A 55,978-nucleotide genomic window follows, 5' to 3' on the forward strand; every position below is an offset into this window, starting at 1 on the left:
CGATTATTAGGTATAAGGGTGGTGTCGCGCTCTTAAATCTTCGATGGTTAATCCCGCCGCTCGCCGCCCATTTTTCGCTTTTTGGGGTCTGTTGGCCGTTGGTCTGCTGGGTTGCCAGGGGGGAAGGGGGCGATCGCCCCAGGATGAATCCATTCAGGTGTATTTTAATCAGCGTCAAGGCCGACGTATTAGTTACACCGAACCCTACCGCCAACTGAAACGCCCAGGGGATAACCTCGAAGCTATTCTAATCGAGGGCATTAACAGCGCCCAAAACACCATCGATATTGCGATTCAGGAGTTGAACTTGCCCCTGGTAGCTGAAGCTCTGGCCGACCAAGCCGCTGCGGGAATCACAATTCGCGTCATCGTCGAAAATAATTACCGTCAACCCTGGGCCACACCTGATTCGGCAGAAATTTTAGAACTCGATGAACGAGATCAGGGAAAATACCAAGAATTTGTCGCCCTCGCCGACGAAAACCAAGATGGCTTTTTGGATGCGGCAGAGACGGCTAAATACGATGCGATCGCCATTTTAGAACGGGCAGAGATTCCGATTTTGGACGACACCGCCGACGGTTCCAAAGGGAGCGGCCTGATGCACCACAAATTTATGGTGGTCGATGGGGAAACGGTGATCACCGGCTCAGCAAACTGGACATTAAGCGGCATCCACGGAGATTTCGCCAACCCGGAAACCAGGGGCAATGTAAACCACCTGATGCGGATCCAAGATGCGGTGATCGCCCAGGTTTTTACAGCAGAATTTGAGGAGATGTGGACAGGGCGTAAGTTTGGCGTCCAAAAGCTCCAGGAACCGCCCCAAACCTTTAGCGTGGGTAACAGTCGCGTCACCGTTCAGTTTTCGCCTTTCTCCAGTTCCCAGCCCTGGGAAAATACGAGCAATGGTCTCATTGGCAGCACCCTCGCCCAAGCCCAAGAGTCGATTAGCCTGGCCCTATTCGTGTTCTCTGAGCAAAAAATCGCCAATATTTTAGAAAAAGAAGCCCAAGCGGGCACTGCAATCCGCGCCTTAATTGATCCGAGTTTTGCCTTTCGGGAATATAGCGATGGACTGGATCTGTTGGGGGTGAATCTCAAGGAAAAATGTGACCCCTTTAATCGGCCCTGGGCTAACCCCATCCAAACCGTCGGCACGCCGAAATTACCCAAGGGGGACAAATTTCACCACAAATTCGCTGTCATCGATGGTAAAACCGTGATTACCGGCTCCCACAATTGGTCGGCTGCTGCCAACAACCAGAACGACGAAACTCTCTTAATTATCCAGAACGAGGCGATCGCCCAACAATTTCAAGCTGAATTCGATCAGTTTTATACCACGGCTTACCTAGGAATTCCGCCCTTTATCGCCAGCAAACAAAAACCGATTCCCGCTGACTGTACTGTAGCCGCCACCGATGGCCCTGTGAACCTTAATACCGCCAGTGCCATCGAACTTGAAACCCTACCTGGCATTGGCCCCAGCCTCGCCCAAGGAATTATCGAAGGCCGTCCCTACTCTGGTTTGACGGATCTGCAACGGGTGTCGGGCATTGGGGAAAAGAAAGCGGCCGACCTGGCCGGAAAAGTCACTTGGTAGAGACGCGTTATAGTACCCTTAGCCCTTTCTCTGAATGCCGTTGAGCGATTTATCTATGCGCCCAATTTTTAGTTTTCTGTGTAGTCTGCTGCTGTGGATTAGCCTTTGTTGGCCGAGCCTAGCCCTTACCAATGCCCAAATCTCTGAAGGCGATCGCCTCACCCAAACCGCGATCCAGGCGGCGAAAAAAGGCGATTTGTTTACCGCCGAGAAAATTTGGTCCGATTTAATTGAAGCATTTCCCCAAAATCCGGCCCTCTGGAGCAACCGAGGCAATACGAGGGCGAGTTTAAATCAGTTTGATGCAGCCCTCGACGATCTCAATGAAGCGATCCGCCTGGCCCCAGACCAAGTCGAACCTTACTTTAATCGCGGTGCGATCCTCGAACAACAGCAACGGTTTAGCGAAGCGATCGCCGACTATGACAAAGCCATCGAACTCGATCCCCAAGAGGCGATCGCCTACCACAATCGCGGCAATGCTTATGGCAGTTTGGGCAATTGGGAACAGGCCCGCCAGGACTACCAGAAAGCAACGGAACTGGATCCCCGTTTTGCCTGGGCCGCCGAAAGTTATGCCCTTGCCCTGTATCAAGTTGGCGAAAACAACCAAGCGATCCAGCGAATGAAAGGCCTGGTGCGCAAATACCCGATGTTTGCTGATGCGCGGGTGGCCCTGACGGCGATGCTCTGGGGTAACCATCAATTCGGCGAGGCTGAAAGTAACTGGGTGGCCGCAGCGGGTTTAGACGATCGTTACCGGGATTTAGAATGGTTAGAGGATATTCGTCGCTTTCCACCGAAAGTCCTTGAAGATTTAGATAATTTCCTTAATCTCCAGTAAATTTCAAGATTCTAGGCTGATTTTGCAGTTTGCAGCAGTTTAGCCCGCACCAGTTTAATCGCATCATAGCTGTATTTTTCCTGGAGGTACTCCCGCAACTGCGTTAAAGATTCTGCTCCCACGGTGGCGATCGCCTTTTCAATTTCCACTTGGGCGGCTGGTTTTACGAGGCGGTCTAGGTCAGTAATCTCGCCATTCTGGAGTAATGTTGCCAGGTGCTCGTTGATCGTCCCCGCCGTCAGACTGCGCCGCTTGGCAATTTCCGTGACCGAAAGGCCCTGTTGATAAAGCTGGAGGGTGAGTAACTGGGTGCCATTGACCTGGGGTTTTGGTGGCTCTTGGCTGGCGCAAAATTCCTGAATCGCCGTGAGGAAAGGCTCCCCATAACGCTGGTATTTCGCACTCGTTACCCCAGAAATCAAACAAAAATCTGCTTGGGTGCGGGGTCGCCGAGTTGCCATTTGCCGGAGGGTCGCATCGGAAAAAATCATATAGGGGGCAACCCAATTTGCATCGGCCAATTGTTTCCGCAGTTGTCGCAGTTGCCCAAAAAGAATTTCCGCATCGAGGCGACTTTCAGAAATCCCCAGAATTTCCTGGGCCGTTTGCCGCCGTTCCACAGCAATTTTCACTGTTTTCTGTTGTCGCAGAATCTCCCAACTGCGAGCGTTGAGCTTCAAGACCCGATAGCCATCGCTTGTTTCGGTCATCAAGCCCTGATGTAGGAGCGATCGCCCCAAATTTTTCCATGCTTCCTTAGGGTGGTCGAGGCCAATGCCATAGGTAGACAGTTGGTGGTGCCCGTTTTGAATAATTTTTTCTTTCTTGGAACCCCGCAACACATCGATAATGTAAGTCATGCCATAGCGTTCTCGACAGCGGGCAACACAGGATAAAAACTTCTGGGCCTCAATCGTCCAATCTTCGACGGGGCGAGGATTCTGGCAATTATCGCAACCGCCACAGTCCCCCGGAAATTGCTCCCCAAAATAGCTCAGTTGGATCGTCCGCCGACAATCGATCCCCTCGGCATAGTCGATCATCTTTTGCAGTTGCTGGTAGGCAATTCGTTTTTCCTGTTCGTCTTCCTTGAGTTCAATGAAATATTCGGCCCTTTTAATATCCCCTGCCCGATAGAACAGAGTACAGTGGGCAGGCTCCCCGTCCCGACCCGCACGACCCGACTCTTGGTAATAGCGTTCTAAATTGGTCGGTAAATCATAATGCACCACAAAGCGCACGTCGGGTTTGTTGATGCCCATGCCAAAGGCAACGGTGGCGACCATCACAGGCACATCATCCCGGATAAATTGCTCTTGATAATCCGCCCGTAAACGATCGGCCAGTCCTGCATGGTAGGGCAAGGCTTTAACGCCATCTTGTTTGAGGCGATCGGCCAACTCGTCTACTTTTTTGCGGCTAGAACAGTAGATAATTCCCGGTTGCCCACGCCGTTGACGAACATAGCGCAGCAGTTGCGTATAACTTTTCCGGTCTTTGGGAAGAACCTCGTAATAAAGGTTGGGGCGATTAAAGCTGGTGCAGTGAAAACTGGGGTTCTGTAGGGCAAGTTGATCAATAATATCTTCCCGGACGCGTTGGGTGGCGGTGGCAGTAAATGCCTGGCAAGGAGTCCGGGGGTAGCGTCTCCGGATGCGACTCAGTTGGCGGTATTCTGGGCGAAAATCATGGCCCCATTCTGAAACACAGTGGGCTTCATCCACCACAAAACCAGCAAGGCCAATGGTCTGATCTACATCTGTGAGCAGTTGCTGAAAGCCCTCGTTAAACAGCCGTTCTGGGGCAACGTAGAGCAGTTTAATATTGCCGTTAAAAATTGCCTGGATTCGCGATCGCGCTTGATCGAGGTTGAGGGTACTGTTTAGGAAAGTTGCACCAATGCCATTGTCTGTCAGGGCATCGACTTGATCCTGCATTAGGGCAATCAAAGGAGAAATCACCACCGTCAACCCCGGTTTCAGCAGGGCGGGCAGTTGGAAACAAAGGGACTTGCCCGCTCCTGTTGGCATCAGGGCGAGGACGTCGCGGTTTTCCAGGGCAGCGGTAATGACCGCCTTTTGGCCATGGCGGAAATTGTCATATCCGAAGAAGTGTTTGAGGGCGGCTTCTAGGGATGGGAACTGGGACATGGCGGCAACAAAACGAAAACAACTAGCCCCCTAATCGTACCGTGACCCAGTCTTTGAGCAGATCCAATAGGCTGAGGCCACCGTTGAAGAACACATAAATGACGGACACCATCAGCACGGCAATGACAACAGAGAAAACAACCCCAGCGCCACTGATCAAGCCATCGTCCTCTTGGAGGCCAAAAGCGGTGAGGAAAATCGCCATGGCCGGGAGGGTATTGGTGCCGGGAATGGGGATCATCATCGAGGTGGCCATCAGGGCAATGGTACAACCCATAACTGTGCGACCCAGGCGACTCTGGCAAACGATGGGAAATCGGGGGTGGGCGATCGCCTCAATTTTTTTGAGCCAAGGGAGACCTTTTTTCAGGATGCCCTGGGCCATGGTCGTTTTGACGGTTTTTCGTTGCCAAGCAACCGGAAGCCAGAGTTTTTTCCGCCCAAAAATCAACTGGAGGGCGATCGCAAAAATTAAAATCCCAAAGGGCGTCGAATAGCCTGGGGCCGGAATTGGCAGGGCCGACGGAAAAGCCAACAGTAGCAAAATGACCCCAAAGACTTTTTCCTCTGCGAGGGCGATCGCCTGGGCTAAACTAACGGTTTCACCACGGTCTTCTTCAAAAAAATAACGGTGCAATTCTTGGGAGAGGCGAGCCATAGCCAAATGTTACGCAGAGGGACAGCTACTGAGCATAGCGCAATGCCCGTCCGTTAATTGTGTTTACAAAAAAATCTCCCCACCGGGGGGAGATCGTCGAGCAAATTAAATGAAGACTTACTTCTGGGTTAAACGGGTCAACACTTGGTTAGAACGTTCCACAAACGCTTTCATCCCCTCCGCATCAAAGGCCTTCTGGGCCATTAATGCCAAATCATAAACGTGCTGACACATCATATCGATGGTTTCCTGGTTGGAGGCTTTGCCATCTGCTTGGATAATTGAACCCTGGCTGAGTTGGTAAATATTTTCGATCAAGGGGTGCGACAAATTAATCATCAACACATGATCTTCTGGGAATTGCATTGCCGTCTGTTGCATCATCGCCGTCATCTCTTGCAGACGTCGCATGGCCTCTGGTAAAAGCACCATTGCCGGGGGCGTTGCCGCTGTTTCTGCGGATTTAATCGATTGGGTTTTGATGTTGACCTTTGGTTTCCCAATCGCCTTTTCAAACAACTCTTTAATGACGTCGCCACGGGTTTTGTTGGTATTCGGGTCAACAATTTCACTGGCCTTATCGTCTTCTACGAGGCTTTGATCTAGCTCCGAGTCCACCCGTGAAAACTTCACATCGCTGTATTCCTGTTCTAGGAAAGGAATGAAGTAATTGGTATCAATAAAGGAGTCCATGTAAAGGACTTCTAAACCTTGGTTTTTGTACAGTTCAATGTAAGTGCCCTGGGTGCTGGGATCGGTGCAATAAAAAACGCGATTTTCGTGCTTTTCTTTATTGCGCTCTAAATAATCCTTGAGGGTTGTGTAGGGGGCCGTAGACGTTGCCTGGGTGTCTTCGGATTTCACGTCTTCCCATACATCACCGTCATTGCCCTGTACTTCTACTTTCGGCGTTGTCGCTGCTGTTTCTGGTTGGTGGGTTGTGCGGTAAATGAGGATGTCTTCGACTTGTTTTTTAAACTTCTCATCGCGGATGCTACCGTACTTCACAAAGGTGCCGACATCTTCCCAACTTTTAACGTAGTCACTATAGCTTTCGTTGTAGAGGGACTTCAGGCGATCGCCAACTTTTTTGGCGATGTAATCGGAGATGCGGCGCACTGTCCGGTGGTTTGTTAAGGCACTGCGGGAAACATTGAGGGGAATATCGGTGCTGTCCACAACGCCCCGCAACGGCATCAGAAATTCAGGAATGACTTCTTCGCAATGGTCACTGACAAAAACCTGATTACAGAACAGCTTAATTTGTCCTTTAGTAACATCAATGTCCGGGCGCAATTTCGGAAAATAGAGAATGCCATTGAGCAAGAAAGGATAGTCCGTATTCAAGTGAACCCACAGTAATGGGTCTTCTTGGAAAGGATAAAGATAGCGATAAAATTCGAGGTAATCTTCGTCGGTTAAATTCTGGGGAGATTCTTTCCAAATGGCCCGCTGTTTGTTGATTTGTTCCCCTTCAAAGCGAATGGCAACGGGCATAAAATCAGAATAGGTTTTGACCAATTGGCGAATCCGTTGGGATTCTAAATATTCTGTTTCCTCATCCATCATGGTGAGGGTAATGGTCGTGCCGATGCTGGTTTTGTCACTGGCACTCAGTTGAAATTCGGGGGAACCATCACAGCTCCAATGAACCGCTTCCGCACCATCTTTGCAGGAAAGGGTATTAATTTCTACTTGGGTGGCCACCATAAAGGCGGAATAAAACCCTAAACCAAAATGCCCGATTAAATCGTTCGCATCCTTGCCATATTTTTGAATAAATTCTTCGGCACTCGAAAAGGCGACTTGGTTAATATATTTCTTAATTTCTTCGGCGGTCATCCCAATGCCGTTATCGGTGATGGAGAGTTGTTTTTTCTCCTTATTAACGTCAATAATGATTTCCCCATCGGGCACATCAACGCTACTTTCACCGGCCATTTTTGCCATTTTTCGCTTGGTGATCGCATCGGCGGCATTGGAGATGAGTTCCCGTAAAAAGATCTCGTGGTCGGTATACAGAGATTTTTTGATTATCGGGAAAATATTCTCGGTATGGATTGTAATATTGCCTTTTTCGAGGACTGCCATAGGTCGTATGCTTCCAACTTGGTCTAAGGATTCGTCCTCTATTTTGCCGGAACTTGGGAAAACCTCAAGGCGGCGATCGCCCCCATCCCCAGATGCGGATTTCCGTATTTTCCTGATTCCTATGGCTTCTTTTGGAGCTGTTGTAATACCCAATTCACCCCATCTTGGAGATCCTTGGCGACATAATCGGGCTTGGTGTGGTGTTGGTACTTGCCGCTGAGGACTTTTTTACCGTAGCCTGTTTGGACCAAAATTCCCCGGAGGCCAGCGTTGTGGGCGAGGTCAATATCCGTCGCCTTGTCCCCCACCATAAAACTACGGCGTAAATCTAAATCATGTTCCCAGGCCGCTGTCACCAACATTCCCGTATTCGGCTTGCGCCAGGTGCCCCACTGGGTAAAGTCTGGGTGGGTGCCCCCGGCTGACTGGCTTAAATAAGGGCAATAATACAGCGCATCGAGGTGGGCCGCTGCTTCTTGGTTTAGGAGGGTACACAGTCTGGTGTGGAGGGCTTCTACATGGTCAATGCCGTAGTAGTCCCGGGCTGGCCCCGATTGGTTGGAAACCAAGCAGCAAAAAATTCCTTGATCGTTGAGCGATCGCACAGCCGCCGCCACCCCTGGAATTAGATTCAGGTCTTCGAGGGTGTGAATATATCCTGCTTCGATGTTAAGGACACCATCACGATCAAGGAAAACTGCTGGTTTAGCCACGCCAAATTTGAGCCAATACGTCTTTGGGTTGAATATCTGCCATTTTTCCAGTGGGAGACTGGATGCCAATCAATTTATCATTCTTTGGCGGTAAGAGCTTTTCGGCGTGGGTCGCACCAAAGAGAGCAATGGTGTAAGTCCCCACGGCGGCGGCCAGGTGCATCGGCGCACTATCTGTACAAACCATCAAGTTGGCCCCGGCAATCATGGCTGCTGCTTTACCAATATCCTCAGGCCGTGTCACCTTTAGCGCTGGATAAAGGGCGATGAGTTCCGTGACCCAAGGGGCATCGTCCGGGCCTTGGAGCAAGACAATCGGGAGATTTGGTTGCTTGCTCTGGATATCTTCAATGATCGGTTGCCAATTTGCCACAGGGTAGAGTTTGTTGATGCCCTTGGCTTGGGAGAGTTGACTGGCACCACCGTGGATCAGGATATACCCCTCGGTTAAGCCCAGGCGTTTTTGCTCCCCTTCCGCCCACTGAATGTCCCCATTGGGCACTGTGATACTGGGGGATGGACAATCGGTGTCAATGCCTAAGCCTTTGAGGAGATCGTGGTAGAGGGCCGCTGCGTATTGGTTTTCGTTGAGGGGGGCTGGGTTGGAGATAAACCAAGATGTTGCGGTTTTGTAGCCCACGCGGGTGGGAATTCCATTCAGCCAGAGCAGGAAGCCCACAGCCCAATTTTTGCCGAGGGAGAGGGCAATTTCGTATTCGCGATCGCGGATGGTGCCGAGAATATTGAGATAGTCAGCCGGGCCATTGCGATCTTTAAAGTCGAAGGTCAGCACTTCATGAACCTGGGGACAGACGCGATAGGCTGCCTTGGCACGGGGTTCGACCAGAACGTCAATCATGGCTTCGGGATAACGTTCCTTGAGATCAGCGAGGGTCGGGAAGAAGAGGATTTGGTCGCCAACTCCTCCGGGAACTAGGGCTAGTATGCGCATCTTGGGGGTATAAACTTACGTATCCAGCATCATTTTAGAAGAGAATAGGCGGAAACGTTTAGTAACTTAGGGAAAAGCCATGGTGCACTTGTTATTGCCTGCGGCGGGCGTCGGCAAACGGATGGGCGGCGATCGCAACAAACTGCTGATGACACTACAGGATAAACCGCTCTTTAGTTGGACGCTCCAGGCAGCGGCGGCGGCGGATGCGGTGGCCTGGATTGGCATCATGGGACAGCCTTTAGATTTTCCGGACTTTGAGGCAATTTTGGCCGATTTAAAGCTTTCTAAGCCTGTCCAACTGATTCGAGGTGGCAAAACTCGCCAAGAGTCAGTTTATAACGGCCTACAAGCCCTTCCTCCAGAGGCAACCCAGGTGTTGATCCACGATGGGGCGAGGTGTTTGGCCACCCCAGCACTATTTAATCGCTGTGCAGCGGCCCTAGAAACCTGTGAGGGCTTAATTGCGGCGATCCCCGTCAAGGACACCATTAAGGTGGTAGATGAACAAGGTTGGGTCAAAGAGACGCCGGAGCGGGCACATCTCTGGGCTGCCCAGACGCCCCAGGGGTTTACGGTGCAGCGCCTCAAGGATTGCCACGAAAAAGGCAAAACCCTGGGTTGGGAAGTGACGGACGATGCGGCTTTGTTCGAGCGTTGTGGTCTGCCTGTGAAAATTGTCTCTGGGGAAGAAACAAACCTCAAAATTACGACGCCGGGGGACTTGGCGATCGCCGAATTTATTTTGCAGAGCCGTGATGAAATGCCAAAAACCTAGGAGCTGGAAACCTCGGTGCTTTTTAACGGTAGCGGTTTGGGGTGGCGGTGCCGTTGGGTACGGTAAACCTGGATGGGGCGGTCAATGCCTTTAAATCGCCCGGCACCCATGGGAATAAATAAATCCTGGTGGCGATCGCCAATCGCTTGATATGTCGCATCGGTGATCACACATTCCCCCGGCGGACAAATGGTCTCAAGGCGGGCGGCAAGATTCACCGTTCCCCCCAGAACCGTGTAGTCCACCCGCTGGGAGCTGCCCACATCGCCCACAAAAGCCTTGCCGCTATTTATCGCAACCCGCAGTTGAATCGGTTGGGGCCAAATATTTTGTAAATTTAGTTGATCAAGGCGGTTGAGCATCCCCATGGCGGTGGCGATCGCCCGTTCAGCATGGTCGATCTGGGGTTCTGGTGCCCCAAAAAACGCCATAATGCAGTCGCCAATAAACTTGTCGAGGGTTCCCCCCTGGGCAAATACCGAGTGGAGCATCTCCTCAAAAAAAACGTTCAGCAAATCCGCAATGGCACTGGGGGAAGACTGCTCCGCAATGGGCGTAAAATTAACGATATCTGCAAATAAAATACTGATTTCCGCTTCCCTAGGGGGGAGTCGCCCATTTTTTAACGCCCCCACCGAAATTAATTGATGTACCACCGCAGGCGAATGGTAACGCTCTAGTTTTTGACGAATTTGAGCCTGTTCCTGGAGACGACGGCTCAGCAACCACCGTTGCACACTGGCCGCCAACAGATGACCAATGGTCGAAAAAAACTTAAATCATCATCGGTTAACGGTTCTGATTCATCTAACTTCAAGTGGGCATCACCATACAGAACTCCCACCACTTTTGTTTGATCCCATAGGGGCACCGCCAACACTCCCCGAATCCCCTTTGCCAAAATGCTATCTTCCCCCGCAAAGCGCTGGTCGCTCTGGGCATCTACGGATTTGAGGGCAACTCTTTCTTTAAAAACCTTTTGGCAGACCGATTGACTAATCCAAGCACTGGTGCGGATGGCCGGGTGATTATCCGGGAGACTCTGGGCCGCAGCACTGAGGAGTTCTAATTTGCCATTGCCCCGAATATCAATGAGCAGCGCCAGCCGTTCTAAGCCTGGCAATTCCTGAAAAATAACATTCCGGGTCAGGCGAAAAATAGCTTCAATGGATTCGGCAGAACTAAGTTGTTTCACAATGTCCACCAACTCCTTGAGGCGGGCGATCGCCGTTTCCGTGTGGGGCTGATGACCATAGCCTTCTTCCCCCTGTAGCCATTGCTCCTTGAGATCTTCGGCGTTACGGAGAATGGTGCGCCCCGATCCCCATGGGTCGGCCTGTAGATCTGTCGTTTCATCGAGGGTCACATTCTGGAACGTGACTAAAATTGAGGCATGGCCCAGACGGATTAAATCTCCTTGGCGGATCGTTTGGGGCTCAGTAATCCGGACGTGATTAAGATATGTGCCATTGGTGCTGCCCAAGTCCTCTAAAACCCAAGCTTGTTGTCGCCGTTTGATCCGGGCGTGGTACCGGGAAATTTGGGTCATCTGTAGCGAGAGACTACATTCAGGCAAGCGACCGATCACAAACTCCCCTTGATCGACCACCACAATACGTTCTGGGTAGCCCTCAGCTTGGATGCGGAGTTGCAGATCAGTCATAGGAGTTTCACGGGAAATAACACGTGCCAGTGGCCTGCGAAAAAAATTGCTGAATTTAAATAGTCAAAGCGATGACAGGGGAATTCTGCCCACGGAAGTTCAGAAAACAAGGGGAAATTTTGCTCGGCTTGTCATAAAAAGTCAGCGCCCGAAGCGGAGATTCATCCCTGAGTGTAGCCCAAGGAGGATATTTTTCTGTCTAAAGATAGTGGCGATCGCCACAAACCGTTAAGGAAGTTCTGGCAATGGGGGCAATTGGATCGGTATCGCCTGGGTGGGGGGTAATAGGGCCGGGGGAAATGTGAAAGGCAAGTTTTCGGTCAGATCTGCACTGGCGATCGCCCCTTGAAATTCAAAGCGCCACACTACAGAGCCATCGGCTTGGGGCAAGCGTTGGAAGGTGGGCGACCAAGTGGGAGGAATTTCCCCAGTCCAAGTTAAAACAATGCGGGTGGTGCGGTCATTAAATTGGCCAATGCGCAGTTGGCGAATAGTGCCGTCGTAGGCCTGGGTCAAGGTGGCAGCGGGCCAGCGGGTATCGGTCAGGTCAATGATCAGACGAGTCGGATTACTGAGGCGAGAATATTGGGGAATCGTCGTTGGGGCGGTTTGGAGGCGGAGTTGCTGTGTTTGGGGGTCAAAGGCCCAGTCTTGGAGGGGGGGTAACTCTGGCGATAGATCGGCGATCGCCTTGGGGCTGTGGCTCAGTCCGGCTACCAACACCAGCACTACACAGACACTCTGATTAAAATATTTTTGGATTAACCCAACAGCCATTCTGAGGCCCGTTCTCCCAATTCCAAACGAATACTAATTGCTTTGCCGACCCTGGGGCGTTCTGTGGTTTCTTCGAGGTAAGTATGGACTTGTTGACTCACACCCCATTCCCCTAAATAAGTGGCGATCGCCTGGAGATGTTCCTCATATTGAGCCTCCGAGAGGGGAAAAGAAACCTGTTCCAAATATTTCCACATCACCTGGAGATACCATTCCCCCTTAATTTGTCGCAGTTGGATGTCATAGGATCGTCCCCATTTACGCCACAAAAGTTCCCGTAGTTCTACACCATTCATCGCCCAGTCCTCCTGTAGCCATTGACATTTCTGTGGCCAAAAGCTTAATCTCAGCCGATCTGTAATAATTTATCTACAAAACTTTGTTAACCTTTTTAAAGGCTATTCGGCAACCAACTAAGGCTCAAGCTCAGGTAAAACGCCATCTTTGCTCGCCATTTGGATGATATTCTTCATAGGAAGTATTGTAGAAACGCTTACATAACTATACAAAAAGGCTCTGATTATGACTCAATTATCAGGTTCCTCCGATGTTCCAGATCTAGGTCGTCGCCAATTTTTGAACCTCCTCTGGGTGGGGACGGCGGCGGGAACGGCTCTCGGTGGTTTATATCCCGTTATTAAATATTTTATTCCTCCTTCTAGTGGTGGCGCTGGTGGTGGCGTGATTGCTAAAGATGCCCTCGGTAATGACATTATCGTTAGCGACTATCTCCAAACTCACACCGCAGGCGATCGCTCCTTGGCCCAAGGCCTCAAAGGGGATCCCACCTATGTAGTTGTCGAAGGAGATAACACCATCTCCAGCTATGGGATCAACGCCATCTGTACCCACCTTGGCTGTGTCGTCCCTTGGAATACCGCTGAAAATAAATTCATGTGTCCTTGCCACGGTTCTCAGTATGACGAAACCGGGAAAGTTGTCCGCGGCCCGGCCCCCTTATCCTTGGCCCTTGTCCATGCGGAAGTGACTGAAGATGACAAGATCTCCTTCACCGACTGGACAGAAACCGATTTCCGTACTGACGAAGCTCCTTGGTGGGCCTAAAAACCCCCATATGGGTTCATCCATTAGAGAAAACGCTTGTAAAAATTTACGATGAAAACACCTGAACTGATGGCAATCTGGCAACGGCTAAAAACTGCCTGCCTCGTGGCGATCGCCACCTTTGGTTTATTTTTCGCCAGTGACGCCCTTTTCCCGCAAGCCGCTGCCGCCTATCCCTTTTGGGCCCAGCAAACCGCGCCAGAAACGCCCCGCGAACCAACGGGTCGGATCGTGTGTGCTAACTGTCACCTCGCTGCCAAAGAAGCAGAGGTGGAAATTCCCCAGTCTGTCTTACCCGATCAAGTTTTTGAAGCCGTTGTCAAAATTCCCTATGACCACAGCCAACAGCAAGTTCTAGGGGACGGCTCCAAGGGTGGCCTCAATGTTGGTGCTGTTTTGATGCTTCCTGACGGTTTCAAAATTGCGCCCGCTGATCGTCTCTCCGACGAACTGAAGGAAAAAACCGAAGGTCTCTACTTCCAGTCCTACGCTCCGGATCAAGAAAACGTTGTGATCATTGGGCCGATTTCCGGTGATCAATACGAAGAGATCGTTTTCCCGGTACTCTCCCCCGATCCGAAAACCGATAAGAACATCAACTACGGTAAATATGCAGTCCACCTCGGTGCGAACCGTGGCCGTGGTCAGGTTTATCCCACTGGTGAACTAAGCAATAACAATCAATTTAAAGCGTCTGCTACCGGCACCATCACCAATATTGCGGTGAATGAGGCTGCGGGCACTGATATCACCATTTCCACTGAAGCGGGCGAAGTGATCGATACGATCCCGGCTGGCCCCGAAGTGATTGTTTCTGAAGGTCAGGCGATCGCCGCTGGTGAAGCCCTCACGAACAACCCCAACGTCGGTGGATTTGGCCAAAAAGATACAGAAGTTGTCCTCCAGAATCCCGCTCGCATCTATGGCTACATGGCCTTTGTTGCTGGGATTATGTTGACTCAAATCTTCCTCGTTCTGAAGAAGAAACAGGTAGAACGGGTTCAAGCCGCTGGCCAACTCGACTTCTAAATTACAAGAAATTTAAAATTGTGCGAAGGCAGACTCCGGTCTGTCTTTTTTATTGCTGATGTGCTTGATTTGCCGCGATCAATGTTTTCAAAGTTTCCATCGTGCGGTGCAATTCCTGGGCGAGGGGATGGGATAAATCGAAGATTTTCAAAAGTGAGTTGTAATACCAAAGGGTGCCCTCTTTTTCGCCTTTAAAACGGGGCCAGAGAGCTTCACCGATCCGTTGGTAATCCCGCAAAATAGATTGGGCATTGTAAAGTTTATCGGCCATGGCAACGAGGTGCACTGAGGCTGAAGCTGTTCGTAGATGCTGGAGGTAAGCTTCTTTGCGTTCCCGCCAAGGCTTCTTTTTTTCACCATCAAAACTATCGGAACAGCCTTCGACAATGGTTGCCACCCGCTCGCCAAATTTTTCACAGATTAAAGCTCTGGTTTCCCATCCCCCTTGGTCTTCGATGGCATCATGGAGCAGGGCGGCGATCGCCTCGTCTTCATCACCCCCAGCTTCGAGCACTAAACTGGCAACCCCCAGGAGATGGGCCACATAGGGAACGCCAGAACCTTTACGCACTTGCTGACGGTGCAATTTTTCCGCAAAAACCAGCGCTTCAGAAAATCGGTCAGAGAGTTTCATCAACTTAATGCCTAGGTTGCATTTGCACCAATCCTAACCAATGAACTAGGCAGGATTGTGCCTCATTAATGGGGAAGAGAATTAAGACAGTTCATCGGATTTGTCACCAAACCAGAGACCCAGTTTTTTCACCACCCAACTGAGGATTGCCCCCAACATCAAAATACCAATGGCTGGCGTAAACACAGGCTCCCAGAGGGAATACCACAAATCCCAGCCCAGATTAACCCCCGATGAGCGGCCAACTAAGGCGATCGCAAACCAAAAAAAGGCGAATAACACCATAAACACATCCGCGACCAATAGACGATCTAACCACAGGGTAAATTGCTCTTTCATGTCCTAATCTAAATCTGTCCATTTAGAATATACGGCAGCCTGCCCCCGGTAATTCCCCGCCGGGTCGAGTAAGTCCCAAAGCTTAACATCCTCGATCCGTACCCGCTTTCCGCTCTTGGTAATGCGCACCCCCGAAAAACCCGTTTTAAACCCATAACTACGGCTGCTCGCTAACAATTGATTGCGCTCTGCCTGTACCTGTGCCGAAGGTTCCGCCGATTGTCGAGAGGGCATCTGTAACAACTCCTCCCAAGACCGTTCCCAAAGTTCTAAACCGAGACGAGAACCATAGTTATAAATTGGGTCGGCCTCCGTGCCATGGGAAAATACCACCAGCGGCGCGTCAAATAAAATCGCCGCCTGCTTTTGGGGGGATTCACTGCGATCAATCAAATCCGCCCCAAACCAATGGTGATAACTATCCAAAATAAGCTGCACTTGGGCGATCGCCGCTGGGGTGAGCCAAGGTTGAGTGGTCATAGTATCTAGGCAGTTACGAGGGCTTCAACGGCTTCTCCGGTTAGGCTAAAGGCCCGTGCTTCGGTGATTTTGACCGCAACAATTTTTCCTTTGAGTTCGTTAATCTCTCCCTCAAAAAAGGTGAGGCGGTTGCCCCGGGTCCGTCCCATAACCTGACTCGGATTTTTCGGATTTTGATCTTCAACAAGCACTTCTTCGATCCGTCCGGCATAGCGTTGGGAGCGTTCCGCTGCTTTTTGGGCGACCAAATGATTCAAACGTTGAAGGCGATCGCCTTTTACTTCCTCTGACAATTGATTATCCCAAGTGGCGGCGGGGGTGCCGGGTCGGGGAGAATAGGCCGCCGTATTTAATTGATCAAAACCAATCTCATCCACCAATTTGAGGGTGTTTTCAAACTGCTCTTCCGTTTCTCCGGGGAACGCCACAATCGCATCCGCACTAATGGAAGCATCGGGCATATAACTCCGAATGGTATTGATAATGCGGCGATATTTTTCGTGGGTATAACCGCGTCGCATCGCCTTAAGCACCTCATTGTCCCCAGACTGGAAAGGAATATGAAAATGCTCACAAACCTTGGGTAACTCCTGGCAAGCCTTAATCAAGCGTTCCGTAAAGTAGCGGGGGTGACTGGTGGCAAAGCGAATCCGCTCAATGCCCGGCACATCGTGGACGTAATATAAAAGGTCAGTGAGGGTATATTTATTCCGGCCCTCCGCTGTGGTACCCGGTAGATCCCGGCCATAGGCATCGATGTTTTGACCGAGGAGCGTGACTTCCTTAAACCCTTGTCGCCCTAGTTCTTCCATTTCTGCCCGGATCGCTTCTGGATAGCGCGATTGTTCCGTGCCCCGTACCCCAGGGACAACACAATAGGTGCAGTGCTCATTACAGCCGTAGATCACATTGACCCAGGCCGTAACCGTGCTGTCTCGCCGGGGTTTCGTAATGTCTTCAACGATATGGATTGGCTCCGTCGCCACCACCTGACTTCCCCCTTCAACTTGCTCTAACAAATCCTGGAGACGGTTGGCATGTTGAGGCCCCATGATCAGATCCAGTTCCGGGACACGGCGCAGGAGACTTTCTCCTTCCTGTTGGGCGACGCAACCAGCGACGATCAGGGTGAGGTCGGGTTTTTCTTGTTTCCGCTTAGCCTGACGACCGAGGTAAGAGTAAACTTTTTGTTCCGCATTATCCCGAATCGTGCAGGTGTTGTAGAGGACGAGATCTGCAGCATAGGGATCTTCGGTGAAGTGATAGCCCATCTCTTCGAGGATGCCTGCCATACGTTCAGAGTCGGCCTTGTTCATCTGACAACCGAAAGTGGTAATGTGATATTGACGAGGCTTAGTCATGGTCGTTTCAAAAATAATGGGCTAGGCAAATTAGCAGCTTTTTATTCTACCAATTTAGGTTTCGCTTGTGGGAGATGGGGATGTGAATCCGCCAAAACCTCGATGTGAGTTGTGAAAACTCTGGATCACGCTATCCCAGGGGGAGCCTTGCCTATATACTATGTCTAATATTTTTGATGTGTATTTTTGATTACAGCAAAGCTAGCCTCTGATTTTTTGTGGTCGAAAACCGAAAAAGAAAGGGTGCTTTGTGGCTATTGGTGAACTCGCTAAAATTTGGATGAATACGGAATCTTATTTTAATCACCCGACATTTGGGATGCTCTTTCGGATTTGTGAACTGGAAGACAAGCAAGAGTTATTTACAACGCTCTATGCCCAGCGGTTATTTTTCATTGTGCACCAAGATACCAATGGCATGAGTTTTGAGTCGGTCACCCGGATGGATGCCCGGTTAAAAATGGAAAATCGCCTGCGTCAGGTACGCCGATCCGGTGCCATGGCTGAGTTTCAGGTATTACAGGCGCTCTATAAACGGACGTTCCAATAAGCGAGTTAGTTGAGTCTAAAATTTACGGGTCATTTTTTTAGTAATGTCAGATGAGATCGCCGAAAATATTGCCCGACTACGGGAAGAAATCCCCCCGGAGGTGCGCCTGATCGCCGTTAGCAAAACCCACTCTGCGGCAAAAATTCGCCTGGCCTACGCGGCGGGAATTCGAGATTTTGGCGAAAATCGGTTCCAGGAAGCCCAGCAAAAACAAGCGGAATTAGAGGACTTGCCGGATATCCGGTGGCATTTTATTGGCCATCTGCAAAAAAATAAGGCAAAAAAGGCGATCGCCCTTTTCGATTGGATTCATACCGTCGATAGTCTCGCCCTCGCCCAAAAACTGGATCAGTACGCCGCCGATTTAGAAAATCCAGCCCGCTGCTGTTTACAAATCAAACCCCTGCCTGACCCTAATAAATTTGGCTGGGAAATTCCCCAACTCCTGAGCGATCTACCGCACCTCGCCACCTGTCAACACCTCAAGCTTCAGGGTTTAATGACAATTCTTCCCCTGGGGCTTTCTCGCGCTGAGACCCAGATGGCCTTTGAACAAGTATTTTCCCTCAGGGAACAACTGAATCAAATGGCAAGCTTACCGGAGCAATTAACAGAATTATCCATGGGAATGTCCGGTGATTATCCCCTGGCGATCGGGGCTGGAGCAACAATGATTCGCGTTGGCCAGGGGATCTTTGGGGCACGGGAATAAGCCAATCTAACCGCTGAAAAATTTGTTGATCACCCCAGTGAATGGCCGCAGTTCTATAAAAAATTTTGAAATTGATCCTCTTGCAACAAATCTATTGATGAAAAATATCTAGAATTTGCAATGTTCGATTCACAAAATCTTATCAATGTCGATTCTCCAAAACTTCACTTTTAGGGCAAAATAAGCCATATGTCCCAAGGCGATCGCTAAGCTTAAGAATTTTAAATTGGCGAAACCCTAGATAATTCATCCCTTAGAATATGCTCAAAATTACCTAAGTCTTGGTCAAGTCTCTTCACCCTTCGAGCCTTATATCCTGGACAAACAATTTTTGGAGATGTTGCCCACCATCTACCAAGCCGACGAAGCATATCATCAATCAATATTGAAAACCCTATAACCAAGGATATTTAGCCCCATGTTCAACAGCATACGTAACTTCCTAGGCTTCAGCGAACCAGAAGAATACGAAGAATACTATGAAGGGGAAATTGATAACAACGATTATCATGCCCTCTATCCTGCTGAAATGCCCACCCCTTTGCCCGAAGAGAGTGCGCCTGCCCCCCGTCGTCTACCTGAAAACCCTACCGTTGCTTCTAACTTTGCCATGAACTCTAACACCACCCCCACTCGTAACAATGTCATCGGCCTCCCTGGCGTCAGTAACTCCCCGGCTGAAGTGGTTGTTTGTGAGCCCCATTCCTTTGAAGAAATGCCTCAAATTATCCAAGCCCTTAGGGATCGACGTTCCATTGTCCTCAATCTCAACATGATGGATCCCGACGAAGCACAGCGGGCAGTAGATTTTGTTGCGGGTGGAACCTTTGCTATTGATGGCCACCAAGAACGGATTGGCGATAGCATTTTCCTCTTCACACCGAATTGTGTACAAGTCACAAATAGCTTAAGCCGCGAAGAAACTCCTGCCACCCCGGCTCGCCCAGCGGCCCCTGCTCCCGCTTGGAGTGATGAGATGACACCGATGGCCCAGGCTCAATAAGAATTGGCCCAACAAAAACGCTGTAAGGTCTAAGGCGATCGCCAAATTTTGGGGATAGATTTTCTGTCCCCTTTTTGGTGCGCTGCATTTGCCTTCTGGGAAAAAATCAGTCAAGATGAATGCGTCATTTCAGGGATGAATGTGAAGAATTAAAATGGCGGCAAAATTCGGCATGATTGGCGGTGGTGTCATGGGAGAGGCCCTCCTGGCACGGCTCCTCAAGGAACAAATTTACTTGCCAGCAGATGTGATTGTGAGTGAACCTGTGGCGGAACGGCGGGCTTATTTACAGCAGGAATATCAGGTGGGTGTCACGGCCAGTAACCAGGAAGCGGCGATCGCCTCTGAGGTTCTGATGTTGGCAATCAAGCCGCAAATTTTCAACCAAGTCAGTACCGAAATCCAAGGTCAACAGCTATCAACGCGCCCCCTTGTGTTGTCAATCCTCGCTGGGGTGACCCTGGCTCAGTTACAAGACGGTTTTAGAGACTATCCAGTGGTACGGGTAATGCCGAATACACCGGCGATTATTGGCCAAGGGATGACGGCGATCGTCCCTGGGGATCGCGTTTCAGAGGCCCAGGTCGCCCTCGCAAAACAAATTTTTGGGGCCGTAGGTGAAGTGGTGGCAGTACCAGAGTCTCTGATGGATGCGGTAACTGGACTTTCTGGCTCTGGCCCGGCTTTTGTGGCCTTGATGGTAGAAGCCCTCGCCGATGGCGGCGTTGCGGCAGGCTTGCCCCGGGCCACAGCCCAACAACTCGCCCTCCAAACGGTCAAGGGAACGGCGGAATTACTCCAAACCTCCGGATTACATCCCGCTCAACTCAAAGATCGGGTAACCAGTCCGGGGGGCACTACCATCGCTGGTGTTGCGGCCCTTGAAGCCCACGGGTTTCGCTCAGGGGTCATTGCTGCTGTTACCGCGGCGAAGGCCCGTTCTGTCGAGTTAGGCCAAGGATGAAGTTACTGCAGGTACTAGATGCGGCGATCGCCGGTGTTGATCTCACGGTTGAGGCCGGAGTATTCCTCCTTTCCCAAACGGAGCCGGAGGCCATCGAAAGTATCCGCATGGCAGCTGATACCCTCAGACAGACGCTTTGTGGGGAAACCGTTACCTACGTGGTGAACCGCAATCTAAACTTCACTAATATTTGTGAGCAGCACTGTCACTTTTGTGCCTTTCGACGGGATGCGGGAGATCCAGATTCCTTTTGGCTCGATCAAGCACAACTCCAGGAAAAAGCAGCGGCGGCCTGGGCGGAGGGGGCAACGGAACTGTGCATCCAGGGGGGGTTAAATCCCCAGGCGAAACGCAATGGGCGATCGCTCGACTACTACCTCGATTTGGTTGCTGCTTTGAAGGATGCTTTTCCGGGTTTGCATCTCCACGCCTTTTCTCCCCAGGAAATTGAATTTATTGCCCGCGAGGATCAGCTGTCCTTCCAGGATGTAATCATTGCCCTCAAGGACGCTGGCGTTGGTTCCCTACCGGGTACGGCGGCAGAAGTCCTCGACGATCAGATTCGTCGTCAAATTTGCCCCGAAAAATTAAAGGCGGCAACGTGGCTAGAAATTGTCAGTACAGCCCATCACCTGGGACTACCGACCACCAGCACAATGCTCTGTGGCCACATCGAAACACCATTGCACCAGGTACAACATTTAGACCAGATCCGGCAACTGCAACAACAGGCGATCGCCGAGGGTAAACCCGCTAAAATTACCGAATTTATTCTGTTGCCCTTCGTTGGTCAAGCCGCGCCCCAGGTACTCCGCAAAAAAGTGGGCCGGGATCAACCAGATCTACAGAAAACCCTGTTATTAACGGCAGTGGCGCGTCTCTTCCTTGGCAAATGGATCATCAATCACCAGCCGAGTTGGGTCAAACTGGGCTTAGGGGGGGCCACCACTGCCCTCCGTTGGGGCTGCAATGATTTGGGCGGCACCCTCATGGAAGAGCACATTACAACCATGGCGGGGGCCCAAGGGGGAACCTGTTTAACGGTCTCTCAGCTACGAACGGCGATCGCCTCAGTGGATCGCCTTCCCGCAGAACGTACCACCCTCTATCAGGATCGACATAGCCGTCGGGGGAGCTCAGCCGATATGATCTAATGGGAAAGTAAGTAACGATAAAAATTTTTTAATTACAGTCCGCTAAAAGTCCAAGCTTTTTTGATCGATATTTTTTTAGGAGAATCGCACAATGGATTTGGTCGCACTCCAAAGCCTTTTAGATAACACTTCTTTTCTGGTTCTTTTCTTGACGATGCTCCTCTACTGGGGCGGGGCTGCGTTTCCGAACATTCCGGGCTTAACCGGTTTAGGCACCCTCGGCGTGGCGATCGCCAATCTCTGCATGGCCACCCTCCTGGGAGCCCGTTGGTTAGAAGCCGGCTATTTCCCCCTCAGCAATCTTTACGAATCGCTCTTTTTCCTCGCCTGGGGGGTAACTACCATGCACCTCGTCGCCGAATGGATGAGTCGCAGTCGTTGGGTCGGTGTGATTACTGCTCCGGTTGCCATGGGGATCACGGCTTTCGCGGCCCTTTCTCTTCCGGCGGAAATGCAAAATTCAGCCCCTCTTGTTCCGGCTCTCAAATCCAACTGGCTGATGATGCATGTCAGTGTGATGATGATTAGCTATGCCGCATTGTTGGTGGGATCTTTACTGGCGATCGCCTTTTTAATTGTCACCAAAGGCCAGAAAATTGAATTGCGGGGCAGTTCCGTTGGTAATGGTAGCTATCGACTCCGCCAGCCCCAAAACACCACCGACGAAACCCCAGTGACCGTAGTCGCTTTTCAGAAAACCGAACCCCAAAGTAACGGTAATACTGCCGTCCTAGCATCCCCTGACCTCCAGCAGCTCACTACGACCCCAGCTCTCAGTCCCCAGATGTTGAGCCTTGCCGATACCCTCGATAACATCAGCTACCGCATCATTGGCCTAGGATTTCCGCTTTTGACCATTGGGATTATTGCCGGTGCCGTTTGGGCCAACGAAGCCTGGGGTTCCTATTGGAGTTGGGATCCCAAAGAAACCTGGGCCCTCATCACTTGGTTAGTTTTTGCCGCTTATTTACACGCCCGTATCACCCGGGGTTGGCAAGGTCGACAACCCGCCTTTCTCGCAGCGGCAGGTTTTTTCGTCGTTTGGGTATGTTATCTAGGGGTCAATATTCTTGGTAAAGGATTGCATTCCTACGGTTGGTTTTTCTAAAAATCCGTAAATTTTAAAGAGAAAAAGACATTTCCGTAGGAAAAGCCCGATTAAAATAAGACACAAAGGCGGGAATTGTGATCAATCCGCCCGAACCCTCTTTTAGCTTGATGACCTAACTATTTTGACACTGTGGGGAAATAACCGTGAGCAAAAACTTTCAACCACTGAGCAGCGGTGAAGTGCTGTCGATTAATAGCGAATCCCGTTTTGTAATCGGCCATAGCACTTTTCGCGTTGACGAGTTCGCCGTCGCCTTAAAGCAACTCTTGCTAGAACAAGGGTTGGGGGGACTCACCGAAGAAACCGTTGATTGGTTAACGGATAACGGCATTGAATGTGATGTGCTGCGGTTTGGTGCCTCTGGTTGGGTCAAAGGAAAAGTCAGGCTACACCTTGAATTTGCCGAAGAAGACGGTGGGGAGGCAAGCGCAGACCCAAAGCCTAAGGCAGCTGCTGATCTCCTTCCTTCGGTAGCTGCCAGTGATTTCCCTAGTGCGACTGCCTCTACGACTTCTGAATCAGAATCAGACTTTGATGATTTGGAACTAGAGTTTAACGAAGCAGAATTTGCTGACCTTGGTTTGGATTTTGATGATTCTGCATCTGATACCCCAGAGACAGATCTACCAGACCTTGACCTGCCGGACATGGAGGTAGAACCCCAAGATGTTAGTGCAGATTTAGAAGATTTAAATCTAGCAACTGCCGATGGTGCTGATTTCTCTGATCAGGATGACCTGGATGATTTTGAGGCCCTTTTTGAAGAATCTAGCGACACGGCCGAAGCAGACTTGGCAGAACCAATCGACGACCTTGATGATCTGTTCGGGGAAGAAGACTTTGATTTTGATGCTGCTGTTGCCGAAGCAGAACCTGAGATTCATGGGCCTGACACGGCATCAGAGGAAACTGCGGGAGTCACTGATACCTTCTCAGAAGACCTAGACCCAGGGGAATTAGAAGAGACGCCAGACTTTGCCGAGGCAATGACTCCCGAGGCAGATTTTACCGGGATCGCCCCAGAAGCTGATCACGGTGAGGAGAATATCTCGACTAGCACCTCAGAACCCGTTGAAAAGTCCACCGTTAATGGTAAAGAAACCATTGTTTTTCAAGAGACCCTGGTGCAGCCGGATGAAGAGTTTTTAGAAAATATTTTTGATCAAGAAACTTCTGAATCCCCAGAGCAACAAACTTCCGAGGTAGAAGCTGAGCTTCAAGAAACCGATGATTTAGAGACATTGTTTGCGGAAGACACACCAGCTAATGCGCTAAATGAAGCAATTTCTGACGAAGATCTCAATGATTTGTTTGGTGATACAGAGGAGGGCGATTTTGATCTTGATTTAGATTTAGATGAATTTGCCGACGACGATGAGCCAACTGCAATCACCGTCGATAGCATTGAAGAACAGGAAATGGCCCTTACAGACCTGTTTGATGAACCGGAGCAGATTCCAGAGGAAGACGATTTATTCCAATCCCTATTGGAAGAGAGCCCAACCCCTGAGACTGGTGATTTAGAAACTTTAGATCTACCAGAAGATCTACCGGAGATGGATACAGAAAGTACTCCTGAAGCCCTAGAAACAGATTCTCTTGAGGCCCCTAATCCCTTTGGAGAGGTGGCAGAAGATCAAGCACCAACCCAGGAGGATGTTTCAGAGGCGGATGATCCGTTTGCGGTGTTTACAGGTCAGGACGCCGAAAGTCTAGATGATCTGTCAGGGGATTTGGAGTTGTCTTTAGATGAGGCAGAAGAGCCATTATCCGAGGATAGTGATCTCGATTTAGACGATCTTTTTGATGACTCAGAAGTTTCAAGCACCAAAAATACCCAAGCATCGGAGGATGATCTGGGCCAGTTTATTAATGTTGCGATGTTTCGTAAAAAGCCATAAGCCTGGATACGAAGGTAATGATCCTATGGGCGTATTAGTAGATCGATGATTCCATGAACTGGAGTCCTTTACACGCGCGGCTACACCAACATTTGAAGGAGTCAAATTTATTGCCTGCAGGGGCCAAGCTCATCATGGCTGTCTCCGGCGGGCAGGATTCTGTGTGTTTAAGTCGGTTGATGCTGGACTTACAACGCCATTGGCAATGGTCCTTGGCGATCGCCCATTGTCACCATGGCTGGCCCGGTGATGAAGAGATTGCCGCCCACGTACAAACTCTGGGGGCACAATGGCAGTTACCTTTTTACCTCTGCCGCGCGGCGTCTTCTCTCCCAGAAACAGAAAATGCGGCACGCCGCTGGCGCTATGAAACCCTAACTCACTTAGCAGAACAACTCGATCAGGCCTATGTGGTGACGGGTCATACTCAAAGTGACCGTGCAGAAACCTTAATATATAACCTGGTGCGGGGGGCGGGGACGGCTGGTCTAGGCAGTCTCACCGAACGGCGATCGCTCTCCGACAAGGTCAAACTGGTGCGTCCTTTGTTGACAATTACGCGGCAGGAAACGGGGGAATTTTGCCGACAATTTAATCTGCTTGTGTGTTTTGATCCTTTCAATCAACAAATGCGCTTTAAACGCAACCAAATACGCCAGCAAATCTTGCCCCATTTACGGACATTAAACACCCAAGCCGATAAACACCTTGCCCAAACAGCGCTCATTTTGCAGGATGAAAATGACTACCTTGAGGCGATCGCCCAACAATATCTCCAGCAAGCCCTAACTCCCCAGCAACATCTCCATCGCCTTGTCCTACAGCCCTTACACATTGCCCTCCAACGCCGGATTATCCGGCAATACCTCCAGCGGATTTTGCCCAAAATGCCCACCTTCGCCCAAATTAGCGCTACAGTCGAGTTGATCCATGGCTGCAATGGCGATCGCCTCAGCACTTTACCCGGTAAAATTCAACTGCAAGTCATGGGAGAATGGCTTGTGCCGGAAGCACTAAAATCAAATTTACCCAAATCAACTAATAATCAAGATCATTATCCGCCGCAGACCAAAGACTATTAATTCCGTAGATTTAGGGAGTCTTTGGAAAGAATTTAAAAGGTCATCTTCCGCAGTTTTTCAGTAGTTTCACGGAGTTTTGTTGAAGATTCTGTAAAAAGTAGTGAATTTTGATAAAAATCAATACTATTTCGAATCTACCTATGCCAATATTATGATCACGAACAGTACAACTGATGGATGTTAGGGGTATCTAAATTTATCTTTCCCAAAACCCTCCCTTAGTCTCGCATTAATTTTGAAGTTTTTCATCAGAAAAATAGCGTATCTTTTTTAGTTTGCTCCAATCCATTTCTCAGTAATCGCTTGACCATTAATCTGGCCGAAAAATAATGGAACCTACGACGACAAAAGTTAGTGACAATATTAAGTCAAAAACCCTGGAACTGTTACAGGAATATCGGCAGTCCCAAGATGTCAAAATTCGTAATCAGATTGTAAGTTTAAATATTGGCTTGGTTCGCAAAGAAGCCCACCATTGGTCGAGACAATGTAGCGAAAATTTTGATGATCTCATGCAGGTGGGGAGCTTGGGTTTACTCCGGGCCATTGAGCGATTCACCCTAGAGCGGGGCAATGCTTTCAGTTCCTTTGCGAATCCCTATATCCGTGGTGAAATTCAACATTACCTGCGAGATAAAAGCTCTACTGTCCGTATTCCCCGCCGAATGTTGCAATTACGGCAACAGTCTAACCGCTTTATCCACACTTTTCGCCAAGAACATAATCGACAACCCTCTGCCATCGAAATTGCTGAACACCTCAACATTTCTGTAACTGAATGGCAATCCATTAATCTGGCTTATCAAAACCGTGATCCCGTCAGTCTTGATGTTTCTGTAAAAGCTGACCAAGGGGAAAATACTTCTTTAGGAGATCTGGTTCCGGATCCGGGTTACAAAAGCTTTCAACTGGCCATTGAAGATCAAATTCGCATTCAACAGGGCCTTGCTCAACTCGAAGAACATACCCGCAAGGTATTGGAATTTGTTTTTCTCCATGACCTTACCCAAAAAGAGGCCGCTGACCTACTAGGAGTGAGTGTTATTACCGTGTCACGGCGGATTAAAAAAGGGATTAATTCCCTTAAGAAAATCCTCGGTGGTGATTAGTTAGAGGCTTACATTTTGGAGGCGATCGCGGGGTTTAAAAGAATTAAGCGCCCGGAGCTTCTCATAACACTCTTTTTCCGCTTCGGTGGGTGCAGCAGGGACAGCAATTTCTATTTTGACGAGTTGATCCGTGCGGGTTCCCTTCGGTTTGGGCCAGCCCTTACCTCGGAGTCGCAGTGATTGTCCTGATTTAATCCCTGGGGGAATTTTCATCGTCACCATACCATCCGGCGTTGGGACGGCGACAGATGCCCCTAGCACAGCCTCATCGGGGGTAATGGGTAAAGTACAGATTAAGTTATCCCCTTCAAAGTGGAAAAAGTGATGGGCCTGGAGCTGAACAATTAAATACAGATCACCCCTCTGGCCGCCCATGGCACTGGGAGAACCTTTGCCCTTGACACGGATTTTATTGCCGTTGGTTACTCCTGCTGGGATTTTGACTGTAATTGTCTCTGTGCCTAGGCTCAACCGTTTTTCAACACCGCGAAAGGCTTCGGACAATGTCAGTTGAATATTTGCTTCTCGATCGGCGCCTTGGGTTGTACCACTCGCTGCTGTATTGAAACCAAAATCACTGTAGGGATTCCCGGTACTTCTTGGCCCAGCACCCGCTGCGGCTCGTCCGAGTAAATCATTAATAAACTCGTCAAAGCTGCCAAAATTACCAAAGTCGAAGTTACTAAAGTTCTCAAAATCGACGTTTACGCCAGCACCACCATAGGGACTACTGCCCCCGCGAGCAGCCTGTTGCCAGTATTGGCCAAACTGATCATATTTTTGTCGTTTTTCTGGATCAGAAAGAACTTCGTATGCTTCACTAATTTCCTTAAACTTCGCTTCAGCGGCATCATTGCCTGGATTGCGATCAGGATGGTATTGGAGAGCGAGCTTGCGAAACTTTTTCTTAATTTCATCGGCAGAGGCACTTTTACTGACCCCAAGGATGGAATAGTAATCTTTAAAATCCGTTGCTGCCATCGAAATTAAGCCTCCTTGCGGGGGTCATGATTCACTACACCATAGAATAGCAAATTGCTCTGCCAAGAATGGTTTGGTTTTCCCGATGGTGCGTTGTTAGATTTCCGTATTGGAAGCGGTTTTAAAAGGCTTCACGCATATAAGCGCCCCACAGTTTAGCCGCGTATGAGCTCCCGCCCCGGGTTGGACTATTATCGTCGTTTCCCAACCAAATGGCCGTTACTAAATCTTGGGAGGGGACATAGCCAACAAACCACAGGTCAACATTACTGTTCGTTGTCCCTGTTTTGCCGGCTTCATCAAGGCCCAGACGGGCGGCGGTGCCTGTGCCCCCTTGAATCACCCCCTGGAGCATACTGGTCATGGTGCGGGCGGTATCGCGGGAAATGACCTGTTCTCGGTGGAGATCGGCGCGGTTACTGAAATCGTAGAGTAAATGACAGCTATCAATGGTTTCACCGGTGCAGTCGCTGCTGTCAAAAATCCGACGGATGGCGTGGGGTTTATTCCAGGTACCGTCGTTGGCAAAGGTCGCATAGGCCCCTGCCATTTCTAAAACAGAGACTTCACTTTCTCCCAAAATCAAACCAGGGGAGGGTCTCAGTTGTGAGTCTACGCCTAATTGTTGGGCAAAGTTAATGACGCCATCTAACCCCACTGTCTGGGCAATGCGCAGGGCGATCGCATTTTCCGATTGGGCCATGCCGCGAAACATATCGGTACTGGCGGTGCTGGTGCGCTCACAACCACGGTATTGTTGTCCTTGCCAATTGAGAGGCGCACAGGAAAAGGCAGTGTAGGGGGAAATGCCCTGTTCAAGGGCAGCACCATAGCCAAACACCTTAAAAGTTGAACCCGGTTGTCGTTTCGCCTGGACGGCGCGATTAAATTGGCTTTCGGCATAATCTTTGCCGCCAACCATGGCGAGAATTTCACCCGTGTCGCTATCGAGGGTGGCGATCGCCCCTTGGGAAAATCCGACCTGGGTGCCATCCTGCTCAATGGAGGCCTTGAGAGCCGAGGCCGCTTTCTGTTGCATCGTGATATCCAGCCCCGTTTCGATGTAGAGATTCCCCATTTTCAGGGCATCTTCCCCCAGTAATTCCGTCAACTCCTGCTGTACATAGCCATAAAAGTAAGGAGCAGCATTGTTCGATAGCGAACGGCGGGCTTCTTCACTTAAACGCTCTTCGATGGGGGTTAACTTTGCCTGACGTTGTTCTTGATCGGTGATCATCCCCAACTTGTGCATCCGGTCAATCACAAGATTGCGCTGTTCGCGGGATTTATCCGGATCAACAATGGGATTAAAGGCATTTGGGGCGGGCAACATGGCGATCAAAGTCGCAGATTCCAGCAAATCGAGGTCTCGGGCTGACTTGTCAAAATAAAACTGAGCCGCATCCTCAAAACCCGATTGGCCCACCCCCAGGTAAACCTTGTTTAAATACAGCAGCAAAATTTCATCTTTACTGAAGAAAGTTTCCATCTTCAAGGCGACAATTATTTCCCGCAATTTACGGCTGGCACTTTTTTCTCGCCCCACCTCTGGAAATAGACTCCGGGCCACCTGTTGCGTAATTGTACTTGCCCCTTGGGTCGCGCTTCCCCGTAAAAGGGCCACCCTGATCGCCCGCGCAATCCCAATGGGATCAATGCCTGGGTGCCAATAAAAACGGGCATCCTCAGAAGCCATTACCCCGTTTTTTAGGTAAGGTGAAAAATCCTTGAGCCGCTGCAGTTCCCGATGGCTATCGGTGGTGACAGGATTAATTGCGGTCTCTCCGTCCCGGGAAAAAATCACGACGGGGCCTGTAACGCCGGAGGGGAGAGGATTTAAAGGATATTTTGTCCATTGCCATAGCAAGAATAGGGTCAAGAAACCGACGAAACCACCACCGCTTAACAGACTATACCGAATAATTTTGACCCAGACTGGCATTTCATAACGGTAGGTCAAACAAGCGGCCTGGGCTAATTCGGGGGGCGCAAGATGAATCACGTCGCCATGGCGGAGGGGAAAATGTTTAACTTTACGCCGATTGACATAAATACCATTAGAAGAGCGTTCGTCATGGATAAGGTAATGGCGCGGATTTTCGGGATCTTTACTAAGTGAAAAATGTTGGGCACTCACCGTTTCGTTGCGGATGGTGATGTCTTGGCTCGAACTCCGGCCTCCTGTGTGGCGATCGCCAATCAACGGAAAAGGTTGTGTCTGGCCTTCAATGTGTAGCTCAGGTACGCGAGCACCAGGCTTGAGGGTATGCTGCCCAAAGTGAACCATCGTGTTGAAGGCTTGGGTGACCATCTGTCCCAATTGTGTTTTTGGAGGTTGGGGATTTTGTTGGGTCATCGCGAGTACCACCACAAAGAGACACTGAAAATACAAGATCTAGGGTAGTCAATTTTGGCGTGAAATTTAGACTTCGTTACCCATTCGTGAACCAAATTTTTGCCAATGACCCCAGATTTTGCCAAAAAAATAAGAGGCCGTTAATCGACCTCCCCAAGTCAAACCCAAAAACAGATAGACACTTGACGATTTGTATTTAGGTCAAACCAGTATTGGTGCCGGGCTTACCAGTTGCCAGTTGCACCTTAACAATCTTGCCGCCCATCTTCATGATGCGTTGTTGCTCACGGAACCAATTGTCGTAGGGAACTAGCTTGGTGAAGTATGTATTTTGTAATTCACGCTGTGTCCGAATTCGGCTTTGGCTTGGTACACAGGCCGTAATTTTAAACATCCGCATAGCTTAATGATCTCCTTAAAAGTTTTTGAACCCAGTCGTTTATCTGAAAGAGTTTTATTATCAAGGCTGATATAGCAAAGTTCGGAAGTCGCAACCCAGATTCTAGATCCCCAAAACTTGTACCCAGATAAACCTAGTAAAAGCTTATAAAGAGCTAGACAGTGAGCGCATACCTCCGAACTCAATTGGGTTACTACACCATTTGCATCCGACAGATGCGAAGCATTAGCTTAAGCCAGAGCAGATGTAGTCGAAGTAAACACCCATTTCACGACCAGCGTCAGCACCGACAAGACCAGCAGTGACTTCTTTCATTGCTTGGATTGCTTGGACAGTAGAACCAACGGGTACACCGAGGGAGTTGTAGGTTTCTTTCAAACCGTTGAGCACACGCTCATCGAGGATGGAAGGATCGCCAGCAAGCATTGCATAGGTTGCATAGCGGAGGTAGTAGTCGAGGTCACGAATACAAGCAGCGTAACGACGAGTGGTGTACATGTTGCCACCAGGACGAGTTACATCGGAGTAAAGGAGAGACTTAGCAACAGCTTCCTTTACAATTGCTGCAGCGTTAGCACTGATGGTGCTAGCAGCACGGACACGGAGAGCACCAGTTGTGAAATAAGCCTTGAGCTTATCCATTGCACTGCCATCAAGGTACTTACCTTGGACGTCAGCAGAGTTGATTACAGAAGTAATTGCGTCTTGCATTGTTATAATTCCTTATCTTAGTAGGTCTTAACGAAGTTCCAGAGGGTAAAAACCACTATGGAGAAAGTAATCAAATTTTATGATTACTCCATTGCTCCGATGACATAGTCAAAGTAAGCACCAGCTTCAGCTGCATCGTCGCCAGACATCATGCCAGTCGCAACAGCTTTCATTTCACGAACGGCCTGAGCAACCGCATCAACGGGAGTGCCCAAGGACTTGTACATTTCGCGAACGCCAACAAGACCGATTTCTTCGATGGGAGTTACATCACCAGCAACGACACCGTAGGTGATTAGACGGAGATAGTAGTCCATGTCACGGAGGCAAGTTGCAGTCATTTCTTCGCCGTAAGCGTTACCGCCGGGAGAAACAACGTCGGGGCGCTTCTGGAAGAGGGCATCACCAGCAGATTTGATGATGCGCTCACGGGAGCCAGTCAGGGTTTCAGCGATCCGAAGACGGCTTTCACCAGAAGTAACAAAAGCTTTGATGCGATCGAGTTCACCGGGGCTGAGGTAACGAGCTTCAGCGTCGGCATTCACGATGGATTTCGTGACAATACTCATCTATGGATTCCTCCTCTAGATATGAGACTAAATAAAGTAAATAATTACCAGATTTTAGGTTTAAACTGGTTTTTTATCAAATGAATGGTGGCTTTCTTTAATTTGCTTTATATTGCTCAAATTAAAACCAACATTGTGGGTGTGTGAAGCCCCTAAGCGTCCGGATTACTACCTAAATGTTTCATCAGAGAAATAAGCCGACACTGTCCTAGGTTTTCCTACAGCCATCCGCAAATATTTTGCGTTACTGTGTCACCTCTCCTTGTTGTTTCGTAACAGTTTTTAACATCTACAGGGGCTAAGGGGGATCTTGGGTTGAGTGCTGTCCTGAGGGACTAGAGCTGGTATTTTTCTCAGGTGCTGGCAGGTTTACTGAAAAATAGACCTCGAATTTTGTCATGGAATAGACTTTGACACGCATGGAAATGCCAGGATTGGGGGTTAGATGCCGAAAGCCAATGGTTTTTAGAAAAGACTGAGTTGTTCTGGTTCGGGGGTGAGCTCTTGCCAGGGGAGGGACGGCACTGGAATCTGGGCCTGTTGTAGTCGTTCTTGGAAATAACGGGCATGGCCGGGGGAGTGATCTTCGATGGGACAGTGCATGAAGAAATAGATGGAGTGGCCAGCGGCATACCATTGCTGAATCTGCTGGCACCATTGCTCGAAGTAGGGCTGATTTAAGGAACGTTTGGGATGGCTGATAAAACGGACAATGGCTTTCTGGTTCGTTACTGTTGGGATCAGCGGCACTTCTGGTTTGGGGCGTTGGGAATGGGCCTGGGGGTTATCGGGGCAATTGTAAATGGGGCGGGTATCTAATAGAACTTTACTCACACTGTGGTGAGCGAGCAGGATGTCAAGGCGATCGCGGTGGGGCGCTTGAAACCAGTCGAGGTGGCGTACTTCTACGCCTAGGGTGACGGGAGAATCTGCTAGAGCGAGTAGAAATGCCTGTAGATCGTCGTAGTAATTCGGGGAATAGTAAGGGGGAAGCTGGGCAAAGATACAGCCTAGGCGATCGCCTAAAGGTGCAACCCGGTCGATAAACGCCTTTGCCTGGTCTAATTGAGCCATTAACGGGCCTTGGTGGGTCACGGTCTGGGGAAATTTCAAGCAAAAGCGGAATTCAGGGGGTGTTTGTTCCCGCCAGCGTGTCACAGTTTCGGCGGATGGCACCGCATAAAACGTCGTATTTCCTTCTACGGCATGGAGGCGATCGCCATAGAGCCTCAAAAAATCCTTCGCAGCACTGCCCCTTGGGTAAAAATCCCCTAACCAACCCCGGTAGGCCCAGACTGCACACCCCAAACGAAATTCCTGTACCACGAAGACATTTCTCCCTACTGCTAGTTTGGCTGTCCCTGATTTTTACTGATTTTATCTAGAAATCCAGACAAACAAGTATTTTTACTCATTGCTTTGTTCACTTTGAGCAACTTCTTGGGGGAAGAATCGCTAAAAACGAATTGACGCAATCACACAGTTGTCAATAATTGTTTACAATATGTAATAGTTGGCCGGGTATTTCTGCATCAGTAGAAATTCAGCCCAGTATTAATTGTCAAAACTGTTCAGGAGATAACTATGTTTCCAACAAATAACGAACTCTCATTAGAACAACAATTCAGTCTCCGTTCCTTCGAAAGCCAAGTGCAACAGATGAACCGTGAGCAAGCCCTAGAGCACCTCGTGAAACTTTATGAGCAAATGCTCTCACGGGAGAATATGTACAAAGAAGTGATCAAACACCAATGGGGACTCTAGGGAATAGTCCAAATGCTGGAAATAGCACTAATAGTCAAGTTTATTCCGACTAAGAGCATCCACTGGTGAACGTGAATATTTTTCACTGGCCTCCTTCTCAAGCCTGATCACAACAGCATCACGCTAGGGATGTGGGGGTAGGGAAAAAATTCCAAACGATTTATTGACTTGCAGTTCAACTTCTTCAGGGAGAAGTGCTACCGTAAAGAAAATTTTGATTCTTAGCCCACAATTTTTAGCGATATTGCCATGTTTCATAGCGCCTTAGTCTGTACAGATTTTTCCGATGGCTTAGATCGACTCACTGGCTGCATCGCAAATCTGGTACAGGGAGGACTATCCCGGATTGTTTTTTTCCATAGTGTGCCCCTCTGGACAGAAGGCAATATCCCCCGCATTGACAAAGAAAAAGTTGCCGCTGCCCAAGCCCATCTTTCCAAGGCCCTCACCCAGGTGCCGGCTGGTGCAGATGTCAAAGTAGAAATTGTTTCTGGGAATGCCCTCGATAATATTCCCCAAGTCCTTGAGCAATATCAATGTGATGTCATTTTGGTGGGCACCCCCATCAAAAACTTAATCCAAGAAAAAATGTTTGGCAGTACGAGCCTGGGTCTGATCAAGTCTCTGAAAAAGCCGATCATGATCCTCCGGCCCCAGATTGTCTCTACCTATACTTGTGAGGAGTTGGCGCTGCGTTGCCGCCATCTGTGGCGATATCTGCTGCTTCCTTACAATGGCAGTGATGAGGCGAAATATTTAATTGAACAGGTGAAGACTTTTGCGAAAAATGCGCCCCAAGGGGCGATCGCCAATTGTTTTTTGTTGTCCGTCCTTGATAATTCTGGTATTCAGCGCATTCAGATTGAATATCTCCAAAAAGAGGCCGAGGAAAAACTCGCGAAGGTTAAAGGGGAGCTAGAAGCCTTGGGACTGACGGTCAAAACCGCCGTTAAAATTGGCAATCCCCTCAGTGAAACCCTCGACATTGCCGTCAAAGAAGATATTAGTGCGATCGCCATCGCCAGCAAACCCCGCAATCAACTCCTTGAACTCACGGTACACAGCTATGCGAGCGATTTGTTACACCGCAGTTGGTTCCCGACCCTATTTTTCCCGATGTAGGTAATCCGGCATCAAATAAAGGCGATCGCCCTTGCCGCAATTTAGACCGTGGATTTTGTGGAAAATCAAGGGATTTCTGGAGAAAAACTCAAATGTAACGAATTGCAAAGTATAATGAACAACATCTAATTTTTAGTTGTCGTTCGTTAGAGTAGGAAGCCCTTCACCATGCGAGTTGCGATCGCCGGAGCCGGATTAGCAGGATTATCCTGTGCGAAATACCTTGTTGATGCAGGACATACTCCTATTGTCCTCGAAAGAAGAGACGTTCTCGGTGGCAAAGTCGCCGCATGGCAAGACGAAGATGGTGACTGGTATGAAACTGGTCTACACATCTTTTTCGGAGCCTATCCCAATATGCTCCAGCTCTTTAAAGAACTCAACATCGAAGATCGTCTGCAGTGGAAAGAACATACGATGATCTTCAATCAACCCGACGCTCCTGGTACCTATTCCCGGTTTGACTTCCCCGATCTGCCCGCTCCCATCAACGGTGTGTTTGCCATCCTCCGCAATAACGACATGCTCACCTGGGAAGAAAAGATCAAATTTGGCATCGGCTTAATCCCGGCGATGGTACAGGGCCAAAAATATGTCGAAGACATGGACAAATATTCCTGGTCTGAATGGATGAAGAAACAGGGAATCCCTGAGCGGGTCGAAAAAGAAGTCTTCATCGCCATGTCCAAGGCCTTGAACTTCATCAACCCCGATGAAATTTCTGCCACCATTCTGCTCACCGCCCTGAACCGCTTCCTCCAAGAAAAGAACGGCTCAAAAATGGCCTTCCTCGATGGCTCTCCCACCGAACGCCTCTGTCAACCCATCGTGGACTACATCACTGAACGAGGCGGCGAAGTCCATCTCAACCGTCCCCTCAAAGAAATTCAACTCAACGAAGATGGCTCTGTAAAAGGCTTCCTGCTGCGTGGTCTAAACGGGGCCGAAGACGAATTTTTCACCGCCGATGCCTATGTGTCAGCGATGCCCGTCGATCCCCTCAAGGTAATGTTGCCCAAGCCTTGGAAAGAAATGTCCTTTTTCCAGAAACTGGATGGCCTCGAAGGCGTCCCGGTAATCAACCTGCATATGTGGTTTGATCGCAAATTAACCGATGTGGATCATCTCCTCTTCTCGCGATCGCCTTTATTAAGCGTGTATGCGGACATGAGCAACACTTGCCGTGGCTACTACAGCGACAAATCCATGTTAGAGCTGGTCTTAGCCCCCGCAAAGGACTGGATTAGCAAGTCCGATGAGGAGATCATCGCCGCCACCATGGAAGAATTGCAACAACTCTTCCCCGATGACTTTACGGGTGATAATCAAGCCAAACTTTTGAAGTACCATGTGGTGAAAACTCCCCGCTCCGTTTACAAGTCAACCCCCGGTCGCCAAGATCACCGTCCCTCCCAGGAGACACCCATCTCCAACTTCTTCCTCACTGGGGACTACACAATGCAGCGCTATCTCGCCAGTATGGAAGGGGCCGTCCTCTCCGGGAAACTCACCGCCCAAGCTGTTGCGAAAGCGGCTGAAACCACCCTTGCTGACCAGGCCACCACTGTTTCCGTTGCCGCATAAAATCAGTCTGTGGGAGACTTCTTGACAAAATTAAGATTAATTTCCCATTTGACTCGTACAATGCGACAATCATTATGGCTTTTTTTGCCCACGGGGAGGCCCGGAAACGACTCCCCAGACACTTCGCCCGCAACGCATGCTGCAATTGTCTAGACTTCAACCTTCCCCACCCACTGCCTCGTCCTTCATCTCCCGTGAAGAGGCCTACGAATATTGTCGTACTGTTACGGCGATGTATTCTAAGACGTTTTACCTAGGCACCCTCCTCATGCCCAAGGAAAAACGCGAGGCAATTTGGGCCATTTATGTCTGGTGTCGTCGCACCGATGAACTGGTTGATGGGCCAGAAGCGGTTAATACTACCCCAGAAACCCTCGATCAATGGGAGCGGGATCTCGAATCTGTATTTGCGGGGCAACCGGTTGCCGATCCAGATGTGGCCTTGGTGGATAGCTTGAATCGCTTTCCCCTTGATATCCAACCCTTTCGGGACATGATTGCTGGGCAGCGCATGGATTTGTACCGCAGTCGCTATGAAACATTTGAGGACTTGGAGCTCTATTGCTATCGAGTCGCTGGGACTGTGGGCCTGATGTCCGGGGCGGTCATGGGTTTAGAAAATCGCACGAATACGGCCCCCTGGAATCGTCAAAGCCAGTCTCAGATGCCGACGGAAGAGGCGATCGCCCTGGGGATTGCGAATCAACTAACAAACATTCTCCGGGATGTGGGGGAAGACCGGGGCCGTGGTCGCATTTACCTGCCCCTAGAAGATTTAGCGTTATTTAACTATTCCGAAAAGGACTTGTTTGCAGGGGTCATCGATGAGCGGTGGCGATCGCTAATGAAATTTCAAATTAAGCGGGCCCGCCATTACTACCAAATTGCCGAGCGGGGAATTCGGTCGCTCCATCCCGATGCCCGCTGGCCGGTGTGGTCTGCCTTGATGTTGTACCAAGGGATCCTCGATATCATCGAGAAAAATGACTACGATGTCTTTAACCGCCGCGCCTATGTGCCGACGGCCAAGAAAATGGTTTATCTACCCGTCGCCCTACTGCGATCGCAAGTGTTGTAAACCATTAACGCCAACGGATTTTCCCTGAAGCAAGAAAAAGGCGATCGCCAAGTTTTATTGGTTACTCTCCGATTAGGCGATGAATCTGCTGCAGAAAATCATCATAATCAACCACTGGCTTAGAAATATACCCTTCAGCCCCACTCTTGCTCAGGAAGGTTTCGCGATCGCCTTGCATCGCGTGGGCTGTCACTAAAATCACTGGAATTTCCTTCGTCTGGGGATCTGCTTTGAGCATTTGGGTAATCCGAATTCCATCCACTGACTCCCCTTCATAGAGACTGGCCGTTAGGGAAACATCCATCATCACCAGATCAACCTTTCCCGCTGACGTTAAGGCCATAATTTCCCCGACATTCTCAGAGCAGAGCACATCGAACTGGCCCCGTTTCTGCAAAATTGTGCTGAAAACACGCACATTAATCGGATCATCTTCAACTATCAATATCGTGGCCATAACTACTTTCTTGAGATTAGGGACAACTGCAAACAATCAATTCTGGGATTCACTATGGCGTAATCACTGGGGTCTTGCGGGCCATTGAGCAGAAGCACAATATATCATCTCTGTCACCTCGATTATTACCCCCTTGAATTAAAGACATCGCGTAACTTATTTCTACCCAAAGCAAAGCGAATCCATAACAATGTTTTTTGCGACAGAGAGCCCTATGCCTTTATGGTGAAAAAGATGCAAACGCTTGTAAAGATTTAAGAATCAACAGTATATTCCTTGAAAACAGCGTTCCCCATTATTGTCCAATCAGCATAAATTCATGGCACAACAACTCGATCTGCTCCAGTCCGGTCACATTATCCCGACAGCGCTCCATGTGGAAATGGAACAGTCCTATATGGAATATGCGATGAGTGTGATCGTCGGACGGGCATTGCCAGATGTGCGGGATGGTCTGAAACCAGTGCATCGGCGGATTTTGTATGCGATGTATGAGTTGGGTTTAAGTCCGGATCGTCCTTACCGCAAATGTGCGCGGGTGGTGGGGGATGTGTTGGGGAAGTATCATCCCCACGGCGATCAGTCCGTTTATGATGCCTTGGTGCGGTTGGTGCAGGATTTCTCGACGCGCTATCCGTTGTTGGCGGGACATGGAAATTTTGGTTCGATTGATAATGATCCGCCGGCGGCGATGCGGTATACGGAAACGCGGTTATCGCCCGTGAGTTTTGAGGCGATGTTGGCACAGATTAGTGAGGATATTGTTGATTTTACAGATAATTTTGATGGGTCGCAGCAGGAGCCAGTGGTGCTGCCGGTACAGTTGCCGATCTTGCTGTTGAATGGTTCTTCGGGGATTGCGGTGGGGATGGCAACGAATATGCCGCCGCACAATTTGGGGGAAGTGGTGGATGGGTTGATCGCTTTGATTGATGATCCAGAAATTGAGGATGAGAAGTTATGGGCAGTTATTCCTGCGCCGGATTTTCCGACAGGGGGAGAAATCGTTGATCTCGCTGGGGTGCGCGACGCCTACCGGACGGGACGGGGCATTATTCCGATGCGGGGCATTGTCCATTTGGAAGTGCTGCAGGTGGGGCGGAAACGGAAGCGGGATGTAAATGCGCTGGTGGTGACGGAACTGCCCTATCAGGTGAATAAGGCGGCGTGGATTGAAAAGATCGCGGATCTGGTGAATGATGGCAAGATTTCGGGGATTTCGGATATTCGGGATGAGAGCGATCGCCAAGGGATGCGGGTGGTGATTGAACTGAAGCGGGATGCGGAGCCGGAGAAGGTTTTGAAGCTGCTTTATAAGAAAACGGCGTTGCAGTCCAATTTTGGGGCGATTTTGCTGTCTTTGGTGAATAATCAGCCGCGCCAGTTGTCGTTAAAGGCGATTTTGCAGGAATTTCTTGAATTTCGGGAAGAAACGGTCACTCGGCAATATCGGTATGAGTTAGAGCAGAAGGAAACGCGGCAACATTCGGTGGAGGGGTTATTACTCGCGCTGAATAATTTGGATGCGGTGATCGAGATTTTGCGGAATGCGGCGGATGGCACGACGGCAAAACAGCAGTTTCAGGCGGCATTGGGGTTTAGTGAGAGTCAGTCGGATGCGATCTTGGCGATGCCGATGCGGCGGTTAACGGGCTTGGAACGGCAAAAACTGGAACAGGAGTCAACGGAACTGGCAACGGAGATTGCCAAGTTAAATAAGTTGTTGAGCGATCGCCACGAATTACTCAAGGCACTAAAGCGGGAGTTACGCAGTTTAAAACGGAAATTTGCCGACCCGCGTCGCACCCGTTTACCGGATGTGCCATCCCCTGAACCGGAACCTGTCACAGTCGAGGCGGAGCCAGACACCCCCGCAGCGACCCCGAAGAAAAAACGCCAATCCCGTAAAAAGGAGGAACCCGTGCTTGCCCTCCTGCCGCAACTAACGGAGACTTCCCATGTAGCGATCGCCGCGTCGGGGGGGGTGTATTGGGGCAATGATGATGCGGGGCTATTGGATGAGGAACCGACCATTTTTAAGGTGCAGATTGGCACGCAGGAAAATTTAATCGTCTGCACCGACCAAGGGAAAGCTTTTCCGGTGGCGATCGCCGATTTACCCTACCAAGAACAGCGGGATAAGCCCCAATTAATCGATTTATTACCGGATCATGCCCTACGGGATAATCATCAGCCGATTACCCAGTTTTTATTGCCCGATAATTTAGCAGAGTACGATTTACTTTTACTTACAGCCCAAGGACGGATTAAACGTCTCCCGGCGATCGAACTCGAAAGTTTCACCAGTCGCGGTTTAAGTTTGATCAAGCTCAAGGACAAGGACACCCTCAAATTCGCCTGTTTCGTGAAGGGGGGTGAACAGGTGGCGATCGCCGTCAGCAGTGGGCGGGTCTTGCATTTGCCCGTGAACGATCACGAAATCCCTGTCATGGGCAGAACTTCCCAAGGGAACCAAGCCCTGCGCCTCCGCTTTAATGAGCAAATTGTCGCCTGCGTTCCCTGCCAACGGCACAACGAACTTTACTTAATCTCCGAGGAAGGCTACGGCAAAAAATTAGCCGCCAGCAGCTTACGGCTCGGTAAACGGGGTGACATGGGCAACCATGTGATGCGCTTTGAATCAAAAACTGATCTGCTCCTTACACTTTTCGTTCCCGATCAACAGGAATCCCTGTTGGTAAAAGATTCCCAAGAAAACCTTGATCTGTTGCCCTTCGGTAAATTCAACCTCGCTGAAAAGGATAGCCCCGGACAAAAATTGGTGAAATTAACTGGGGGCGATCGCCTCGTTAATTGTTATCTGAGTGGGTCGTAGAAGCCATAAAAAAGAGGGGATTAATTTCCCCTCCGTGGTCATTGCCTTTGAGCTTGTTTTTGAGCATTTTATTGCGTTTTTTTAGTTGCCGTTGACGGGCCGCGCCGCCTTTGCCTTTGTCGTTACGACCCCGACGCCGGGGACTTTCCCAACTTTTGATGCGCATCGGATTAATAGTAATTTTCTGAACTTCTTTTTTGACCATAACACAAATGGCCTAGATTTTTCTGCGCGGCCTAAAACTCAGCCATGGGTTAGACTTTCAGCCTATGATAAAAACGACTTTTTTCTAGGAGATTATGGTGCGATCGCCGTTTCGAAAAGCACAGGTTTTATTCACTACCTACTACGCCTACATGGTGGAATATCGGGCCGAGCTATTTTTTTGGGTGCTCAACTCGTCCCTACCGATTATCCTGTTGGGGGTCTGGACAGAAGCCTCGAACCAAGTGGAGTTGCCCCTGTCTGCAATTGAATTTGCCCGCTACTTTATCGCCGTCTTTTTTATTCGCCAACTGACCCTCGTCTGGGTGATCTGGGAATTTGAAAAGGAAGTCTCCCAGGGAAAATTGTCCTTTGCCCTACTCCAACCCATTGATCCCGTTTGGCGACATTTTGCGAGCCATGTGTCGGAACGGTTTGCCCGCCTGCCCTTTAGCATTGCCCTGGTGCTCTTGTTTTTTGCCCTTTATCCCCGGGCCTTTTGGGTACCGAGCCTGACCCAGGTGCTACTTTGTATTCTGACGGCGGCGATCGCCTTTGGTCTGCGTTTCCTCCTGCAATACACCTTTGCGATGGCGGCCTTTTGGGTGGAACGGGCCAGCGCCATCGAACAAATTTGGTTTTTGTTTTATATTTTCCTCTCTGGCTATATCGCTCCCCTGGAAACCTTTCCGCCCCTCATGAAAGAAATTGCCCTGCTGACCCCCTTCCCCTATGTGGTGTACTTCCCCTCGGCGATCTTGATGGGGTTACCGGTGCGTCTCACCGAAGGCTTCATTGTCATGGGCGTCTGGAGTTTGATTTTCTATGGTCTAAATCGCTACTTTTGGCGTAAAGGTTTGAAACATTATTCCGGCATGGGTGCGTAGGAAGCTTAACTTTTGTTGAGTTTTATTGATAGCTATAAAGTCCGGTTCCTATGATGATCGAACCCCCAGAGGGTTTAAAGATTGACAAATTTGAAGGAGCCACCATGCGCTACATGGAAGATGAAGACGGTAAGCTGAATAATTTTGCCCAAGAGCCCAAAATGTACCAAGCAGAGGCAAAAACAGCGAAAGAACAAAAAAATTTGCTGGTTATTGGTGTTCTAGGAGGCGTACTTGTGGCGACCCTCATCGGTGTCACGGTGCTGATCTCCGGTTAGGGGTCTGGTCTGGCGGCTAAGGAAGTCAGGCTACACTAAAGATGTGATGGATCAATCACATTTAAGAGGCGATCGCCATGAATGAAGGACTTCTTGCTGTTGAAATTATTGGGATTTTTACGGTTGCGTTTATAATTTTGACCCCAATTCTTTATTGGGTTTTACCGCACCATTTTTCTCTTTCCTGAAAGCAGTTTTGGTCAAGTTTTCCCGGGCTGTACCTGGCCCACCACAAGAATATTGATGGAATCAAGTTAACCAAGGGCGGCCCTGTCGCTCTTTTTTTTGTGGTCGGCATGATTTTTAAACGGGTGATGACGCAACGAACCATAAAACCCGTAAGCTATGGACAAGTACACCCAATCGATTAAATGTGAACGATGGCGCGTAAAAAAGTTGTCTATCAAGAATTTGGTAACACTGTCCCAGACGAGACCCCGGAAATCGTTGATCTGCCGCCCCAACAACAAAGTCCCCGCATCCAAGCGAGCCGCTCTGGTCGTAAGGGCAAGACGGTAACTGTAATTACGGGACTACAACATTCCCCAGAGACGTTACAAAAACTCTTAAAGCAATTGAAAAATAAATGTGGCTCCGGGGGCACCCTCAAGGACAATACCCTAGAAATCCAGGGGGATCAGCGCCAGCCGATTCTCGCATTCCTCCTTGACCAAGGTTACAAGGCGAAAATTAGTGGTGGCTAGGGAATGGTCGGCGCTTCCGTCCACCAGAAAAGATCGGCAACCTCTGGCGTCGGGGTGAGATCTGGACTTGGATTGAGCAATACGGTCTGCTGTTTTAGGTGTTGTCCGAGGCGACGTTGTACCCGCTCAGGAATGCCATAGCCATAAATGACATGGCCTTGACCGGCGAGGGTAATAATTTGGGTATTGGGGTTACGTTGAGCAAAATTGGCGATCGCCTCAGCCATGGTTTCATCCCAGACCACCTGGGCGGCGAAAAAATTGTCAAAATCAAAGTTGCCATGCTGACCATGGCCCGTAAAAGCATCCTGGAGAAGCGCCTGGTAACTTTCGTTGCTCAGATCCAGTTCGTTACGGGGCGGTAAATATTCGTAATCGGCAGCTTCTAAGCTATCCAAACCGGCTGAGGAAACCTGACGCACCACTTCATTGGGGGCATTGAGGGCGACCACTGGAATCTGTTTTTCCTGGGCAAAGCGGAGAATTGGCGCGTACAATTCCCAGTCAAAACCCCAACGGGTTTCATATTCCGTTTGGGCGACAAGGTCAGCTTCGCTAATTTCCCCGGCAATGTATTGATCTAAAACCCCTTGGAAGGGCCGTTGAAACATTTCCATGGCGATCGCCACCTGGGGATGATGGTCGTGGAGGGCTTTGATGATTTCTAACTGGGCGATGTGGTCAGCCTCGCTGGTGTGGTGTTCACCGAGGTAAATGACTTGCGCTGTTTTCAGGGTGGCGAGGGCAGCCCTCGCGTCGGTTGTGGGCGCGGTTTTGACAGTGATCGTCTCTAAAGTATTGCCGAAACTGTCATCGGCATAGGCGAAAGAGCCATAGAAAAAGATGCTTCCCCACAACAGCCAACCCCAAGCACTGCGCCATGCTCCCATAAACTTTTCCCCACAAATCTTTTTTTAGAAAACAAAGAGAACTCAAGAAACTATGGCTATGGTAACGCAGGGGATTTTTGGCGACAGATTTAGCCCTGGGGGAAAATTGATCTGTTCCTCTATCTAAACCAGTCAGCCATGCACCACGCTTCAATTCGCACCGCCGATATCCACCGGGCGATCGCCTTTTACGGACAGCTCGGTTTTGCCATGGAAACCCAGTTCACCACGGGGTACACCCTCGCCTGTTGGCTTAAAGGCCCCCTTGGACGTTTGGAACTCATCCAAATCCCCCAACCAAAGCCCGCCCCCGATGCCTTTGGTGATGAACATTATGTCGGCTACTATCATTTATCCTTTGACCTGACCGAAATCACGTCAGATTTAGCCATTTGGCTCGCCGATTTGCAACAAAATGCCCCGGAACCGATCACGGTTCTTCTAAAACCCCAACAACAGATGATTGGCGATCGCATTTATGAGGTGATGTTCCTTGCCGATGCCGATGGTCTGCCCCTCGAATTTATCCGGTATCAGGGAGCACGAGCTTAAAATTGCCCTTTGCTACACTGGAGAGCCTGTGAATTTTTTCTCGCCCATGACCGACGAACAGCTCAAGCTTTTTTCTGTGGCCGATGCCCCCAATCCTTACCGCGTCGAACGCGCCCCCAGGCTTACCATGGGCCAAGAAAGCCTCCTGCAATGGAAGCAACGACTGCAAAACTTTCAGGACAAGGTTCGTCAAAATCCAGCCGCAAGCCAAACCAGTTTACTTTTTGAGACCCAGTCGAAGCCAGACCACTGGGACGCCGAAAAAATTGACCCCTTTACCCTGCCGCCGAAGCCCTGGGATTTCTATCGAGAGCGTTATGATCCCCTCCAAGAAGGTCAAGCGAATATTTACTTTGTCCTCGACCATGCGGTGCCATTACTGCTCTATGTGGGGGAAACAAAATTATCGATTAAGCAACGCTGGAAAGGGGTTCACGATTGTAAAGATTACATTGATGCTTACATCAGCTTGCACCGTCAGTACGACTTGAATGTGGCGGTCAATTTAGCGTTTCATGTGTCAGTCCCCACAGACCGCTCCCAACGGCTCGCCCTAGAACGGGATTTAATCTTGAAGTGGCGATCGCCGTTTAATAAAGAATGTTGGCGCTACTGGGGACAACCCTTCCAGCGGCGGGGCTAAGATGGGGCTATGCTCCCCGTAAATTTTTCTACCCATTGCCTATCAGAAAAACTCCGCAGTACTCCGCCTATAGCCACAGGCTTAGGGGGTGGTGTAGCGGAGCAAGCCGTAAGGCTTAAATTCTTAATACACAGTCTACAAAATATTTGTCAAAATGCAGATATGCTAAACATGACGTGGGAATTTAAGCTAAAACCAACTGCTGAGCAGGTTTCAGAAATTGAGCGCACATTAACTGTGTGCCGCAAAGTCTGGAACTACGCTTTGCGTGAGCGTAAAGACTGGCTGAATTCTCGCAAGTCACCGATTAACGCTTGCTCAATCGAACGTGAGTACATCATTTCGGTTGATGAACCGTTTCCTAATTACCACGTTCAAGCAAAACGCTTGACTACAGCCAAGAAGGAAATTGAAGCACTGCGGTCGGTCAACGCTCAGATGTTGCAGCAAGTTTTACGCAAACTTGAAACAGCGTTTGAGCAATGGCGAATGAAAAAACATGGCTTCCCTCGGTTCAAGAATCAAGCTCGGATGCGCAGTTTTGTGTTCCCGCAAATGCTGAAAAACTGCGTCAGCCAAGCTGGCATTAAACTGCCGCAGCTGGGATGGGTGAAGGTTCGGTGGTCACGTCAGATCCCAGACTTGTTTGTTGTCAAGCAAGCGCGGATTGTACGCAAGGCTTCTGGTTACTTTGTCATGTTGAGTTTGCAAGCCGATGTGGATGTACCTCAAACATCGTTTTATGGGCATTCCATTGGCATTGATGTCGGGCTGGAATATGGAATATTTTCTCAGTACTTCGGATGGCACACAAGTTAAACGCCCACGCTTCTTTGCTAAGTTACACCGTAAGCTGAAATTGCTGCAACGTCGCTTAAAGCATAAGCAGAAAGGAAGTGTTAACTGTGCAAAGTTGTTAAAGAAAATCGCCCGTGTGCATCAACGGATTGCAGATACTCGCAAAGATTGGCATTTCAAGCTAGCGCATCGAATCTGTGATCAGGCTGATAGCATTTTTATTGAGGATTTGGATTTCCGAATCATAGCAAAAGGGATGCTCGGCAAGCACACACTTGATGCCGGATTTGGGCAATTTACCAATCAGATACTGCCTTGGGTTTGCTTCAAGCGTGATAAATATTACGCCAAAGTCAACCCGAACGGTAGTAGCCAGGAATGTCCAGATTGCGGCGGTGCAGTTCGCAAAACACTGAGTGACAGATTGCATCATTGTCATGCGTGTGGGTCAACTAAGCCCCGTGACGTTGCAGCGGCTCAAGTGATCAATTCCCGTGGGCAACGGGATAGAGAAAATGCCTGTGGAGTCGAGGTGGCGGGGGATTCGGTAACAGGTTCTAGTCAACTGGCTGTGAAGCAGGAAATCTTTAGAGCGATCTAAAGAATCCCCATCCAAACAGAGTTATGGATGGGGAGTATGTCAAAATTGGCGATGTTTCGCTTCCTCTCTTTTCCTTGGCATGGCTATTTCTCCTAGAAAAGTGGCGCGACCGCGATCGCCCCGACAGCAGCAAACAACGTTTTTCCGACGGCGCTGGTTTGTTTTTGGTCTAATTGGCCTAACCTGTGGGGCGATCGCCTACCAACGTATCCAAGGCGCTTTACGTCCAGCCAAAGCCATTTTTGTCCTTGGGGGCCACGAAGAACGGGAGCGGTTTGCGGCCCAATTTGCCCAGGAACATCCGGATCTCAAAGTTTGGGTTTCCTCCGGTAGTCCACCGGAATATGCCCGCCAGATTTTTGCGAACTATCAAATCGAAGGCGATCGCCTCCAGCTCGATTACCAGGCCGAAGACACCGTCACCAACTTCACCAGCCTCGTAGACGAATTTAAACAAGAAAATATCGACAGCGTCTACCTCATCACTTCCGAAAACCACATGAACCGCGCCAAGCTCGTGGCCAGCATTATTTTCGGCACCCGTGATATTGCCATTAAACCAGTGCCTGTCCCATCGGATAATCCCCCGGAAACGACGATGAAATGTATCCGTGATGGGCTCCGCTCAATCCTCTGGGTGGTCACCGGCGAAACAGGCCGCGAATGGCAAACCCTAACGCAGATCCCTACCCAGGCGATCGCCCCCAGCGCCAGACGACCAGAGGAGAATTTATAATAGCTGAGGTTTTGCTTGCGCACAGGAGTCATGATGGAGTCAACCGCCGAACCGATTTATTTCTATAAGGCCCATGACCCCTATGGCTGTTTCTCGAATTTTTCCCTGCACCCGATCCACTGCGAAGCCCTAGATTGGCCTACCGTTGAGCATTTTTACCAAGCCCATAAATTTCTCCCTATCCACCAACAAGATCTCATCGACAAAATTCGCGCTGCCCCGACCCCAGAAATTGCCGCCGCCCTAGGCCGCGATCCCCAGCACCCCAAACGCCCCGATTGGGAAGACATTAAACGAACCGTGATGTGGCAAGGGGTTTGGACAAAATTTAAAACCCACCCTGACATTGCCCAAATTTTGCTGGCAACGGGGGACGCAGCAATTATTGAAAATTCCCCGGTGGACTATTACTGGGGCTGTGGTGCCGATGGCAGTGGGAGTAATTATCTTGGCAAAGTCTTAATGCGGGTACGCCGCCAACTGCGCCACGGGGAATAACCCCATAGCCTTCTTTCGAGCGAAAATGTTACCTTTTGTTTAGGACAAGCCACGTCCTAGCAGTTCCTCATTTCTCGCGCTCAGTAATGGAAAAATCTCACCTTGGGTTTGATGTGATCATTGTCGGTGGCGGTATTGTCGGGGTCACCCTCGCGGCCTGCCTCAAGCAGACAGATCTGCGGATCGCTATCGTGGAAGCACAACCCCTTGATGTGGTGACCCAACGGCAGCGGGCCTATGCGATGTCCCTGCTTTCCCAGCGGCTTTTCCAGGAGTTGGGGGTTTGGGAGGCGATCGCCGCCCGTAGTGGCAAATACCGCAATATTCAATTATCGGACGAAAATTTTTCTGGGGTCGTTAGATTCTCCCGCCAGGATCTCAAGACTGATTTTCTTGGGTTTTCGGGGCAGCACCAAGTTGTTCTTGAAACTCTCCAGGCTTCTCTGCGGGGCTATGGCAATATCCGCTGGTTCTGTCCAGCCCAAGTCACCGCCATTCACTACGAGTCTGAGCAGGTGATCGTGGAATTATCCAGCGAAACCCAGGGGCAGATCAAGATTCAAGGAGCTTTAGTGGTGGGAGCCGACGGGCCACGCTCTCTTGTGCGCCAAGGGGCAGGCATTAAAACGAGGGGGTGGAAATATTGGCAATCCTGTGTTACCTGCGTTGTCGAACATGACGCCCCCCGCAATGATGTCGCCTTTGAACGATTCTGGGGTACGGGGCCGATGGGAGTTCTACCCCTAACCGAAAATCGCTGTCAAATCGTCTGGACAAATCCCCATGCCGAAGCCCAACGCCTGAAAGAATTACCTCCGGAAGTTTTCCTAGAATATTTAGAACAACACACCGGCCCCCAGCTCGGTCGCTTAAAATTGCTTGGCGATCGCCAGGTCTTTCCGGTGCAACTGATGCAAGGCGATCGCTATGTGGATCATCGTCTCGCGTTGGTGGGAGATGCGGCCCATTGTTGTCACCCGGTAGGGGGCCAGGGTCTCAATTTAGGCATCCGTGATGCGGCGGCCCTCGCCCAAACCTTGATCGAAGCCCAGCAACGGGGCCAGGATCTAGGAAGTTTGGCTGTGTTGAAACGCTATGAACGGTGGCGCAAGCGGGAAAATCTGGTAATTCTTGGCTTTACGGATTTCCTCAACCGCCTTTTTTCCAACCGCGTTTGGCCCGTGGTCTGGGTGCGCCGTCTGGGGCTGATTGTGATGGCGAAATTTAATCCCCTGCGCCTGTTTGCGCTCAAACTCATGACCGGACAAAAGGGCCGTCAACCCCGCATTTTGGCGTAACTTTCTTGCTAGATTATTAATTTTTCGGGAGATTCTAGGGATTTGCGTTCAAAATTGAAACCAAGTGAGCGTAAATTTTCCAATCATCCCATGCGTTTTCAATTTATCTATCGGGCGATCGCCCCTGTGCTTCTGGCGAGTCTACTGTTTCTGACGGCCTGTGGTGGCAATCCCCCGGTTCCCCCCCTGACTCGAACCCTGGGACTAATACTGAAGTCACCACCCCGGCAACGGAGACGGCCCAAACACCCCAAAAGGGCAGTGCTTTTAATCAATTTTTCCCAGCGGACAAAACCGAGGGCTATGACCGGGTCTTTACCCAAGAAAAAGAGGGTTTCGCGGAAATTAAATTAACCCTCAACGGTACGGAAATGGCAAAAATTTCCATCTCAGATACCGCCACCAATCTCGCTGCCCGCAGTAAATTTGCTGAAGCCGAAGAAACGGTTGATGGGTTCCCCCTCGTGGCCCAGGGAGCAAATGCCCATGCGGTTTTAGTGGGCGATCGCTATCAAGTGAAAGTGATGTCCCGAGATCCTAGTTTTGGCCCCGATGAGCGCAAGGCTTGGCTCGCCAAAGTGAACCTACAGGGTTTAGCGAGTTTATAAGGCCAATTTTTCGTAAACCACAGCCGTAATTTTCTATTGACTAAATTAGGAGGTTTTTCATGAGTGCTTCGATTGTGGAGTTGATGGACCAGTTACCCGAAAAAAATCTCACGACCATGCTTTTAAATGGTCTGGATTTTGTGGTGCCTGGGGAATGGACGAACATTGTTGGCTTCGACAATATGGTTAAAGCGGTGACGCGGGAGACCGACCCGGCAATTATCCAAGCGGTGCGCGATCGCGCCATTGTCCTCTACAGCGACAAATCCCAGGGTTATCAGCGGGCGATGTGGATCTACCAAACCGTTGACCAGGCGGATAAAGCATTGGCGGCGGCGGCCCTGGCGAATAAAGTGGGCGACAAAATTCCCTTGGTAGGTGGCTTGATGCAGAAAGTGACCCCCAATGCTGATAAGGCCCAGGCGATTGATTTGTGTCTAAAGCTGGTCGCCGAAATTACCTGTTTTTGTCAGATTAATGGCATTCCGGGGGATAGTCTGGGGGATTTCATGAAGGCGATCGCCGACTATAGTGGCGAAGAATTGATGCGGATCGCCACCCTGATTTGTGTGGATGGTTTAATTCCCCTGGGGCCAGATTTCCTCCAAAAAATTGACCGCACCTTAAATAATCTTTCGGCGGGAGAACTCAGCAATAATCCGGCCTTTGGTCGTGTCGGAGAATTCTTGCCGGGTGGGAATCCTGCGGGGAAATTGGCCTTTATTAACCGCAGTTTTAGCTCCATGCAGGGCTGGATGAGCGGCTTTGTGAGCGCCCGTGGTTTGACCCCCGAAAAAATCATGGATCATATCCAAGGGTTTGTGGAAGTTTCCGATAACAAGCTCGATTATGTGGCGGCCTTCTTGGATCTCAGTACCAACTATTACGAACACACAGGCACCCAAACCGTTGCCCGGCGGCTCATTGACCGCGCCTACGGAGAAATCTAAAACCAGCCATTACCAGGCAAATTTTGATAATCTGCTAGTTTAAGGGAGGAAAATCACCTCTCTTTTTTATTGTGTTGTGGGAAAGCCAAAAGCCATGATGAAGCCGAAAAATTCCTGGTGGCGATCGCCAAAAATTTTATGGATTAAACTTTGTCTGATTGGCAGCTTACTGATCGGTTGTGCCCCCGTTGTGCCCCCGGCAGAAAGCAATCCCCGCACCTTTGCCCCCCTGAGCGTAGAATTCCTAGACGAATATTGGTTACCCAAAACAGAGTTTCAAGGGACAACGGTCGGCGGCCTATCGGCTCTCTATTACGATGCCCAGACCGGTGATTATTATGCCCTGAGTGATGACCGCTCCCAGTTTGCTCCGGCCCGCTTTTATACCTTCGATCTGACAATCGATGAAACCGGAGCCATTCCCCAAATCCAGCAGCTCAACCTCAAGGAAATGACGTCTTTAACCACCCCTGACGGTGAAACTTTTGCCCCAGGGAGCCTTGACCCAGAAGGATTGGTGCTCTCGCCCCGCAATACATTATTTATTTCCAGCGAGGGGGATACCGACGCCGCCATTGATCCGTTTGTGAAAGAGTTTGACCGCGAAGGGCGCGAATTAACCTCCCTCAGAATTCCCCAACGTTTTCTAACAGGCGATCGCCAGCGGGGTGTGCGCAATAATTTAGGATTTGAATCCTTGGCCATTTCTGCCCCTTCCCAAGCCGCCGTTGACCCTTTTCGGATCTTTGTCGCTCCAGAATCATCCCTTCATCAAGACACGCGTTCTGATAATGTGGGTGCGCCCATCCGTCTACTGCATTACGTCATCAATCCCATCGGCGAACCTGTGTTAATTGCCGAGCATCTCTATCCTTTAGAACCTGCGCCCCAAGGAACCTTTTCCAATGGCCTTGTGGAAATGATTGCCCTCCCCCAGGAAGGTTATTTTCTCAGCCTGGAGCGCAGCTATGGCCTTGGAGGGGTTGGTGCGAAACTGTTCCAGGTGGCCATTGGCAATGCCACCGACACTGCCCGCATCGAATCCCTTGCCGGAAATCCAGAGACCGTTGTCCCCATGCAGAAAACCCTATTGCTGGATCTGCGACAGTTGGGGATTGGTCTCGATAACCTAGAAGGTATGACCCTAGGGCCACAGCTTGTCGATGGCAGCCAAAGTTTACTATTGATCAGCGATGATAATTTCAGTACCGATCAGGTAAATCAGCTCTTGCTCTTTCGCTTGAGTAATTCGGCGGCTAAAGTCACATCAAAATAAGGCCAAGTCCCCACCTCTCCGGCTAGCACCGTAAAGGGTTGATCCGGTTCCCCTAGATCACTGAGTACCAGGTCAGCTCCTGTAAAATCTTGGTTAGCGGTGTAGTTATTCACTGTGACAACGGTGGTGAGGCCCGCATCCCGTGACGAAAGCCAGCCATTACCAGAATCTTCAAAGGCGACACATTGCTCGGCCCGGAGATTCATTTTTTCGAGGGCATAGAAAAAGATATCGGGGGCCGGTTTTTTCTGGGGGACCATGTCGCCAGCGGCAATAACCTCAAACCAATCCATGGCATCGGGGGCGAGGGAATGGGTCAATAGGGCAGTGACATTGGCTGGGGTAGTGGTGGTGGCGATCGCCAAACGAATGCCTTGATCCCGTGCTTCTTTGATCAGTCGTCTAACGCCGGGGCGTAGTGGTAAAACTTCATTGGCTAACAAATCGCAGTAATGCTGGGTTTTGCGGGCATGGAGATCCTTGATAAAAGCAGTCAGATCACCGACCGATGGCATTTGTGGCTGCCAAGATTCAATGTAAAAACGAATTCTTTCTTTACCCCCCGTCACCTTCAGGAGCTGACCGTAAAGATCCACCGACCAATCCCAGGGCAAACCGACATCCGCAAAGGCGCGGTTAAAAGCAACGCGGTGGGCATCCTTTTCTGTATTGGCCAGGGTGCCATCCACATCAAAAATCAGGGCTTCTAGTTGTCCCATGTAAAACCTCAACTATTTTTATCGTCCCCACTGTACTGGGAAATTGTCTGCAATACTGAAAAGTTGCTTAATGCAAAAACAGCATTCTAAATCTCAAAAATTAAATAATCAAATCAATTGCCTTGGGGAAGCTCGGCAGAGGTAACTTGATTGGGGTTGGCGGCAACTTTAAGCCACAACATAAAAGTGCTACCGGGGAGAGCTTCGGTATGGGGTAAGCCAATGGTTGGGCTATATACTTCAATGTCCCCGGCCATTTTTCCCACAAGATCAGCGGCGATCGCCAACCCCAGCCCAGTACCTTCAATGGTGCTTTCCGCCTGCACTCCCCGATAATGCCGTTCAAAGACATGGGGCAAATCCGCTGGGGGGATACCGTAGCCCGTATCGTGGACGGCAATGGTGAGTTCCTGGGCCTGGGCTTCCACCTGCAAGAACACTTGTCCCCCGGATGGGGTATATTTCAGGGCATTTTCTAAGAGATTATTCAAAACTTCCATCAGGGCTGTGTGATTCCCTAAGACCCAAGGAGACGGTTCTGGCAACCCATAATTTAAAGTGATCCCCCGCTCGATGGCGATCGCCCCCAGGGAAGCGACGAGGGGAAGTACCACTTCTGCTACGGGTAACGGCTCTACGGAGAGGGAACGGTCTGGGGCAAAACTCGGTTCACCATTGGGCGGTAAAGCCAAACTTGGCCCTCCCTCCAACTGGGGAATTTGGGCCGTTAAGAGATCCACCTCTTCACTAAATTGGGTGAGCAATCCTTTCAGGCGATCGCTTTCCCGGACAATGCCTTCGGCGACCGGATAATTTTTCTCCGTCGGCAGTAGCCGCTTCAACAACAACTTACCGAAGGTACTGATCGCCATCGTTGGATTGCGGAGCTGATGTAAAAGATCATGGAAATGCTCTTGCTCTAGGGCCTGGAGATGTTGCTGCTGGGTGAGCCGTTCCGTTGCCCAACTCTTTTGCTGATCCAACACACAGGCCAGCACTAAACTTTCGGCGATCAATTCAATCTGGGCCACCTCCGGCGATCGCCAACCCCGATCCCGGCGTCCCGTCGCTAAAATTCCCAAAATCAAATCACCGTGCCACAGGGGAAATGCCCGAGCCGGTTCCCCCAACAAACCCACAAGATCATCCGGCAAAGCAGTCGCTTCCTCGCCCATCGAGACATCAAGCCATTCCTCTTGATCCGAAACCATCGTTGCCATCTCCGTTGACCCCTGCCTCCCCGCCGCCAGCAAACGATCGGGAAAGGCACTAATGGGTTGGAGCGTAATTTCTTGATTCTCTTGATCTGGCTGGGCCAAATAAACAATCCCCCACTCTGCCCCAACGCCTTGGGCTAACAATTGCAACTGCCCTTGGCACAGGGACAAATACTCTGGGCTAACTGGCAACAGTTGCGGTAATGTCGTCATGAATTTCATCCTCCCAAGCCGCAATCCCTAGGGGATATTTCCCAGGAAACCTTGATAAATCAGGGGTTTTGACAAAAAACTTAATTCTTTTTTACTTTTGGATTGATCGCCTACCTTCATTGGATTGTAGTAGATTTCTTAATACAAAAAATCCAACCCATCGCGAAAACCAGTCAATTTTCACTTGATTTTTTTCAATGGAGCCGATATACTTTGCTCGACATTCTGTAACTCCTGTTACAGCTGTTCTAAAAAAGTAAAGAAGAGGAGGTACTGGGTTGGCAAGAAAGCGTAAACGCAAGAGTCGGCGTCGGCAAGAAGGAAGAAAAATTTTAGAGATTGTCCCACAATATAATATCGAAAGCGGTGATGACAAACCCGTGACTGCAGCCCGCAAGCATATCGCTGCGAATGGGATTATGCCCCCAGCAGTCGTTGTAGTTAAGCGTAATGAGCATACCACTGATCGGTACTTTTGGGCAGAAAAAGGATTATTTGGTGCCCAATATGTAGAGGAGAATCACTTTTTATTCCCCAGTCTACGGGTGCTTTGTAGCAACGCCGATGAGGAAGTATCTGAAAAAGCGACTGTTTCTAGCAAAGCTTAAAGTTCCTTCAAAAATATATCACTTAACCTAACGTTTAGGTGATCTCTAATCCCCTTCTATCAATTTCAATACTCCCTAGTCCCACCCATTTTCGGGTCGGGGCTATTTTTGTCGCGTTTTTGCCATGGTGTTAATGGATAGCTTAATTGGTTTTGTTGGGAACATTTCCTAAGCTTCATGGAGCTGGTAAGGCATCACCTGACGCAGTTGGATCAACTCATCGCGGTGGGCGGTCACCGTAATTAATTGGGTAGGAGTCTCGGTAATCGGTGTTTGTGTGGTGATCTGTAAAATAACTTTTTCTACCTTCCCTGCCTTACGCCAGTAAAAGAGACCTGCCAAGGGAGCTAGGAGACAAATACCAAGGAAAGCAAAGCCAATATTGGGATAGAGCAGTGCTAAGACCAGGGCAATACAAACTAAACCGAGGGCTGCTAATAGGCTTAAAAAAACAGCAATAAAGCCACTGGGAGGAACAAAGCCTTCATAGGTGACAATATTATTCACACCATCAACGGTGGTAATCCGATAGGCTCGCTGTTCGAAGTAGGTTTGGAGACGCTCAAAGATGGATTCTTCAGGCTCTTTTGCCAATAGCTCTACTTGTTCGGTGCGATCTTTGATGGAAGCGCGAATGAAGAAAAACAGACCGACCATCAAGAGCAATGTAAGGAGGAGGGTCGAGGTGATTACGGATTGTTCTAACACGGTTTTTACAAGGAGGGCTTGAAGATTCACTGCATATAAATGTATATCGATCATGCTATATTTTGGAAAGTCTCCGGGAAAACCATGAAAAAAATTCGGGTTGTTCTAATTGAAGATCATGATTTAACGCGCATCGGGCTAAGAACTTCTCTACAACAATGTGCGGACATTGAACTTTTAGCAGAGGCGGCCAATGGAGCGGATGGATTGCGTTTGTTAGAAGAGATTCATCCTGATTTAGCGATTGTGGATATTGGTTTGCCTGAGCTTGATGGGATTGAGTTGACCCGGATTTTGAAACAGGAAAAGCTCAAGGATCAGTCCCACGAGGCGCAAACAAAGGTTTTGATTTTGACGTTGCAGGATGATGATGCAGCTGTTTTAGCAGCCTTTGCGGCAGGGGCTGATTCCTATTGTATGAAGGATATTACGTTTGATCACTTGGTAGAGGCGGTCAAAACGACAGACTCAGGCAACAGTTGGATTGATCCGGCGATCGCCCGCATTGTCCTCAATCAAGTGCAAGGGGGAGAATCCCTTTCTGGCTCTACAGTTACGATTCAAGCGACTTCCCCAGAAGATCAACAACTCCTAGAAAGCTGTCCCCTAACGGATCGAGAATTGGAAGTACTCCAATTGATTGTTGATGGTTGCAGCAACTCCGAAATTGCCGAGCATTTATTTATCACCGTGGGTACCGTTAAAACCCATGTCCGCAATATTCTCAATAAGCTTTGTGCCGATGACCGTACCCAGGCTGCTGTGCGTGCCCTTCGTTCTGGTCTGGTCGGTTAAAAAGCGCCTTGGCTAAAATTCATCAAATTATTCAAAATGTCGCAGTTGCAAACAGATAGGACTATCCGAGTCAAAAATTATGCTCTAAGTTTAGGATTTCATTTGGTGGGCATTGCCGATGCTACCGTGGACAATGCTCACAATCAACGGCAGTTACAAGCTTGGTTGGCGGCCGGGTATCAGGCGGAAATGGCCTGGATGGCTAACCCGA

The 55,978-nt window shown here is 49.7% G+C and carries 61 protein-coding genes (2 of these 61 cut by a window edge); 36 read left to right on the forward strand and 25 right to left on the reverse strand.

The window, feature by feature from the left end:
• The 3 genes in view from AACR41_RS12495 to AACR41_RS12505 are tightly spaced (at most 55 nt apart) and all read left to right on the forward strand, a layout consistent with a single transcriptional unit that may run on beyond the window.
• Positions 1–10: the final stretch of a TIGR03943 family putative permease subunit gene (locus AACR41_RS12495; protein WP_012307507.1), read on the forward strand. 785 nt of this gene lie to the left of the window's left edge; only the last 10 of its 795 coding nucleotides appear in the window; its start codon lies off the left edge, out of view; it ends in the stop codon at positions 8–10.
• A gap of 33 nt (positions 11–43) precedes the next feature.
• On the forward strand, positions 44–1,606 hold the full coding sequence (locus tag AACR41_RS12500) for a phospholipase D-like domain-containing protein (RefSeq protein WP_030006413.1): 1,563 nt from the start codon (positions 44–46) through the stop codon (positions 1,604–1,606).
• A 55-nt stretch (positions 1,607–1,661) separates the two neighbouring features.
• Positions 1,662–2,450: a tetratricopeptide repeat protein gene (locus AACR41_RS12505; RefSeq protein ID WP_030006414.1), complete on the forward strand. Its 789-nt coding sequence runs from the start codon at positions 1,662–1,664 to the stop codon at positions 2,448–2,450.
• An 11-nt stretch (positions 2,451–2,461) separates the two neighbouring features.
• Here AACR41_RS12505 and recQ read toward each other — a convergent pair whose 3' ends face one another.
• The 5 genes from recQ to AACR41_RS12530 all read right to left on the reverse strand — a co-directional run bounded on the left by recQ (position 2,462) and on the right by AACR41_RS12530 (position 9,014).
• Positions 2,462–4,600, reverse strand: coding sequence for a DNA helicase RecQ (gene recQ, locus AACR41_RS12510; protein WP_030006415.1), 2,139 nt, complete (start codon positions 4,598–4,600; stop codon positions 2,462–2,464).
• Positions 4,601–4,622: 22 nt separating this feature from the next.
• On the reverse strand, positions 4,623–5,258 hold the full coding sequence (locus tag AACR41_RS12515) for an exopolysaccharide biosynthesis protein (RefSeq protein ID WP_030006416.1): 636 nt from the start codon (positions 5,256–5,258) through the stop codon (positions 4,623–4,625).
• 117 nt (positions 5,259–5,375) lie between these two features.
• Positions 5,376–7,349 carry a molecular chaperone HtpG gene (htpG, locus tag AACR41_RS12520; protein WP_030006417.1) on the reverse strand — a complete coding sequence of 658 codons (1,974 nt, stop codon included), beginning with the start codon at positions 7,347–7,349 and terminating at the stop codon, positions 5,376–5,378.
• Positions 7,350–7,468: 119 nt separating this feature from the next.
• A complete protein-coding gene (locus AACR41_RS12525) occupies positions 7,469–8,062 on the reverse strand; it encodes a D-glycero-alpha-D-manno-heptose-1,7-bisphosphate 7-phosphatase (RefSeq protein WP_030006418.1) in 594 nt (197 codons plus the stop codon).
• A complete protein-coding gene (locus AACR41_RS12530; RefSeq protein ID WP_030006419.1) occupies positions 8,055–9,014 on the reverse strand; it encodes a glycosyltransferase family 9 protein in 960 nt (319 codons plus the stop codon). Before AACR41_RS12530 ends, AACR41_RS12525 begins: the two co-directional genes overlap by 8 nt.
• 82 nt (positions 9,015–9,096) lie before the next feature.
• Here AACR41_RS12530 and ispD point away from each other — a divergent pair, with 82 nt between their 5' ends.
• Positions 9,097–9,792 (forward strand): 2-C-methyl-D-erythritol 4-phosphate cytidylyltransferase, encoded by a 696-nt coding sequence (gene ispD, locus AACR41_RS12535; protein WP_030006420.1) that lies wholly within the window; start codon positions 9,097–9,099, stop codon positions 9,790–9,792.
• Here ispD and AACR41_RS12540 read toward each other — a convergent pair.
• From AACR41_RS12540 to AACR41_RS12555, 4 genes are all read right to left on the reverse strand, one after another.
• On the reverse strand, positions 9,789–10,541 hold the full coding sequence (locus tag AACR41_RS12540; RefSeq protein WP_339367642.1) for an adenylate/guanylate cyclase domain-containing protein: 753 nt from the start codon (positions 10,539–10,541) through the stop codon (positions 9,789–9,791). The two genes, ispD and AACR41_RS12540, sit on opposite strands and share 4 nt — an antisense overlap.
• A complete protein-coding gene (locus tag AACR41_RS12545) occupies positions 10,511–11,455 on the reverse strand; it encodes an FHA domain-containing protein (RefSeq protein ID WP_223209874.1) in 945 nt (314 codons plus the stop codon). Before AACR41_RS12545 ends, AACR41_RS12540 begins: the two co-directional genes overlap by 31 nt.
• Before the next feature lie 228 nt (positions 11,456–11,683).
• Positions 11,684–12,232, reverse strand: a complete 549-nt coding sequence (locus tag AACR41_RS12550) for an AMIN domain-containing protein (protein WP_030006421.1) — start codon at positions 12,230–12,232, stop codon at positions 11,684–11,686.
• Entirely contained in the window at positions 12,217–12,528 is a 312-nt protein-coding gene (locus tag AACR41_RS12555) for a DUF3067 family protein (protein ID WP_030006422.1), read from the reverse strand. The genes AACR41_RS12550 and AACR41_RS12555 overlap by 16 nt, the downstream gene beginning before the upstream one ends.
• Positions 12,529–12,754: 226 nt before the next feature.
• On the opposite strand from AACR41_RS12555, the gene petC reads away from it, so the two are divergent.
• Together petC and petA are read left to right on the forward strand one after the other, a co-directional pair.
• Complete coding sequence (gene petC, locus AACR41_RS12560; protein WP_012307519.1) at positions 12,755–13,297, forward strand: cytochrome b6-f complex iron-sulfur subunit; 543 nt, start codon at positions 12,755–12,757, stop codon at positions 13,295–13,297.
• Positions 13,298–13,348: 51 nt separating this feature from the next.
• A complete protein-coding gene (gene petA / locus AACR41_RS12565; RefSeq protein WP_030006423.1) occupies positions 13,349–14,326 on the forward strand; it encodes a cytochrome f in 978 nt (325 codons plus the stop codon).
• Between the two features lie 49 nt (positions 14,327–14,375).
• On the opposite strand, the gene AACR41_RS12570 is transcribed toward petA, so the two are convergent.
• From AACR41_RS12570 to miaB, 4 genes are all read right to left on the reverse strand, one after another.
• Positions 14,376–14,960, reverse strand: coding sequence for an HD domain-containing protein (locus AACR41_RS12570; protein WP_030006424.1), 585 nt, complete (start codon positions 14,958–14,960; stop codon positions 14,376–14,378).
• Positions 14,961–15,041: 81 nt separating this feature from the next.
• Positions 15,042–15,299, reverse strand: a complete 258-nt coding sequence (locus AACR41_RS12575; RefSeq protein WP_030006425.1) for a hypothetical protein — start codon at positions 15,297–15,299, stop codon at positions 15,042–15,044.
• A 3-nt stretch (positions 15,300–15,302) separates the two neighbouring features.
• Positions 15,303–15,779: an MEKHLA domain-containing protein gene (locus AACR41_RS12580; RefSeq protein WP_030006426.1), complete on the reverse strand. Its 477-nt coding sequence runs from the start codon at positions 15,777–15,779 to the stop codon at positions 15,303–15,305.
• Between the two features lie 5 nt (positions 15,780–15,784).
• On the reverse strand, positions 15,785–17,140 hold the full coding sequence (miaB, locus tag AACR41_RS12585) for a tRNA (N6-isopentenyl adenosine(37)-C2)-methylthiotransferase MiaB (RefSeq protein WP_030006427.1): 1,356 nt from the start codon (positions 17,138–17,140) through the stop codon (positions 15,785–15,787).
• Between the two features lie 280 nt (positions 17,141–17,420).
• Here miaB and pipX point away from each other — a divergent pair, with 280 nt between their 5' ends.
• The 9 genes from pipX (at position 17,421) to AACR41_RS12630 (ending at position 26,726) form a co-directional block, all read left to right on the forward strand.
• Complete coding sequence (gene pipX / locus AACR41_RS12590) at positions 17,421–17,690, forward strand: transcriptional coactivator PipX (protein WP_012307526.1); 270 nt, start codon at positions 17,421–17,423, stop codon at positions 17,688–17,690.
• 43 nt (positions 17,691–17,733) lie between these two features.
• A complete protein-coding gene (locus AACR41_RS12595) occupies positions 17,734–18,402 on the forward strand; it encodes a YggS family pyridoxal phosphate-dependent enzyme (RefSeq protein ID WP_030006428.1) in 669 nt (222 codons plus the stop codon).
• Between the two features lie 418 nt (positions 18,403–18,820).
• Positions 18,821–19,405, forward strand: coding sequence for a cell division protein SepF (locus tag AACR41_RS12600; RefSeq protein ID WP_030006429.1), 585 nt, complete (start codon positions 18,821–18,823; stop codon positions 19,403–19,405).
• Between the two features lie 154 nt (positions 19,406–19,559).
• The gene (gene proC / locus AACR41_RS12605) at positions 19,560–20,369 is read left to right on the forward strand and encodes a pyrroline-5-carboxylate reductase (RefSeq protein ID WP_030006430.1); all 810 of its coding nucleotides are present in this window, start codon (positions 19,560–19,562) and stop codon (positions 20,367–20,369) included.
• Positions 20,366–21,523 (forward strand): 7,8-didemethyl-8-hydroxy-5-deazariboflavin synthase subunit CofH, encoded by a 1,158-nt coding sequence (gene cofH, locus AACR41_RS12610; RefSeq protein ID WP_030006431.1) that lies wholly within the window; start codon positions 20,366–20,368, stop codon positions 21,521–21,523. The genes proC and cofH overlap by 4 nt, the downstream gene beginning before the upstream one ends.
• A 91-nt stretch (positions 21,524–21,614) precedes the next feature.
• Entirely contained in the window at positions 21,615–22,631 is a 1,017-nt protein-coding gene (ccsB, locus tag AACR41_RS12615; protein ID WP_012307531.1) for a c-type cytochrome biogenesis protein CcsB, read from the forward strand.
• Between the two features lie 146 nt (positions 22,632–22,777).
• Positions 22,778–24,535 (forward strand): KGK domain-containing protein, encoded by a 1,758-nt coding sequence (locus AACR41_RS12620; protein ID WP_045441606.1) that lies wholly within the window; start codon positions 22,778–22,780, stop codon positions 24,533–24,535.
• A gap of 53 nt (positions 24,536–24,588) precedes the next feature.
• Positions 24,589–25,617: a tRNA lysidine(34) synthetase TilS gene (gene tilS, locus AACR41_RS12625; RefSeq protein ID WP_045441609.1), complete on the forward strand. Its 1,029-nt coding sequence runs from the start codon at positions 24,589–24,591 to the stop codon at positions 25,615–25,617.
• Positions 25,618–25,946: 329 nt separating this feature from the next.
• Positions 25,947–26,726 carry an RNA polymerase sigma factor SigF gene (locus tag AACR41_RS12630; protein WP_012307534.1) on the forward strand — a complete coding sequence of 260 codons (780 nt, stop codon included), beginning with the start codon at positions 25,947–25,949 and terminating at the stop codon, positions 26,724–26,726.
• Here the strand turns inward: AACR41_RS12630 and AACR41_RS12635 are convergent, their stop codons facing one another.
• The 6 genes from AACR41_RS12635 to AACR41_RS12660 form a co-directional block, all read right to left on the reverse strand.
• Positions 26,727–27,707 carry a DnaJ C-terminal domain-containing protein gene (locus AACR41_RS12635; protein WP_030006433.1) on the reverse strand — a complete coding sequence of 327 codons (981 nt, stop codon included), beginning with the start codon at positions 27,705–27,707 and terminating at the stop codon, positions 26,727–26,729.
• A 121-nt stretch (positions 27,708–27,828) separates the two neighbouring features.
• Positions 27,829–30,063 carry a PBP1A family penicillin-binding protein gene (locus AACR41_RS12640; protein ID WP_030006434.1) on the reverse strand — a complete coding sequence of 745 codons (2,235 nt, stop codon included), beginning with the start codon at positions 30,061–30,063 and terminating at the stop codon, positions 27,829–27,831.
• 196 nt (positions 30,064–30,259) lie between these two features.
• Entirely contained in the window at positions 30,260–30,463 is a 204-nt protein-coding gene (locus AACR41_RS12645) for a phycobilisome linker polypeptide (protein ID WP_012307538.1), read from the reverse strand.
• Positions 30,464–30,688: 225 nt separating this feature from the next.
• Entirely contained in the window at positions 30,689–31,174 is a 486-nt protein-coding gene (gene apcB / locus AACR41_RS12650; protein ID WP_012307539.1) for an allophycocyanin subunit beta, read from the reverse strand.
• Between the two features lie 83 nt (positions 31,175–31,257).
• The gene (locus tag AACR41_RS12655) at positions 31,258–31,743 is read right to left on the reverse strand and encodes an allophycocyanin subunit alpha (protein WP_012307540.1); all 486 of its coding nucleotides are present in this window, start codon (positions 31,741–31,743) and stop codon (positions 31,258–31,260) included.
• A gap of 465 nt (positions 31,744–32,208) precedes the next feature.
• Positions 32,209–33,069 (reverse strand): DUF72 domain-containing protein, encoded by an 861-nt coding sequence (locus AACR41_RS12660; RefSeq protein WP_030006435.1) that lies wholly within the window; start codon positions 33,067–33,069, stop codon positions 32,209–32,211.
• A 258-nt stretch (positions 33,070–33,327) separates the two neighbouring features.
• On the opposite strand from AACR41_RS12660, the gene AACR41_RS12665 reads away from it, so the two are divergent.
• The 4 genes from AACR41_RS12665 (at position 33,328) to crtB (ending at position 37,291) form a co-directional block, all read left to right on the forward strand.
• Entirely contained in the window at positions 33,328–33,507 is a 180-nt protein-coding gene (locus AACR41_RS12665; RefSeq protein ID WP_030006436.1) for an NblA/ycf18 family protein, read from the forward strand.
• Positions 33,508–33,756: 249 nt separating this feature from the next.
• A complete protein-coding gene (locus AACR41_RS12670) occupies positions 33,757–34,629 on the forward strand; it encodes a universal stress protein (RefSeq protein WP_012307544.1) in 873 nt (290 codons plus the stop codon).
• Between the two features lie 168 nt (positions 34,630–34,797).
• Positions 34,798–36,213, forward strand: coding sequence for a 15-cis-phytoene desaturase (gene pds, locus AACR41_RS12675; RefSeq protein WP_030006437.1), 1,416 nt, complete (start codon positions 34,798–34,800; stop codon positions 36,211–36,213).
• A gap of 136 nt (positions 36,214–36,349) precedes the next feature.
• Positions 36,350–37,291: a 15-cis-phytoene synthase CrtB gene (crtB, locus tag AACR41_RS12680; protein ID WP_012307546.1), complete on the forward strand. Its 942-nt coding sequence runs from the start codon at positions 36,350–36,352 to the stop codon at positions 37,289–37,291.
• A gap of 61 nt (positions 37,292–37,352) precedes the next feature.
• Here crtB and AACR41_RS12685 read toward each other — a convergent pair whose 3' ends face one another.
• The gene (locus AACR41_RS12685) at positions 37,353–37,748 is read right to left on the reverse strand and encodes a response regulator (protein WP_012307547.1); all 396 of its coding nucleotides are present in this window, start codon (positions 37,746–37,748) and stop codon (positions 37,353–37,355) included.
• A 319-nt stretch (positions 37,749–38,067) separates the two neighbouring features.
• Here AACR41_RS12685 and AACR41_RS12690 point away from each other — a divergent pair, with 319 nt between their 5' ends.
• Entirely contained in the window at positions 38,068–40,584 is a 2,517-nt protein-coding gene (locus AACR41_RS12690; RefSeq protein ID WP_030006438.1) for a DNA gyrase/topoisomerase IV subunit A, read from the forward strand.
• On the opposite strand, the gene AACR41_RS12695 is transcribed toward AACR41_RS12690, so the two are convergent.
• On the reverse strand, positions 40,559–40,750 hold the full coding sequence (locus AACR41_RS12695) for a hypothetical protein (RefSeq protein ID WP_030006439.1): 192 nt from the start codon (positions 40,748–40,750) through the stop codon (positions 40,559–40,561). The two genes, AACR41_RS12690 and AACR41_RS12695, sit on opposite strands and share 26 nt — an antisense overlap.
• Positions 40,751–40,883: 133 nt before the next feature.
• On the opposite strand from AACR41_RS12695, the gene AACR41_RS12700 reads away from it, so the two are divergent.
• The 3 genes from AACR41_RS12700 to AACR41_RS12710 all read left to right on the forward strand — a co-directional run bounded on the left by AACR41_RS12700 (position 40,884) and on the right by AACR41_RS12710 (position 42,657).
• Positions 40,884–41,675, forward strand: a complete 792-nt coding sequence (locus AACR41_RS12700) for an ABC transporter permease (protein WP_030006440.1) — start codon at positions 40,884–40,886, stop codon at positions 41,673–41,675.
• A 50-nt stretch (positions 41,676–41,725) separates the two neighbouring features.
• Complete coding sequence (gene psb34, locus AACR41_RS12705) at positions 41,726–41,953, forward strand: photosystem II assembly protein Psb34 (RefSeq protein ID WP_045441612.1); 228 nt, start codon at positions 41,726–41,728, stop codon at positions 41,951–41,953.
• A 380-nt stretch (positions 41,954–42,333) separates the two neighbouring features.
• Positions 42,334–42,657: a translation initiation factor gene (locus AACR41_RS12710; RefSeq protein WP_030006441.1), complete on the forward strand. Its 324-nt coding sequence runs from the start codon at positions 42,334–42,336 to the stop codon at positions 42,655–42,657.
• On the opposite strand, the gene AACR41_RS12715 is transcribed toward AACR41_RS12710, so the two are convergent.
• The gene (locus AACR41_RS12715; RefSeq protein WP_030006442.1) at positions 42,654–43,547 is read right to left on the reverse strand and encodes a ChaN family lipoprotein; all 894 of its coding nucleotides are present in this window, start codon (positions 43,545–43,547) and stop codon (positions 42,654–42,656) included. The genes AACR41_RS12710 and AACR41_RS12715 overlap by 4 nt on opposite strands.
• Positions 43,548–43,685: 138 nt before the next feature.
• Here AACR41_RS12715 and AACR41_RS12720 point away from each other — a divergent pair, with 138 nt between their 5' ends.
• The 10 genes from AACR41_RS12720 (at position 43,686) to AACR41_RS12765 (ending at position 51,507) form a co-directional block, all read left to right on the forward strand.
• Positions 43,686–44,099 (forward strand): VOC family protein, encoded by a 414-nt coding sequence (locus tag AACR41_RS12720; protein WP_030006443.1) that lies wholly within the window; start codon positions 43,686–43,688, stop codon positions 44,097–44,099.
• A gap of 46 nt (positions 44,100–44,145) precedes the next feature.
• A complete protein-coding gene (locus tag AACR41_RS12725) occupies positions 44,146–44,742 on the forward strand; it encodes a hypothetical protein (RefSeq protein WP_030006444.1) in 597 nt (198 codons plus the stop codon).
• A 162-nt stretch (positions 44,743–44,904) separates the two neighbouring features.
• Entirely contained in the window at positions 44,905–45,561 is a 657-nt protein-coding gene (locus AACR41_RS12730) for an RNA-guided endonuclease InsQ/TnpB family protein (protein ID WP_223209875.1), read from the forward strand.
• Complete coding sequence (locus AACR41_RS12735; RefSeq protein WP_223209876.1) at positions 45,458–46,141, forward strand: RNA-guided endonuclease InsQ/TnpB family protein; 684 nt, start codon at positions 45,458–45,460, stop codon at positions 46,139–46,141. The genes AACR41_RS12730 and AACR41_RS12735 overlap by 104 nt, the downstream gene beginning before the upstream one ends.
• A gap of 79 nt (positions 46,142–46,220) precedes the next feature.
• Positions 46,221–46,877: a YdcF family protein gene (locus tag AACR41_RS12740; protein ID WP_030006445.1), complete on the forward strand. Its 657-nt coding sequence runs from the start codon at positions 46,221–46,223 to the stop codon at positions 46,875–46,877.
• 30 nt (positions 46,878–46,907) lie between these two features.
• Positions 46,908–47,375 carry an NADAR family protein gene (locus AACR41_RS12745; protein ID WP_030006446.1) on the forward strand — a complete coding sequence of 156 codons (468 nt, stop codon included), beginning with the start codon at positions 46,908–46,910 and terminating at the stop codon, positions 47,373–47,375.
• Positions 47,376–47,461: 86 nt separating this feature from the next.
• Positions 47,462–48,673, forward strand: a complete 1,212-nt coding sequence (locus tag AACR41_RS12750; protein ID WP_030006447.1) for an FAD-dependent hydroxylase — start codon at positions 47,462–47,464, stop codon at positions 48,671–48,673.
• A gap of 371 nt (positions 48,674–49,044) precedes the next feature.
• Positions 49,045–49,281 (forward strand): hypothetical protein, encoded by a 237-nt coding sequence (locus AACR41_RS12755; protein ID WP_052349620.1) that lies wholly within the window; start codon positions 49,045–49,047, stop codon positions 49,279–49,281.
• Between the two features lie 59 nt (positions 49,282–49,340).
• On the forward strand, positions 49,341–50,231 hold the full coding sequence (locus tag AACR41_RS12760; protein ID WP_012307561.1) for a hypothetical protein: 891 nt from the start codon (positions 49,341–49,343) through the stop codon (positions 50,229–50,231).
• Between the two features lie 94 nt (positions 50,232–50,325).
• Positions 50,326–51,507 carry an esterase-like activity of phytase family protein gene (locus tag AACR41_RS12765; RefSeq protein WP_030006449.1) on the forward strand — a complete coding sequence of 394 codons (1,182 nt, stop codon included), beginning with the start codon at positions 50,326–50,328 and terminating at the stop codon, positions 51,505–51,507.
• On the opposite strand, the gene AACR41_RS12770 is transcribed toward AACR41_RS12765, so the two are convergent.
• Positions 51,453–52,226, reverse strand: a complete 774-nt coding sequence (locus AACR41_RS12770; RefSeq protein WP_030006450.1) for an HAD family hydrolase — start codon at positions 52,224–52,226, stop codon at positions 51,453–51,455. The two genes, AACR41_RS12765 and AACR41_RS12770, sit on opposite strands and share 55 nt — an antisense overlap.
• 113 nt (positions 52,227–52,339) lie before the next feature.
• Positions 52,340–53,656, reverse strand: a complete 1,317-nt coding sequence (locus tag AACR41_RS12775; protein WP_030006451.1) for a sensor histidine kinase — start codon at positions 53,654–53,656, stop codon at positions 52,340–52,342.
• A gap of 278 nt (positions 53,657–53,934) precedes the next feature.
• Between AACR41_RS12775 and AACR41_RS12780 the strand changes: the two genes are divergently transcribed.
• Positions 53,935–54,264, forward strand: coding sequence for a DUF3155 domain-containing protein (locus AACR41_RS12780; protein WP_030006452.1), 330 nt, complete (start codon positions 53,935–53,937; stop codon positions 54,262–54,264).
• Between the two features lie 168 nt (positions 54,265–54,432).
• Here AACR41_RS12780 and AACR41_RS12785 read toward each other — a convergent pair whose 3' ends face one another.
• Positions 54,433–54,972 carry a cofactor assembly of complex C subunit B gene (locus tag AACR41_RS12785; protein WP_232308889.1) on the reverse strand — a complete coding sequence of 180 codons (540 nt, stop codon included), beginning with the start codon at positions 54,970–54,972 and terminating at the stop codon, positions 54,433–54,435.
• 84 nt (positions 54,973–55,056) lie between these two features.
• On the opposite strand from AACR41_RS12785, the gene AACR41_RS12790 reads away from it, so the two are divergent.
• Complete coding sequence (locus AACR41_RS12790) at positions 55,057–55,767, forward strand: response regulator transcription factor (protein WP_030006454.1); 711 nt, start codon at positions 55,057–55,059, stop codon at positions 55,765–55,767.
• A 36-nt stretch (positions 55,768–55,803) separates the two neighbouring features.
• On the forward strand, positions 55,804–55,978 hold the 5' portion of the coding sequence (gene queG, locus AACR41_RS12795; RefSeq protein WP_030006455.1) for a tRNA epoxyqueuosine(34) reductase QueG. It continues 770 nt past the right edge of the window; the window shows 175 of its 945 coding nt (coding positions 1–175); its start codon is at positions 55,804–55,806; its stop codon lies off the right edge, out of view.

Source organism: Picosynechococcus sp. NKBG042902 (assembly GCF_963864045.1).
Classification (GTDB): Bacteria; Cyanobacteriota; Cyanobacteriia; order Cyanobacteriales; family MRBY01; genus MRBY01.

Excerpts from the sequence above, each read along its gene's own strand:
- AACR41_RS12500 (WP_030006413.1), top strand. The coding sequence starts at position 44 with ATGGTTAATCCCGCCGCTCGCCGCCCATTTTTCGCTTTTTGGGGTCTG.
- AACR41_RS12505 (WP_030006414.1), top strand. The coding sequence starts at position 1,662 with ATGCGCCCAATTTTTAGTTTTCTGTGTAGTCTGCTGCTGTGGATTAGC.
- recQ (WP_030006415.1), bottom strand. The coding sequence starts at position 4,600 with ATGTCCCAGTTCCCATCCCTAGAAGCCGCCCTCAAACACTTCTTCGGA.
- AACR41_RS12515 (WP_030006416.1), bottom strand. The coding sequence starts at position 5,258 with ATGGCTCGCCTCTCCCAAGAATTGCACCGTTATTTTTTTGAAGAAGAC.
- htpG (WP_030006417.1), bottom strand. The coding sequence starts at position 7,349 with ATGGCAGTCCTCGAAAAAGGCAATATTACAATCCATACCGAGAATATT.
- AACR41_RS12530 (WP_030006419.1), bottom strand. The coding sequence starts at position 9,014 with ATGCGCATACTAGCCCTAGTTCCCGGAGGAGTTGGCGACCAAATCCTC.
- AACR41_RS12545 (WP_223209874.1), bottom strand. The coding sequence starts at position 11,455 with ATGACTGATCTGCAACTCCGCATCCAAGCTGAGGGCTACCCAGAACGT.
- AACR41_RS12550 (WP_030006421.1), bottom strand. The coding sequence starts at position 12,232 with ATGGCTGTTGGGTTAATCCAAAAATATTTTAATCAGAGTGTCTGTGTA.
- AACR41_RS12555 (WP_030006422.1), bottom strand. The coding sequence starts at position 12,528 with ATGAATGGTGTAGAACTACGGGAACTTTTGTGGCGTAAATGGGGACGA.
- petC (WP_012307519.1), top strand. The coding sequence starts at position 12,755 with ATGACTCAATTATCAGGTTCCTCCGATGTTCCAGATCTAGGTCGTCGC.
- petA (WP_030006423.1), top strand. The coding sequence starts at position 13,349 with ATGAAAACACCTGAACTGATGGCAATCTGGCAACGGCTAAAAACTGCC.
- AACR41_RS12570 (WP_030006424.1), bottom strand. The coding sequence starts at position 14,960 with ATGAAACTCTCTGACCGATTTTCTGAAGCGCTGGTTTTTGCGGAAAAA.
- AACR41_RS12575 (WP_030006425.1), bottom strand. The coding sequence starts at position 15,299 with ATGAAAGAGCAATTTACCCTGTGGTTAGATCGTCTATTGGTCGCGGAT.
- AACR41_RS12580 (WP_030006426.1), bottom strand. The coding sequence starts at position 15,779 with ATGACCACTCAACCTTGGCTCACCCCAGCGGCGATCGCCCAAGTGCAG.
- miaB (WP_030006427.1), bottom strand. The coding sequence starts at position 17,140 with ATGACTAAGCCTCGTCAATATCACATTACCACTTTCGGTTGTCAGATG.
- pipX (WP_012307526.1), top strand. The coding sequence starts at position 17,421 with ATGAATACGGAATCTTATTTTAATCACCCGACATTTGGGATGCTCTTT.
- AACR41_RS12595 (WP_030006428.1), top strand. The coding sequence starts at position 17,734 with ATGTCAGATGAGATCGCCGAAAATATTGCCCGACTACGGGAAGAAATC.
- AACR41_RS12600 (WP_030006429.1), top strand. The coding sequence starts at position 18,821 with ATGTTCAACAGCATACGTAACTTCCTAGGCTTCAGCGAACCAGAAGAA.
- proC (WP_030006430.1), top strand. The coding sequence starts at position 19,560 with ATGGCGGCAAAATTCGGCATGATTGGCGGTGGTGTCATGGGAGAGGCC.
- cofH (WP_030006431.1), top strand. The coding sequence starts at position 20,366 with ATGAAGTTACTGCAGGTACTAGATGCGGCGATCGCCGGTGTTGATCTC.
- ccsB (WP_012307531.1), top strand. The coding sequence starts at position 21,615 with ATGGATTTGGTCGCACTCCAAAGCCTTTTAGATAACACTTCTTTTCTG.
- tilS (WP_045441609.1), top strand. The coding sequence starts at position 24,589 with ATGAACTGGAGTCCTTTACACGCGCGGCTACACCAACATTTGAAGGAG.
- AACR41_RS12630 (WP_012307534.1), top strand. The coding sequence starts at position 25,947 with ATGGAACCTACGACGACAAAAGTTAGTGACAATATTAAGTCAAAAACC.
- AACR41_RS12635 (WP_030006433.1), bottom strand. The coding sequence starts at position 27,707 with ATGGCAGCAACGGATTTTAAAGATTACTATTCCATCCTTGGGGTCAGT.
- AACR41_RS12640 (WP_030006434.1), bottom strand. The coding sequence starts at position 30,063 with ATGACCCAACAAAATCCCCAACCTCCAAAAACACAATTGGGACAGATG.
- AACR41_RS12645 (WP_012307538.1), bottom strand. The coding sequence starts at position 30,463 with ATGCGGATGTTTAAAATTACGGCCTGTGTACCAAGCCAAAGCCGAATT.
- apcB (WP_012307539.1), bottom strand. The coding sequence starts at position 31,174 with ATGCAAGACGCAATTACTTCTGTAATCAACTCTGCTGACGTCCAAGGT.
- AACR41_RS12655 (WP_012307540.1), bottom strand. The coding sequence starts at position 31,743 with ATGAGTATTGTCACGAAATCCATCGTGAATGCCGACGCTGAAGCTCGT.
- AACR41_RS12665 (WP_030006436.1), top strand. The coding sequence starts at position 33,328 with ATGTTTCCAACAAATAACGAACTCTCATTAGAACAACAATTCAGTCTC.
- AACR41_RS12670 (WP_012307544.1), top strand. The coding sequence starts at position 33,757 with ATGTTTCATAGCGCCTTAGTCTGTACAGATTTTTCCGATGGCTTAGAT.
- pds (WP_030006437.1), top strand. The coding sequence starts at position 34,798 with ATGCGAGTTGCGATCGCCGGAGCCGGATTAGCAGGATTATCCTGTGCG.
- crtB (WP_012307546.1), top strand. The coding sequence starts at position 36,350 with ATGCTGCAATTGTCTAGACTTCAACCTTCCCCACCCACTGCCTCGTCC.
- AACR41_RS12685 (WP_012307547.1), bottom strand. The coding sequence starts at position 37,748 with ATGGCCACGATATTGATAGTTGAAGATGATCCGATTAATGTGCGTGTT.
- AACR41_RS12690 (WP_030006438.1), top strand. The coding sequence starts at position 38,068 with ATGGCACAACAACTCGATCTGCTCCAGTCCGGTCACATTATCCCGACA.
- AACR41_RS12695 (WP_030006439.1), bottom strand. The coding sequence starts at position 40,750 with ATGCGCATCAAAAGTTGGGAAAGTCCCCGGCGTCGGGGTCGTAACGAC.
- AACR41_RS12700 (WP_030006440.1), top strand. The coding sequence starts at position 40,884 with ATGGTGCGATCGCCGTTTCGAAAAGCACAGGTTTTATTCACTACCTAC.
- psb34 (WP_045441612.1), top strand. The coding sequence starts at position 41,726 with ATGATGATCGAACCCCCAGAGGGTTTAAAGATTGACAAATTTGAAGGA.
- AACR41_RS12710 (WP_030006441.1), top strand. The coding sequence starts at position 42,334 with ATGGCGCGTAAAAAAGTTGTCTATCAAGAATTTGGTAACACTGTCCCA.
- AACR41_RS12715 (WP_030006442.1), bottom strand. The coding sequence starts at position 43,547 with ATGGGAGCATGGCGCAGTGCTTGGGGTTGGCTGTTGTGGGGAAGCATC.
- AACR41_RS12720 (WP_030006443.1), top strand. The coding sequence starts at position 43,686 with ATGCACCACGCTTCAATTCGCACCGCCGATATCCACCGGGCGATCGCC.
- AACR41_RS12725 (WP_030006444.1), top strand. The coding sequence starts at position 44,146 with ATGACCGACGAACAGCTCAAGCTTTTTTCTGTGGCCGATGCCCCCAAT.
- AACR41_RS12730 (WP_223209875.1), top strand. The coding sequence starts at position 44,905 with ATGCTAAACATGACGTGGGAATTTAAGCTAAAACCAACTGCTGAGCAG.
- AACR41_RS12735 (WP_223209876.1), top strand. The coding sequence starts at position 45,458 with ATGTGGATGTACCTCAAACATCGTTTTATGGGCATTCCATTGGCATTG.
- AACR41_RS12740 (WP_030006445.1), top strand. The coding sequence starts at position 46,221 with ATGGCTATTTCTCCTAGAAAAGTGGCGCGACCGCGATCGCCCCGACAG.
- AACR41_RS12745 (WP_030006446.1), top strand. The coding sequence starts at position 46,908 with ATGATGGAGTCAACCGCCGAACCGATTTATTTCTATAAGGCCCATGAC.
- AACR41_RS12750 (WP_030006447.1), top strand. The coding sequence starts at position 47,462 with ATGGAAAAATCTCACCTTGGGTTTGATGTGATCATTGTCGGTGGCGGT.
- AACR41_RS12755 (WP_052349620.1), top strand. The coding sequence starts at position 49,045 with ATGGCAAAAATTTCCATCTCAGATACCGCCACCAATCTCGCTGCCCGC.
- AACR41_RS12760 (WP_012307561.1), top strand. The coding sequence starts at position 49,341 with ATGAGTGCTTCGATTGTGGAGTTGATGGACCAGTTACCCGAAAAAAAT.
- AACR41_RS12765 (WP_030006449.1), top strand. The coding sequence starts at position 50,326 with ATGATGAAGCCGAAAAATTCCTGGTGGCGATCGCCAAAAATTTTATGG.
- AACR41_RS12770 (WP_030006450.1), bottom strand. The coding sequence starts at position 52,226 with ATGGGACAACTAGAAGCCCTGATTTTTGATGTGGATGGCACCCTGGCC.
- AACR41_RS12775 (WP_030006451.1), bottom strand. The coding sequence starts at position 53,656 with ATGACGACATTACCGCAACTGTTGCCAGTTAGCCCAGAGTATTTGTCC.
- AACR41_RS12790 (WP_030006454.1), top strand. The coding sequence starts at position 55,057 with ATGAAAAAAATTCGGGTTGTTCTAATTGAAGATCATGATTTAACGCGC.